The organism is uncultured Roseobacter sp., assembly GCF_947495275.1.
Classification (GTDB): domain Bacteria; phylum Pseudomonadota; class Alphaproteobacteria; order Rhodobacterales; family Rhodobacteraceae; genus Roseobacter.
Map to the genome: position 1 here is coordinate 1 of NZ_CANLYL010000012.1, position 55,821 is coordinate 55,821.

Annotated in this window: 57 protein-coding genes, 1 tRNA gene, 1 pseudogene and 1 riboswitch (1 of these 60 only partly in view); of the genes and pseudogenes, 32 read left to right on the forward strand and 27 right to left on the reverse strand. The window is 56.9% G+C overall.

What is annotated here, in order from left to right; translation table 11 throughout:
• From ftsY to Q0802_RS18880, 3 genes are all read left to right on the forward strand, one after another.
• Positions 1-1,039: signal recognition particle-docking protein FtsY (ftsY, locus tag Q0802_RS18870; protein WP_298921179.1), on the forward strand; the 1,039-nt coding region annotated here is incomplete at its 5' end.
• A gap of 47 nt (positions 1,040-1,086) precedes the next feature.
• Positions 1,087-1,989, forward strand: a complete 903-nt coding sequence (locus tag Q0802_RS18875; RefSeq protein WP_298921181.1) for an EamA family transporter — start codon at positions 1,087-1,089, stop codon at positions 1,987-1,989.
• A gap of 10 nt (positions 1,990-1,999) precedes the next feature.
• Entirely contained in the window at positions 2,000-2,614 is a 615-nt protein-coding gene (locus tag Q0802_RS18880) for an inner membrane-spanning protein YciB (protein WP_298921183.1), read from the forward strand.
• Here Q0802_RS18880 and Q0802_RS18885 read toward each other — a convergent pair.
• The 3 genes from Q0802_RS18885 to Q0802_RS18895 all read right to left on the reverse strand — a co-directional run bounded on the left by Q0802_RS18885 (position 2,611) and on the right by Q0802_RS18895 (position 5,181).
• Entirely contained in the window at positions 2,611-3,336 is a 726-nt protein-coding gene (locus Q0802_RS18885) for a cyclic nucleotide-binding domain-containing protein (protein ID WP_298921185.1), read from the reverse strand. The two genes, Q0802_RS18880 and Q0802_RS18885, sit on opposite strands and share 4 nt — an antisense overlap.
• Before the next feature lie 161 nt (positions 3,337-3,497).
• Positions 3,498-4,199, reverse strand: coding sequence for a glutathione S-transferase N-terminal domain-containing protein (locus Q0802_RS18890; RefSeq protein ID WP_298921190.1), 702 nt, complete (start codon positions 4,197-4,199; stop codon positions 3,498-3,500).
• Entirely contained in the window at positions 4,183-5,181 is a 999-nt protein-coding gene (locus tag Q0802_RS18895) for an alpha/beta hydrolase (protein WP_298921192.1), read from the reverse strand. Before Q0802_RS18895 ends, Q0802_RS18890 begins: the two co-directional genes overlap by 17 nt.
• A 116-nt stretch (positions 5,182-5,297) precedes the next feature.
• Positions 5,298-5,374: riboswitch (SAM riboswitch) on the forward strand.
• A 60-nt stretch (positions 5,375-5,434) separates the two neighbouring features.
• Between Q0802_RS18895 and metZ the strand changes: the two genes are divergently transcribed.
• The 5 genes from metZ to Q0802_RS18920 all read left to right on the forward strand — a co-directional run bounded on the left by metZ (position 5,435) and on the right by Q0802_RS18920 (position 11,393).
• Positions 5,435-6,616, forward strand: a complete 1,182-nt coding sequence (metZ, locus tag Q0802_RS18900; protein ID WP_298921194.1) for an O-succinylhomoserine sulfhydrylase — start codon at positions 5,435-5,437, stop codon at positions 6,614-6,616.
• A gap of 167 nt (positions 6,617-6,783) precedes the next feature.
• Positions 6,784-7,887: a GTP cyclohydrolase FolE2 gene (gene folE2 / locus Q0802_RS18905; protein ID WP_298921195.1), complete on the forward strand. Its 1,104-nt coding sequence runs from the start codon at positions 6,784-6,786 to the stop codon at positions 7,885-7,887.
• Between the two features lie 162 nt (positions 7,888-8,049).
• On the forward strand, positions 8,050-8,286 hold the full coding sequence (locus Q0802_RS18910; protein WP_298921197.1) for a DUF1127 domain-containing protein: 237 nt from the start codon (positions 8,050-8,052) through the stop codon (positions 8,284-8,286).
• 70 nt (positions 8,287-8,356) lie between these two features.
• On the forward strand, positions 8,357-9,805 hold the full coding sequence (locus Q0802_RS18915) for a TrkH family potassium uptake protein (protein WP_298921428.1): 1,449 nt from the start codon (positions 8,357-8,359) through the stop codon (positions 9,803-9,805).
• A gap of 1 nt (position 9,806) precedes the next feature.
• Complete coding sequence (locus Q0802_RS18920) at positions 9,807-11,393, forward strand: thiamine pyrophosphate-binding protein (RefSeq protein WP_298921200.1); 1,587 nt, start codon at positions 9,807-9,809, stop codon at positions 11,391-11,393.
• Positions 11,394-11,400: 7 nt separating this feature from the next.
• On the opposite strand, the gene Q0802_RS18925 is transcribed toward Q0802_RS18920, so the two are convergent.
• Together Q0802_RS18925 and Q0802_RS18930 are read right to left on the reverse strand one after the other, a co-directional pair.
• Positions 11,401-11,682 carry a hypothetical protein gene (locus tag Q0802_RS18925; protein ID WP_298921201.1) on the reverse strand — a complete coding sequence of 94 codons (282 nt, stop codon included), beginning with the start codon at positions 11,680-11,682 and terminating at the stop codon, positions 11,401-11,403.
• Positions 11,683-11,817: 135 nt separating this feature from the next.
• Positions 11,818-13,596 (reverse strand): serine protease, encoded by a 1,779-nt coding sequence (locus Q0802_RS18930; protein WP_298921203.1) that lies wholly within the window; start codon positions 13,594-13,596, stop codon positions 11,818-11,820.
• A 162-nt stretch (positions 13,597-13,758) separates the two neighbouring features.
• Here Q0802_RS18930 and Q0802_RS18935 point away from each other — a divergent pair, with 162 nt between their 5' ends.
• The 8 genes from Q0802_RS18935 to glmM all read left to right on the forward strand — a co-directional run bounded on the left by Q0802_RS18935 (position 13,759) and on the right by glmM (position 24,213).
• Entirely contained in the window at positions 13,759-14,700 is a 942-nt protein-coding gene (locus Q0802_RS18935) for a glycine--tRNA ligase subunit alpha (RefSeq protein WP_298921205.1), read from the forward strand.
• Positions 14,697-15,218: a DUF6446 family protein gene (locus Q0802_RS18940; RefSeq protein WP_298921206.1), complete on the forward strand. Its 522-nt coding sequence runs from the start codon at positions 14,697-14,699 to the stop codon at positions 15,216-15,218. Before Q0802_RS18935 ends, Q0802_RS18940 begins: the two co-directional genes overlap by 4 nt.
• Positions 15,218-17,428, forward strand: a complete 2,211-nt coding sequence (gene glyS / locus Q0802_RS18945) for a glycine--tRNA ligase subunit beta (RefSeq protein WP_298921209.1) — start codon at positions 15,218-15,220, stop codon at positions 17,426-17,428. The genes Q0802_RS18940 and glyS overlap by 1 nt, the downstream gene beginning before the upstream one ends.
• An 83-nt stretch (positions 17,429-17,511) precedes the next feature.
• Positions 17,512-20,049, forward strand: a complete 2,538-nt coding sequence (locus tag Q0802_RS18950) for a putative PEP-binding protein (protein ID WP_298921213.1) — start codon at positions 17,512-17,514, stop codon at positions 20,047-20,049.
• Positions 20,050-20,322: 273 nt separating this feature from the next.
• A complete protein-coding gene (locus Q0802_RS18955) occupies positions 20,323-20,841 on the forward strand; it encodes a cell wall hydrolase (RefSeq protein WP_298921430.1) in 519 nt (172 codons plus the stop codon).
• A gap of 92 nt (positions 20,842-20,933) precedes the next feature.
• Complete coding sequence (locus Q0802_RS18960) at positions 20,934-21,857, forward strand: dihydroneopterin aldolase (protein WP_298921215.1); 924 nt, start codon at positions 20,934-20,936, stop codon at positions 21,855-21,857.
• A gap of 3 nt (positions 21,858-21,860) precedes the next feature.
• Entirely contained in the window at positions 21,861-22,874 is a 1,014-nt protein-coding gene (gene folP, locus Q0802_RS18965; RefSeq protein ID WP_298921217.1) for a dihydropteroate synthase, read from the forward strand.
• A complete protein-coding gene (gene glmM, locus Q0802_RS18970; protein ID WP_298921219.1) occupies positions 22,867-24,213 on the forward strand; it encodes a phosphoglucosamine mutase in 1,347 nt (448 codons plus the stop codon). The genes folP and glmM overlap by 8 nt, the downstream gene beginning before the upstream one ends.
• A 2-nt stretch (positions 24,214-24,215) precedes the next feature.
• Here glmM and Q0802_RS18975 read toward each other — a convergent pair whose 3' ends face one another.
• Together Q0802_RS18975 and ilvC are read right to left on the reverse strand one after the other, a co-directional pair.
• Positions 24,216-25,136, reverse strand: a complete 921-nt coding sequence (locus Q0802_RS18975) for a DMT family transporter (protein ID WP_298921222.1) — start codon at positions 25,134-25,136, stop codon at positions 24,216-24,218.
• A 91-nt stretch (positions 25,137-25,227) separates the two neighbouring features.
• On the reverse strand, positions 25,228-26,250 hold the full coding sequence (gene ilvC / locus Q0802_RS18980) for a ketol-acid reductoisomerase (RefSeq protein WP_298921224.1): 1,023 nt from the start codon (positions 26,248-26,250) through the stop codon (positions 25,228-25,230).
• A 135-nt stretch (positions 26,251-26,385) separates the two neighbouring features.
• On the opposite strand from ilvC, the gene Q0802_RS18985 reads away from it, so the two are divergent.
• The 3 genes from Q0802_RS18985 to Q0802_RS18995 all read left to right on the forward strand — a co-directional run bounded on the left by Q0802_RS18985 (position 26,386) and on the right by Q0802_RS18995 (position 28,549).
• Positions 26,386-26,841, forward strand: a complete 456-nt coding sequence (locus Q0802_RS18985; RefSeq protein ID WP_298921226.1) for an Lrp/AsnC family transcriptional regulator — start codon at positions 26,386-26,388, stop codon at positions 26,839-26,841.
• A complete protein-coding gene (locus Q0802_RS18990; protein WP_298921228.1) occupies positions 26,838-27,296 on the forward strand; it encodes an Lrp/AsnC family transcriptional regulator in 459 nt (152 codons plus the stop codon). Before Q0802_RS18985 ends, Q0802_RS18990 begins: the two co-directional genes overlap by 4 nt.
• A gap of 125 nt (positions 27,297-27,421) precedes the next feature.
• Positions 27,422-28,549, forward strand: a complete 1,128-nt coding sequence (locus Q0802_RS18995; RefSeq protein ID WP_298921230.1) for an aminotransferase class V-fold PLP-dependent enzyme — start codon at positions 27,422-27,424, stop codon at positions 28,547-28,549.
• 13 nt (positions 28,550-28,562) lie between these two features.
• Here the strand turns inward: Q0802_RS18995 and Q0802_RS19000 are convergent, their stop codons facing one another.
• The 3 genes from Q0802_RS19000 to Q0802_RS19010 form a co-directional block, all read right to left on the reverse strand.
• On the reverse strand, positions 28,563-29,762 hold the full coding sequence (locus Q0802_RS19000) for a UbiH/UbiF family hydroxylase (RefSeq protein ID WP_298921232.1): 1,200 nt from the start codon (positions 29,760-29,762) through the stop codon (positions 28,563-28,565).
• Positions 29,763-29,819: 57 nt separating this feature from the next.
• A complete protein-coding gene (locus Q0802_RS19005; RefSeq protein WP_298921234.1) occupies positions 29,820-30,068 on the reverse strand; it encodes a hypothetical protein in 249 nt (82 codons plus the stop codon).
• Positions 30,069-30,146: 78 nt separating this feature from the next.
• Entirely contained in the window at positions 30,147-30,791 is a 645-nt protein-coding gene (locus tag Q0802_RS19010; protein WP_298921236.1) for a pyrimidine 5'-nucleotidase, read from the reverse strand.
• Positions 30,792-30,894: 103 nt separating this feature from the next.
• On the opposite strand from Q0802_RS19010, the gene Q0802_RS19015 reads away from it, so the two are divergent.
• Positions 30,895-31,548, forward strand: coding sequence for a GntR family transcriptional regulator (locus Q0802_RS19015; protein WP_298921238.1), 654 nt, complete (start codon positions 30,895-30,897; stop codon positions 31,546-31,548).
• 54 nt (positions 31,549-31,602) lie between these two features.
• On the opposite strand, the gene Q0802_RS19020 is transcribed toward Q0802_RS19015, so the two are convergent.
• Together Q0802_RS19020 and carA are read right to left on the reverse strand one after the other, a co-directional pair.
• The gene (locus tag Q0802_RS19020; protein ID WP_298921240.1) at positions 31,603-33,498 is read right to left on the reverse strand and encodes a glycosyltransferase; all 1,896 of its coding nucleotides are present in this window, start codon (positions 33,496-33,498) and stop codon (positions 31,603-31,605) included.
• A 101-nt stretch (positions 33,499-33,599) separates the two neighbouring features.
• Positions 33,600-34,760 (reverse strand): glutamine-hydrolyzing carbamoyl-phosphate synthase small subunit, encoded by a 1,161-nt coding sequence (gene carA / locus Q0802_RS19025; protein ID WP_298921242.1) that lies wholly within the window; start codon positions 34,758-34,760, stop codon positions 33,600-33,602.
• A 222-nt stretch (positions 34,761-34,982) separates the two neighbouring features.
• Between carA and Q0802_RS19030 the strand changes: the two genes are divergently transcribed.
• The gene (locus tag Q0802_RS19030) at positions 34,983-35,441 is read left to right on the forward strand and encodes a GatB/YqeY domain-containing protein (protein ID WP_298921244.1); all 459 of its coding nucleotides are present in this window, start codon (positions 34,983-34,985) and stop codon (positions 35,439-35,441) included.
• A gap of 36 nt (positions 35,442-35,477) precedes the next feature.
• A complete protein-coding gene (locus Q0802_RS19035) occupies positions 35,478-36,209 on the forward strand; it encodes a phosphotransferase (RefSeq protein WP_298921246.1) in 732 nt (243 codons plus the stop codon).
• Between the two features lie 7 nt (positions 36,210-36,216).
• Here the strand turns inward: Q0802_RS19035 and Q0802_RS19040 are convergent, their stop codons facing one another.
• Together Q0802_RS19040 and Q0802_RS19045 are read right to left on the reverse strand one after the other, a co-directional pair.
• A complete protein-coding gene (locus Q0802_RS19040) occupies positions 36,217-36,699 on the reverse strand; it encodes a DUF2244 domain-containing protein (protein ID WP_298921249.1) in 483 nt (160 codons plus the stop codon).
• A gap of 113 nt (positions 36,700-36,812) precedes the next feature.
• Complete coding sequence (locus Q0802_RS19045; RefSeq protein ID WP_298921250.1) at positions 36,813-37,496, reverse strand: YafY family protein; 684 nt, start codon at positions 37,494-37,496, stop codon at positions 36,813-36,815.
• A gap of 106 nt (positions 37,497-37,602) precedes the next feature.
• Between Q0802_RS19045 and Q0802_RS19050 the strand changes: the two genes are divergently transcribed.
• Positions 37,603-38,451 carry a DMT family transporter gene (locus tag Q0802_RS19050; protein WP_298921251.1) on the forward strand — a complete coding sequence of 283 codons (849 nt, stop codon included), beginning with the start codon at positions 37,603-37,605 and terminating at the stop codon, positions 38,449-38,451.
• A gap of 129 nt (positions 38,452-38,580) precedes the next feature.
• Here the strand turns inward: Q0802_RS19050 and ctaD are convergent, their stop codons facing one another.
• Positions 38,581-40,251 carry a cytochrome c oxidase subunit I gene (ctaD, locus tag Q0802_RS19055; protein WP_298921252.1) on the reverse strand — a complete coding sequence of 557 codons (1,671 nt, stop codon included), beginning with the start codon at positions 40,249-40,251 and terminating at the stop codon, positions 38,581-38,583.
• Between the two features lie 363 nt (positions 40,252-40,614).
• On the opposite strand from ctaD, the gene Q0802_RS19060 reads away from it, so the two are divergent.
• Positions 40,615-41,787, forward strand: a complete 1,173-nt coding sequence (locus tag Q0802_RS19060; protein WP_298921254.1) for an ATP-binding protein — start codon at positions 40,615-40,617, stop codon at positions 41,785-41,787.
• Positions 41,784-42,218, forward strand: a complete 435-nt coding sequence (locus Q0802_RS19065) for a response regulator (protein WP_298921256.1) — start codon at positions 41,784-41,786, stop codon at positions 42,216-42,218. Before Q0802_RS19060 ends, Q0802_RS19065 begins: the two co-directional genes overlap by 4 nt.
• Here the strand turns inward: Q0802_RS19065 and lipB are convergent.
• Positions 42,194-42,919: a lipoyl(octanoyl) transferase LipB gene (lipB, locus tag Q0802_RS19070; RefSeq protein ID WP_298921258.1), complete on the reverse strand. Its 726-nt coding sequence runs from the start codon at positions 42,917-42,919 to the stop codon at positions 42,194-42,196. The genes Q0802_RS19065 and lipB overlap by 25 nt on opposite strands.
• A gap of 15 nt (positions 42,920-42,934) precedes the next feature.
• Entirely contained in the window at positions 42,935-43,603 is a 669-nt protein-coding gene (locus Q0802_RS19075) for a DsbA family oxidoreductase (protein WP_298921259.1), read from the reverse strand.
• A 154-nt stretch (positions 43,604-43,757) separates the two neighbouring features.
• Here Q0802_RS19075 and Q0802_RS19080 point away from each other — a divergent pair, with 154 nt between their 5' ends.
• Positions 43,758-45,041, forward strand: a complete 1,284-nt coding sequence (locus tag Q0802_RS19080) for a peptidoglycan-binding domain-containing protein (RefSeq protein WP_298921262.1) — start codon at positions 43,758-43,760, stop codon at positions 45,039-45,041.
• Positions 45,042-45,174: 133 nt separating this feature from the next.
• Positions 45,175-45,260: transfer RNA gene (locus tag Q0802_RS19085), tRNA-Leu, on the forward strand.
• A gap of 496 nt (positions 45,261-45,756) precedes the next feature.
• On the opposite strand, the pseudogene Q0802_RS19090 reads toward Q0802_RS19085, so the two are convergent.
• The 4 genes and pseudogenes from Q0802_RS19090 to Q0802_RS19105 all read right to left on the reverse strand — a co-directional run.
• Positions 45,757-46,794: pseudogene (locus tag Q0802_RS19090) on the reverse strand (recombinase family protein); the annotation flags it as partial.
• Positions 46,791-47,117 carry a hypothetical protein gene (locus Q0802_RS19095; protein WP_298921263.1) on the reverse strand — a complete coding sequence of 109 codons (327 nt, stop codon included), beginning with the start codon at positions 47,115-47,117 and terminating at the stop codon, positions 46,791-46,793. The gene Q0802_RS19095 and the pseudogene Q0802_RS19090, both read right to left, overlap by 4 nt.
• An 85-nt stretch (positions 47,118-47,202) precedes the next feature.
• Positions 47,203-47,580 carry a hypothetical protein gene (locus tag Q0802_RS19100; RefSeq protein ID WP_298921265.1) on the reverse strand — a complete coding sequence of 126 codons (378 nt, stop codon included), beginning with the start codon at positions 47,578-47,580 and terminating at the stop codon, positions 47,203-47,205.
• A gap of 209 nt (positions 47,581-47,789) precedes the next feature.
• A complete protein-coding gene (locus Q0802_RS19105) occupies positions 47,790-48,206 on the reverse strand; it encodes a hypothetical protein (RefSeq protein WP_298921266.1) in 417 nt (138 codons plus the stop codon).
• Here Q0802_RS19105 and Q0802_RS19110 point away from each other — a divergent pair.
• Entirely contained in the window at positions 48,205-48,477 is a 273-nt protein-coding gene (locus tag Q0802_RS19110; RefSeq protein WP_298921268.1) for a hypothetical protein, read from the forward strand. The two genes, Q0802_RS19105 and Q0802_RS19110, sit on opposite strands and share 2 nt — an antisense overlap.
• 18 nt (positions 48,478-48,495) lie before the next feature.
• Here Q0802_RS19110 and Q0802_RS19115 read toward each other — a convergent pair whose 3' ends face one another.
• Positions 48,496-48,945 carry a hypothetical protein gene (locus tag Q0802_RS19115; protein WP_298921270.1) on the reverse strand — a complete coding sequence of 150 codons (450 nt, stop codon included), beginning with the start codon at positions 48,943-48,945 and terminating at the stop codon, positions 48,496-48,498.
• Positions 48,921-49,286, reverse strand: a complete 366-nt coding sequence (locus Q0802_RS19120) for a hypothetical protein (protein ID WP_298921272.1) — start codon at positions 49,284-49,286, stop codon at positions 48,921-48,923. Before Q0802_RS19120 ends, Q0802_RS19115 begins: the two co-directional genes overlap by 25 nt.
• A gap of 166 nt (positions 49,287-49,452) precedes the next feature.
• On the opposite strand from Q0802_RS19120, the gene Q0802_RS19125 reads away from it, so the two are divergent.
• From Q0802_RS19125 to Q0802_RS19135, 3 genes are all read left to right on the forward strand, one after another.
• Positions 49,453-49,626, forward strand: coding sequence for a hypothetical protein (locus tag Q0802_RS19125; protein ID WP_298921274.1), 174 nt, complete (start codon positions 49,453-49,455; stop codon positions 49,624-49,626).
• A gap of 270 nt (positions 49,627-49,896) precedes the next feature.
• Positions 49,897-50,565 (forward strand): class I SAM-dependent methyltransferase, encoded by a 669-nt coding sequence (locus Q0802_RS19130; protein ID WP_298921276.1) that lies wholly within the window; start codon positions 49,897-49,899, stop codon positions 50,563-50,565.
• On the forward strand, positions 50,562-51,482 hold the full coding sequence (locus Q0802_RS19135; protein ID WP_298921278.1) for a hypothetical protein: 921 nt from the start codon (positions 50,562-50,564) through the stop codon (positions 51,480-51,482). The genes Q0802_RS19130 and Q0802_RS19135 overlap by 4 nt, the downstream gene beginning before the upstream one ends.
• 539 nt (positions 51,483-52,021) lie before the next feature.
• Here the strand turns inward: Q0802_RS19135 and Q0802_RS19140 are convergent.
• Together Q0802_RS19140 and Q0802_RS19145 are read right to left on the reverse strand one after the other, a co-directional pair.
• A complete protein-coding gene (locus Q0802_RS19140; protein WP_298921280.1) occupies positions 52,022-52,927 on the reverse strand; it encodes a relaxase/mobilization nuclease domain-containing protein in 906 nt (301 codons plus the stop codon).
• Entirely contained in the window at positions 52,924-53,367 is a 444-nt protein-coding gene (locus Q0802_RS19145; RefSeq protein ID WP_298921282.1) for a hypothetical protein, read from the reverse strand. Before Q0802_RS19145 ends, Q0802_RS19140 begins: the two co-directional genes overlap by 4 nt.
• 634 nt (positions 53,368-54,001) lie before the next feature.
• On the opposite strand from Q0802_RS19145, the gene Q0802_RS19150 reads away from it, so the two are divergent.
• Positions 54,002-54,802, forward strand: coding sequence for an endonuclease/exonuclease/phosphatase family protein (locus Q0802_RS19150; protein ID WP_298921284.1), 801 nt, complete (start codon positions 54,002-54,004; stop codon positions 54,800-54,802).
• Between the two features lie 245 nt (positions 54,803-55,047).
• On the opposite strand, the gene Q0802_RS19155 is transcribed toward Q0802_RS19150, so the two are convergent.
• Both Q0802_RS19155 and Q0802_RS19160 read right to left on the reverse strand, forming a co-directional pair.
• Positions 55,048-55,548, reverse strand: coding sequence for a pentapeptide repeat-containing protein (locus Q0802_RS19155; protein ID WP_298921285.1), 501 nt, complete (start codon positions 55,546-55,548; stop codon positions 55,048-55,050).
• Between the two features lie 118 nt (positions 55,549-55,666).
• Positions 55,667-55,821: the 3' portion of a hypothetical protein gene (locus tag Q0802_RS19160; RefSeq protein ID WP_298921287.1), read on the reverse strand. It continues 556 nt past the right edge of the window; only the last 155 of its 711 coding nucleotides appear in the window; the start codon falls outside the window, past its right edge; its stop codon occupies positions 55,667-55,669.

The following is a 55,821-nucleotide window of genomic DNA, read 5'->3' on the forward strand; positions in this document are numbered from 1 at the left end:
GCCAGAGCCAGAGCCAGAGCCAGAGCCAGAGCCAGAGCCAGAGCCAGAGCCAGAGCCAGAGCCAGAGCCAGAGCCAGTTTCCCTGCCGCGCACTCCGGCCCCTGTTGCTGAAGCTTTGAATGAACCGCAGGCGGAAACACCCGCCGAAAAGCCGGGTATCCTTGGCCGGTTGCTGGGGCGTTCTGCGGCCAAAACCGTGGTCCGGCGGACGCTGGACGACGACATGCTGGAACAACTCGAAGAGTTGCTGATCACGGCGGATATGGGCGTGGACACGGCGCTGCGCGTGGTGTCGAACATGGCTGAGGGGCGTTTGGGGCGCAAACTGTCGGTACAGGAAATCAAGGAGCTGATGTCGGCGGAAATCGCCCGGATCATGGACCCTGTGGCCAAACCATTGCCGCTTTATCCGCGCACCCCGCAGGTGGTTCTTGTGGTGGGTGTCAACGGCTCCGGCAAGACCACAACCATCGGCAAGCTGGCCAGCCAGTTCCGTGCGGCGGGCAAAAAGGTGGTGATTGCGGCGGGCGACACCTTCCGCGCGGCAGCCGTTGAGCAGTTGCAGGTCTGGGGTGACCGGGCCGGTGTGCCGGTTCTGACAGCGCCGGAAGGGTCTGATCCTGCGAGCCTTGCCTTTGATGCGATGACGCAGGCACAGGCGGATGGGGCCGATCTTTTGCTGATTGACACAGCGGGCCGATTGCAAAACCGCAGCGATCTGATGGAGGAACTGGCCAAAATCGTGCGCGTGATCCGCAAAAAAGACGAAACCGCCCCGCACAATACGCTGCTGGTGCTGGATGCGACCACCGGGCAAAATGCGCTCAATCAGGTCAAGGTGTTCCGGGATATTTCTGATGTTTCCGGCCTTGTCATGACCAAGCTCGACGGGACCGCCAAAGGCGGCGTGCTTGTGGCGCTTGCCGATAAGTTCGGGCTGCCGATTCATGCAATTGGCGTGGGCGAACAGATCGACGATCTCGATGCTTTTGATCCTGAGGAGTTCGCAGACGCCCTGATGGGCCTTGAGCGCGCATGAAGCACCCCAACAGGTCCGTCTCAGCCGTTTTGGTGCGCGGGTAACGCATGACCGAATGGCTGATCTCCATCGAAGGTACGGATGTAGGCCATCAACTGGCCCTTGTGCTGGCACTGATGGCGGCCTTTCTTCACGCGGTCTTTGGCGCGCTGCAAAAAGGGCGTTTCGATCCTTGGCTTACCAGGGGGGCGATTGATTTTTGCTACATGGCCATGGCCGCACCTTTCGCTCTATTTGTGGTGCCCTGGCCCGAGCCGCATATGTGGCCGATCTTTGCGGCCGTGTGGATCATTCATGTGTTTTACAAGCTCTTGCAGGCCTGGACCTACACCAAGGGGGCCTACACCGTGGTCTATCCGGTGGTGCGCGGCACCGGACCACTCTTCACGGTTTTTGGTGCCTATCTGATCTTTGGGGAAACCTTTTCGATCACGCAGTGGCTGGGTGTTGCGGTTCTGCTGGCAGGCATCTTCGGGCTGGCGATCTACAATATGATCTTTCTGGTCTCCGAGCGGGACACCCTAAATGCAGCTCTTGGACTGGCGGTGCTCACCGGTCTTTTTGTGGCGCTTTACACAACCTATGACGCCTACGGCATCCGCGCGACGGCCGATCCCTTCACCTTTCTGGCCTGGTTTTTCATGATTGATGGCTTTGTCATGCCCTTCATCGCAGGCGCGCGTTGGCTGCGCATGTCCGGGCGGCCGGATTTGGGACCACTGATGCGGCGCGGGTTGCTGGGCGGCTTGATCGCACCGCTGAGCTTTGGCGCAGTGATGATGGCCACGCGGCTCGACAAAGTGGGCGAGGCTGCCGTTCTGCGCGAGACCTCCACTGTTTTTGCCGCCATCATCGGTTGGGTCTTCCTGAAGGAAACCGTGGGGCCGCGACGTATTGCGCTGATGGCATTGATTGCGCTGGGCGCTGTGATAGTTGAGATGGGTGGATAAGGAAGCCGGAATGTCAGACGAAAAAACGATCAACCCGATCACCAAACAGGTGCTCGAACTGGGGCCCACCGTGCTGTTTTTCCTGATCTATCTGAAGATCAAGGAAGATACCTTTGTGATCGCTGGGATCGAATACAGCGGTTTCATCATTGCCGCGCTGGTCTTTGTGCCGATCCTGCTTTTTGCCATGGGGGTTCTGTGGCACTTGACCGGGAAGCTCAGCCGCATGCAGGTTTTTACGGCCTTCATGGTCATATTCTTTGGCGGTCTGACCGCTTGGTTCAACGATGAGCGCTTCTTTAAAATGAAGACAACCATCGTCTACGGGCTTTTTGCGGCTCTTTTGGGCATCGGGTTGCTGCGCGGCCAGTCCTATCTGGCCTATGTCATGAATGAAATGATGCCGATGAAAGACGAAGGATGGATGATCCTGACGAGACGCCTGTGCGCGGCTTTTGCCTTGCTGGCCATCGCAAATGAGGTCGTCTGGCGCACCATGTCGACGGACGCATGGGTCAAGATCGAAACCTTCGGATTTCCCGTCGCGTTGATGGCGTTTCTGATGTGGCAGTTTACCGCCCTGCAAAGCTATCTGATCACCGATGAAACTGAAGGCGACGCCTAACCTTGACGCACCGAGGGCAACGCCTCGATCATCGGTTTAGGGATATGGTCAACGCGCACGGAATCCTTGCCCATTGAATGCGCCACCTTATGAGCCAGATCGGCCGAAATCGCTGCTTCCAACGCGAGTTTGAACCGCGTGCTGCGCGCGCATTTGCGCCGCAGGTCGCTAAAGTTCCATTCCAGCACTTCGGCACCTTCTTCGAGCCACGTTGACGCGGAACTGGGTGCGCCAACCAAAAAGGCAACCTCGCCCAGAAACAGCTTCGGTGCCAGCACGAAGGCCTGATCGCTTTTGCGCACCAAGGTGGAGCCGCTGATCACGAAATAGAGCTTGTCACCGGCCTCGCCTTCGGTTGTCACCTGTTTGTCGGCCTCGACAGTGTAGCGTTTGGCCAGTTTCATCAACGCCCGGAAATCACCCGGTGGCAACGGCGGAAAATCACCATAGATATCGGCATGAGCGCGTGGGATTGCAAAACGGGATTTGCGCGCCAGAAGGCTGGTCAGGCCGATTATATTGGCCATGCCGATCAGGAAACTGACGTAGATTGCCTCCCACAGGGGGGTGTTCGCGACCGTGAAATAGTAAAGCAGGTAAACGCCGGTGCCGGACAAGATGAGAAGACGTAGCACGACCTGGTGAATGATCACCAACCCCAGAATGTAGAAAGCCCCCGCCAGATAGACCAGCAATCCGGGTGAATACACAAAATCAGTCATAAAGAAAAATCACAGCAACCCAGAACATTCGCAAAGTTTGCGCAACTATAAACCCATTTTGCAAAGAAATTCATTAATTTATGCGCTTTTCTGCGCTTGAAAGATGGTTGGCCCTAACCAAATTCCGGCTTTTTGCAAAGCCCTGACGGAACCGGGGGCCTTCAACGTTTGAAAAGTTGGCTTTGTGCGTCCTTATCCTGACGGAAATCGGCACGTTTCTCGGCAAAAAGGGCGCGACCTGCCTGCACGCCCGCGCGTACACCCATCATGTCCAGCCACCGCGCCATATGGGGCTTGTCCTCCAGCGTCTGTTGCTGGCCTTCCCACAGTGACGCCCATCCCCAGATCGACATGTCTGCAATGCTGTAAAAATCGCCGGCAACATATTCGTTGTCTGCCAATCTTCTATCCAGAACGCCATAAAGCCTTGCTGTTTCAGCGCGGTAGCGGTCCTTGGCGTAGGGGATATCGTTTGGTGGGTCCATCATCGGCGCGTATTTCAGGAAATGATGCGCTTGCCCGGCCATGGGGCCAAGCCCGCCCATTTGCCACATCAACCACTCGGAAACTGCGATCTTTTCACGTGGCGTCTGACCTCCGAACTTGCCCGTTTTTTCAGCCAGATATTGCAGGATCGCACCTGATTCAAAGATCGAAACCGGCTCGTCGCCGGGGCCATCATGATCGACAATTGCGGGCATGCGATTGTTGGGCGCGATTTTCAGGAATTCCGGTGCGAACTGGTCACCTGCGCCTATGTTGATCAAATGGGTTTCGTAAGGCAGGGCCATTTCTTCGAGGGCGATGGAAATCTTCCAGCCGTTTGGCGTTGGCCAGTAGTAAAGATCAATAGGCGTGCTCATTGTGTTTTCCCTGCGCTGATGACGGGGCCATGATGCGATTTTTCAACCGCAGGGCAAGGGGCAGGGCAGGCAAAGTAACAGCCGGGGCCGCAGCAGCAGACCAACTTGATGCAGGCCGCTTAAATCGCGACCAACGCGGCGCGTTGGTGTTCGGCAGCATGCGCCCCAATGCGCGTGGGGAGAGTGCGTCGGAATCCCGCAGAAGCCTGGCATAAAGCGCCATGGCCCCCGGGCGAAGATATGTGGACCAGTGGCACACACGACGCTCTGGCGGCGCGACGGGCAGATCAAGCTTTTGAAGAACAGTGAGTGTTTCGGGGCAGTCGAGCTGTACGGTTGTCACATTCGGAAGGTCAATTCCTTGCCCAATGGCGACATCACGTGGGACCGGCGGTGTCACCATCCTCTCAAAAGCCATATCGAAGAGATCGTTTTCGCGACTGGTCACATTGAGGACCTCGGTCGTCAATCCGGCGGGTGTGCGCAGCATCGCCCGGGCGCGGCTCGAAAAACTCGCCCCCGTCAGCAGCACCATCCTGTTCAGCTGATGTGGCGCAAGATGCGGCAAAGCGGAAAGGGCGATTTCAGACCCAAGCGAATGCGCGATGACATGAACGGGTCTCTCTGGCGCGCGGCGCCGCAAAACGGCGATCACTTTGGCGAGACGTTCGCCAAGTTTGGATGCGCGCGCGTGCGCTTGCCACAGGGAGCCACGTGCATACCAGCCAAAGGCGATCCCCAGACCTTCGGCCGGGTTTTCACGGCCAAAGCCCAAATTCTGTGGCCAGTTTCCCGAATCTGATCTGAAGATTTTTTCGTGAGGACAATGGTTTGCGTCGCCGGGCGCATATTTGTAGCCGTGCACCATGATGATGACTGGCCCTGCGGTGATGGGCTGCGTCTCAAGCGCGGTTTCCGCCACGCCGGGCCGATCGTGCAGCTGCAACCCCTGAGGTGTCGCATTCACCCTGAGCAATGGCATTCTCTGCCCTCTCTACAACATATTGTGGCTGATCTTTGCATCATGCATACGACGCGCGCATGAAATTACTGTTACACCACCGTGACGGTGTTGACGCGCAACACCCTTTGTCTTAACGGAAAGCCTGTGGCGATTTGTTACCGGATTGCGGGCCACTCTAAACATTCCGCTAAAAGGTCACCGATGAGGAAACCCCGTCGCGTTGGCCGCGTCTGGGGTTTTTTTGTGCCCGCAAGGGTGAAGGAAGAAGAGAATGACACGCGAATTAAAACCAAGCACTGTGGCTGTTCACGCAGGCACCCGGCGCAGCCAATACGGCGAAGTGTCCGAGGCGATTTATCTCACGCAAGGGTTTGTCTACGACACCGCTGAAGACGCCGAAGCGCGTTTTATCGAGTCCGGGCCGGATGAATTCATCTATGCGCGCTATGGCAACCCGACGGTGGCCATGTTCGAAGAACGGATTGCGGCGCTCGAAGGGGCCGAGGATGCCTTTGCAACAGCATCGGGTATGGCTGCGGTTTCCGGTGCGCTGACATCTATGTTGAAAGCAGGCGATCACGTGGTTTCTTCGCGGGCGCTTTTTGGCTCCTGCCTCTACGTGCTCGAAGACGTTCTGATGCGGTTCGGCGTAGAAGTCACCTTCGTCGACGGGGCAGATCTGTCAGCTTGGAAAGAGGCCATCCGCGACGATACGACTGCGGTGTTCTTCGAATCCATTTCCAACCCGACCCTTCAGGTTGTGGATATTGCCTCCGTCGCTGAACTTGCCCACGCTAAGGGCGCCACTGTTGTGGTGGACAATGTGTTCTCGACCCCGGTCTGGTCTGACGCCGTCAAACAGGGGGCCGATGTCGTGGTTTATTCCGCAACAAAACACATAGATGGGCAAGGCCGCGCCTTGGGGGGCGTCATTCTGGGCAGCCGTGACTATATTCGTAAGACGGTTGAGCCCTACATGAAACACACTGGCGGTTCGATGAGCCCGTTCACCGCCTGGGTCATGCTAAAAGGGCTGGAAACGATGAACCTGCGGGTGCGCGCCCAGACATCCAACGCGACCGCGATTGCCGAAGCGTTACAAGGGCATGAGAAACTGCGACAGGTCATCTACCCGGGTCATGCGAGCCACGCGCAGCATGATCTCGTCAAGCGCCAGATGGAGCAGGGCGGAACCGTACTGTCTCTTGATATCCGAGGTGGCAAGCCCGCCGCATTCCGCTTTTTGAATGCCATCGAAGTGGGGATTATCTCGAACAACCTCGGTGACGCCAAGACGATCATGACGCACCCGGCAACAACCACGCATCAGAGGTTGTCAGAGGAGCAACGCTCGTCCCTGGGCATCACCGACGGTCTTGTGCGCATCAGTGTCGGGATCGAAGATACCGAGGATCTCGTGACAGATATTCTGACAGCCCTGGCCGCGGTTTGACGTTTTTGATGCAGGGCGCTGAATTTTCCCCTTGTCAGGGATTTCATGCCATTGATGTCGGGTAATACTGATCTCATCGACGCGATCTGACGTATTTGTGAGGAGAGTTGGCTGTACCGGCACAAAGCCCTATCTAGAGAGCAGACGACGTCATGAGGGACATAGCGATGAACATCCACACACCCGTACTTGATGCCACTCCAGATCGCGAAGAGGCCGAGGCCGCTCTTGCGCTCCTGCGAAATTGGGCGAAAGGCGCGACCACCACTGAAATTCTGGAACTTGATCCGTCCGTCGCCCGGTTGGTTCCAGGGTCAGATGCGGTGGACTACCCCGCTTTTTCACGCGAATATCCCGACGGCTTTGCAACGGATGAAGGGTATAAATCGACGTTGCCGGACCTTCAGAACGGGCCTTCGAGCCTGATCCGGGGGGCAAAGCAGCAAATCCAGCATGTCGGCATATCCAATTTTCGACTGCCCATTCGTTTTCGGACACGCGACAATGGCGATCTGACGCTTGAAGCTTCGGTGACCGGTTCGGTCAGCCTGGAGGCTGACAAGAAGGGCATTAACATGTCCCGGATCATGCGGTCTTTCTACAAACATGCTGAGCAGACCTTCAGTTTCGAAGTGATCGAAGCCGCATTGGACGACTACATCACCGACCTGGAGAGTTTTGACGCCCGTATCCAGATGCGTTTCAGCTTTCCCATGAAAGTCGACAGTCTGCGGTCGGGGCTGGCCGGGTACCAGTACTATGATATCGCTCTGGAACTGGTCGAACAGGCCGGGGTGCGCAAGAAAATCATGCACCTCGACTATGTCTACTCGTCAACCTGCCCCTGCTCCTTGGAGCTTTCCGAACATGCCCGCGCCACGCGCGGACAACTGGCGACGCCACATTCGCAACGCTCCGTGGCGCGGGTGTCGGTGGAAATTGACGAGAAGGCCGGGTGCTTGTGGTTCGAGGACCTTATCGAAGCCTGCCGCATTGCCGTTCCGACCGAGACGCAGGTGATGGTCAAGCGCGAGGATGAACAGGCCTTTGCAGAGCTGAACGCGGCCAATCCGATTTTTGTGGAAGACGCCGCCCGTCTGTTTTGCGAGCAGCTGCATTCAGATGTGCGTATTGGCGATTTCCGCGTGATAGCGAGCCATCAGGAGAGCCTTCACAGCCACGATGCGGTCAGCATCCTGGTCGAAGGTGACACTTTTGCGGCCGAAAGCCTGGACCCCAAGCTCTTCAACACGCTGTTCCACGTAGGCTAAGGCCAATTCAGCAGATTGTTGTCCGATCTCATCCGGTTGTGCCTGCTACGCTGCGGCGCAGCGTCAGGGGATAGCGGCTATGCAATAACGACAATTCTCATTACCACTCAGATGCTTATATCTCTTGCTGTAGTAATAATTGCGAAATGAGAAGGACAGGCTATGGCGTATCACGTGGCTCACCAAATTCCCGGGTCGGAAGTGTTGCAGAGCTTTTGGGCAAGCGTCACCAAGATTTTTTCCGGCATCGGCAGCAGCCTGATTCTGGCTGCCAGCGCAAACCGCCGCATGGTGATTGTGGAACGGTTGCAAGAAAAATCGGATGCAGAACTTGCCGCCATCGGAATACGGCGCGAAGACATCGTTCGCCATGTCTTTTCGGACATCCTCTACGTCTGATCTGACCGATTTCTGAACCCCATCTTTCAGGCGCTTGACACTGGCTGCCGGGCCAGCCAACCCTGCGCTCATGTTGGACCTGCGCCCCGTCGGATACGTAATTGGCTTGCTGGTGGCCGTGCTTGGCACCGCCATGCTCTTGCCAATGCTGATTGATCTGGCTGAAGGGCGGGAACATTGGCCGGTCTTTTTCCAATCCTCATTGATCACGGTTCTGGCCGGTGGGCTGATCTCTCTGGCCTGCGCCAATGGGGTAAAGGAAGGGCTGACCATTCAGCAGACCTTCCTTCTGACCACGGGCGTTTGGGTGGCTTTGCCTCTTTTTGGCGCGTTGCCCTTCGTTCTGGGCGAAACCGACGCGCGCTTTGTCGATGCGTTTTTCGAAGCCATGTCGGGCCTGACCACCACCGGATCAACCGTTCTGGCCGGTTTGCAGGACCTGCCAAAGGGTCTGTTGCTGTGGCGTGGGATTTTGCAATGGCTGGGTGGCATCGGCATCATTGTCGTTGCCATGGTTTTCCTGCCCGAATTGCGCGTCGGCGGGATGCAGATTTTCAAATCTGAATCCTTCGATACCATGGGTAAAATCCTTCCCCGCGCCGGTCAGATTGCCAGCCAGATTTCAAGCATTTATCTGGCACTGACAATGGCATGTGCGCTCAGTTATCTGGCTTTGGGCATGAATGCCTTTGACGCCACAGTGCATGCGCTGACCACGATTTCGACCGGGGGGTTCGCAAACTACGACGAATCCTTTGGCGCGTTTTCTGGTAACAAGGAGTATGCTGCGGCCTTCTTTATGGTTGTCGCGTCTCTGCCGTTTGTCCGCTATGTGCAGATGATCAACGGACACGCCTCACCGCTGTGGCGTGACAGTCAGGTGCGGGCCTTTATCGCGACACTCCTGGTTTTGGTCGTTGCCATGACGTTTGTCCTGTCGCGGGTGTCACCGGATCAATGGGGGCAATCCTTCCGCGAGGCTCTTTTCAATGTAACCTCTATCATGACCGGAACCGGTTATGCCTCCGCCAATTATATGACCTGGGGGTCGTTGCTGATTTCGATGTTCTTTTTCATTGGCCTGATTGGTGGGTGCGCGGGATCGACAACCTGTTCGATCAAGATATTCCGTTACCAGCTGCTGTTTGCCTCCATCAAGATGCAGTTGCGAAAGATCCGCTCACCCAACGGTGTGTTTCTTGTCCGTTATGAAAGGCGCGCTGTCGGCGACGATGTTCTGAGTTCGGTCATTTCGTTTTTCATGTTTTTCACCGTGACCCTCGGTTTGCTTGCCGTCGCTCTGAGCCTGACCGGCCTTGATTTCATCACCTCGCTGTCGGGGGCAGCGACCGCCCTTTCGAATGTGGGTCCTGGATTGGGTCCCGAGATTGGTCCTGCCGGGAACTTTGCTGGGCTGAACGATACCGCCAAATGGCTTTTGACCGCGGGAATGCTGCTTGGCCGGCTCGAATTGCTGGCCGTTTACGCCATCCTGACCGTTAAATTCTGGAGAAACTGATATGCAAAAACCGCTAGGTGCCCAAATTTCGCACATGCTCAAAGATCGCGGTGTTGATGTGATCTTTGGCATTCCTGGGGTGCATAATCAGGAAATGTACCGAGGCATCGAAGAGGCGGGGATTACCCATGTGTTGGCGCGCCACGAACAAGGGGCGGGTTTCATGGCGGATGGATATGCGCGTGCAACCGGCAAACCGGGGGTGGCTTATGTGATCACCGGACCCGGTCTTTGCAACATCATGACACCTATGGGGCAGGCCTATTCGGATTCGGTTCCCATGCTGGTGATCTCAAGCTGTCTTGATGAAACGGCGGCCCGTAAAGGCCAGTTGCACCAGATGAAGGACCAGCGTGCTGCGGCGGAAACTGTTTGCGACTGGTCCGAGGAAGCCAGGACCGCCGAGGCGGCCTATGCCCTGGTAGACAGGGCCATGCTCGAATTTGACACCCGGCGACCTCGGCCCAAGCATATTCAGGTGCCGATTGCGGTGCTTGAAGCGCAGGCGGATGATGCGCCGCGAGCAGTTGACCAATCTCCTACCCCCGGGATTGACGCAGCAAGTATAGAGCAAATCGCGCGTGAATTGCGTAAAGCGCACTATCCGATCGTTGTATTTGGCGGAGGCGCCGCGACCGGCGGTGTGACCGCCAGTATTGAGCGCCTGCTTGAACGGTTCAGGCCTGCCACCTTCACCACCTATGCCGGACGCGGTGTTGTGCCGGTCGCATACGAGCTGAATTTTGGCAGCAATCTGGCGCGACCGTCCTCGGCGGAAATCTTTGCCAAGGCCGATTACGTTCTGACCGTCGGCACCAGCCTTGCGGAAACTGACCTCTGGCGTCAGGAACTGGGGCACCACTGCAATTGGGCACAAATCAATATTGACCCGACCGACATGGTGACCGGTCCCGGACGGTCTGTGAGCATTGTGGCCGACGGTGCAGAGGTGCTCTCGCTGATCTGCGCAGGTCAGACGGGCGAAGGGAATGCACGCTGGTCGGCAAACGATGTAGCCGGCCTGCGCGCGCGTTGGCGGGATGAAACCGATGCCGAGCGCCCGGGCATTGTGCCAATCTGTGATGCTTTGCGGGACGTGGTGCCCGCCGACACGATGATCTATTCGGACATGACACAATTCGCTTACGTAGCCAAAGAGGTCTGGGACATGGACCGTCCCGGCCATTGGCATCACCCCTACGGTTTCGGGACGCTGGGATATGCGACACCAGCGGCCATCGGGGGCGCGGTGGCGCGCCGTGGCAAACCCACCATGGCGATCATCGGGGACTACGGATTTCACTACACCATGCAGGAATTGGGGGTTGCCGTGGAGTTGGGCCTGAGTCTGCCGATCATCCTGTGGGACAACGGCAAGCTTAAGGAGATCGAAGACAGCATGGTGCGCGGGCAAATCGCCCCCAATGCAGTCGTTGCCCGGAACCCGGATTTTTGCAAACTTGCCGAAGCCTTCGGTGCCGGATCAGTCGCCCCAAAAACGCTTCCCGAACTGCAGGACGCGGTCAGGGCGGCGTTTGAGAATGAAGGTCCGACGTTGATTTACATCACGCCGGACCTGACTCGTTAACGCGGTTTCACTGGTAATCTGAATAGGCGCGTTGGATCAGGCGCGTTTGGCACTTGGCATGGGCCGTGTTGACGATCAGGTACCATACCGTCTCGCCCGGCCGTCCAGCGCGGGAATATTGGCAGTTGTCAGGGGACGTCCACCACTGGCCGCGGAAATCCGCAGGTGGCATCATGGGGGAAGTGTATTCCACCAAGGTGACATTCGATGAGCCGGTCTGATTACGATCAGCCGACGCGGGCAGCATGAGCACCAGGCCAAAAGCCAGTGCCACCATATATTTGAGCATTTCTCCACTCCATCATCGTACCGAAGTACGGCGCACCCCCACGCAAGCAGACCATGGCGTACAGGGGTTAATCCTCCGCAAACGGATGACAGTCAGAGACCCCAATTTTAGGGCAGATTTGAGACGATTTTGTGCTTATTCCCAGCAACTCACGAGCACGGTCATGCCGATGGCACGGGCTGTGATGTCTTCGGGCGGCAAGGTTGAGGTGCCTTCAGCGTTACCGGGTGTCAGTCCGGCACTCTGCATCGCCTCCGTGATCGCTGAACCGGCCAGAGCGAAGCTCACATCCTTAGGCAATTGCTGGTTGCCGTTGCTGCGTGGCAGCAACATGCCAAGCACATTGCCGCTGGTGTCAAAGACGGGTCCGCCGGCGTCGCCAGGCAGGGTGTTGAGCGCCAAACGGCTCAAATCTTCCTCGCCCCGCAATCCGCGCAGATCTGACAAGGTGCCAAACGTCATTGTTGGCGCATCCAGGACGCCCTCGTAGGAATAGCCCGCAACCGCAATATCCGATTGCAGGCGCGGCGGTGCTGGACTGAATTGTGCGACCTGCGGCGGCGCTAATGTCTCAGCGGGACTTAGGATGGCCAGCCCACGATCCAGATCAACCGTTTGCAGGTTTGCGTCGATCTCTTCGTCCAACGTAATACGCGTGCAACTCTGAACCGCATCTGATGTGGTGATCACCGACCCGCCGCCATCAACAAAGAAACCAGATCGCGAAACCTTGGGTTTGCGAATTTGCAACCCGGCGACCAGATCAATCTGTTGTGTGCTTGAATCCCCGGCCGCCGCATCCAGAACTCCATCCAGCCGGGTAAAGCTGGCCTGCATCTCGGAGATCAGCCGTGTCCTGCGCTCTTCGTCCCCTGCGGGCCAGATCAGCGTGAAACCCTTGATCTCTCCTGCGGCCAGCCGCACCCGCGTTTCGCTCACGATAGAGGCGTTTCGCCCTACCAGCTCAAAACTGTCGCGCGTCTGGCGCCGTTCTCCCTCAAGCGGGACAATCTCAAGGGTCTGCATGATCTGATAAAGACCTGCCAGCGTGTTGGCATCACCCTCCTGGCTGATCAGCAGCACCTTGGCGGCACTTCCGTCGGTGGCATTGAAGTGGGCAAAGGGCGGTTCATATCGCTCGAATGCGACTACACCGGTGGGGATCATGATTTCGATACCGGTTCTGGTATCGGTGACGCGCCGCAACTCCAGCCCCTCAAGGACTGCATTGTATTGGCCGATCAGGACTTCTCGTTGCAACGTGGTCAGGATACCTGTTGGTTCAAATCCGTTGGCCTGCTGCCACGCGGACATGGAGGCGCGCGTCCCGCGGCCAAACGCACCATCAATCGTCGAGCTGTAGAAACCCGCCCATTGCAGCGCCGTTTGCAAACCGCGCCGCTCTTCAGCGCTTAGCCTGCGTTCGCTTCGTCTTGCCTCGGCCGGCGTCTCGTCAATCTCCCTATTGGCAATTTCGGGCGTTTGGACCGGATCATCGCCAATTTGCGGCTCTGAGGGTGTCGGGGTTTCCTGCTGGTCTTCGATCACCTGCGGGGTTTGCGTGTTTGCCCCCAGCACGTCTTGCCCCTGCGGGAAGAATTGCTCGCCCAGCGTTGCGCTGAAGGTGATGTAGCTGTCGCGCGGGATCAAACCATCAGCGCGGTAAACTTGCAGAACCTGCTCTGCGTCCTGTGCTGCGTATGGCCCCAGAACGATGCCATGCCAGCCGCCGCCCAGTCTGAACCCACTCACATCCTCCAATTCACGCGCATAAACCTGCGCGCGCGCCAGCCCGTCCCGCAGGTTGGGATGCGCTTCGATCTGTATCCACACCACCTGTTGAGAGGTCTGCGCCTGAAGGCCTTGTCCGATGGCTGCAAAAAGAACCAAAAAACCTACAAATAACCGCTTCATTCCAATGCATACCTCTGGCCGTTCAAAATCCGGCACAGATAAACAGGAATTGGGCCGTTTGGCCATATGACATTGGCCTGAATTATCCTGTTGCCTGCAATTGACGCCCCATTCACACACACGTAGGAAAGGCGCGCAAGTTCATCCCGAGGCAACGCCCCCATGTCCGATACTATCCAGGCCCCCAAGTCCTTTCAGGAGATCATTCTGCGTCTTCAAAATTATTGGGCGGGGAAGGGCTGTGCGATATTGCAGCCCTACGACATGGAAGTGGGGGCGGGCACGTTTCACCCCGCCACAACCCTGCGCAGTCTTGGCACGCAGCCCTGGGCCGCGGCCTATGTGCAACCGTCCCGCCGTCCGACCGATGGCCGCTATGGTGAAAACCCCAACCGGTTGCAGCACTACTATCAGTACCAGGTGCTGATCAAACCCAGCCCGCCCGATCTGCAGGAGCTTTATCTTGGGTCTCTTGCTGCCATCGGTGTCGATATGGCGCTGCATGACATTCGGTTTGTAGAAGACGATTGGGAAAGCCCGACACTTGGTGCCTGGGGGCTCGGTTGGGAGGTCTGGTGTGACGGCATGGAAGTCAGCCAGTTCACCTATTTCCAGCAGGTGGGTGGGCACGACTGCCACCCTGTTTCGGGCGAGCTGACCTACGGGCTTGAACGGCTGGCGATGTATATTCTGGGCGTCGATCACGTCATGGACATGCCTTTCAATGATCCGCAAACCCCTATCGCGCTGAGCTATGGGGATATCTTCAAGCAGACCGAAGAAGAATATGCCCGCTGGAACTTTGACACAGCCGACACCGCCGTTCTGTTGCGCCATTTTGAGGAAGCCGAGGCCCATTGCCGCGAAATTCTGGGCGCGGTGCATGACGATCCCAAGACCGGCAAGCGGATTATCATGGCCCATCCGGCCTATGATCAATGCATCAAGGCCAGCCACATCTTTAACCTGCTGGATGCGCGCGGCGTCATTTCCGTGACCGAACGTCAGGCCTATATCGGACGGGTACGCGCCCTGGCCAAAGCCTGCGCCGATGCCTTTGTGCAGACACGGGCGGGAGGCTGGCAGCCAGAGAGTGCTGCATGAGCGGAAAAATCGTCGGGATTGCCATCATGATCTCTGCTCTGATCGCGGGCGTGTCGCTTTATTATTTGCAAGTTTACGGCTTTTACGAGGAAGTCTCTGCCGAGACACAGGAAATCCGCCTGATGTCTCTCACCTCCAACGCGCCGGTGGCCATTCTGGCGGAGGGGATCGAGGCCATTGACGCGGAAAGCTCACCTATCCGGTTCCGCGCCTGTTTTACCACATCCTCAAGCCTCGCCATGCTGACCGAAACCTACGTGGGTCTGGAGAATGCCATTCCGCGCAATGCCCCTGAATGGTTCGACTGTTTTGACGCCGCAGCCATCGCCGCCGAACTGCAGGCCGGGACGGCGCTGGCGTTCCTTGGCGAAAAGAACGTGGCCTTTGGCGTTGACCGGGTTGTGGCAATCACCGAGGACGGGCGCGGATACGCCTGGCATGAGCTTAATGATTGCGGCGAAAAAGCCTATGACGGAACGATTGTGGGCGAAGAATGCCCAAGACTGGATGAAAACTGATGCCTGATCTGCTGATTGAACTCTTTTCCGAGGAAATCCCCGCGCGCATGCAGAAGCGTGCCAGCGAAGATCTCAAGAAGTTCGTCACCAATGGGATGGTTGACGCAGGTCTTACCTATGCATCGGCGGCGGCGTTTTCGACACCGCGCCGCCTGACATTGACAGTGGATGGCCTTTTGGCCGCAAGTCCAACAGCGATCGAGGAACGCAAGGGACCCCGGGCCGATGCTCCTGAAAAGGCCATCGAAGGGTTCCTGCGCGGTGCTGGTCTGACCCGCGACCAGTTGGAAGAGCGCGACACCCCCAAGGGGTCTGTTCTGTTCGCCCGCATCGAAAAGCCGGGCCGCCCGGCGGCTGACATCATCGCCGAGGTGCTGGAACAGGCGATCCGGAATTTCCCCTGGCCGAAATCCATGCGGTGGGGGGCGGGATCGCTGCGTTGGGTACGGCCATTGCATGCCATTTTGTGCCTGCTGACCGATGAGGCAGGGGCGCAGGTGGTGCCGCTGGATGTTGACGGGATCACGTCGTCGGACAAGACAGCGGGCCACCGTTTCATGTCGCCTGACCGGTTTTCGGTGACCTCTTTCGACGACTATGCAGCCAAGCTCAAACGCGCCCATGTGGTGCTGGACCCTCAGGAGCGCGCGGATACGATCTGGCACGACGCGACCAACATGGCCTTCGCCAACGGGTTGGAGGTGGTTGAGGACAAGGGGTTGCTGGCAGAGATCGCCGGTCTGGTGGAATGGCCGGTGGTCCTGATGGGCCGGATCGGCGATGATTTTCTGGAATTACCGCCCGAGGTGCTGCAAACCTCGATGAAGGAGCACCAGAAGTTCCTGTCTGTGCGCAATCCCAAATCGGGCCGGATCGAGCGGTTCATCACCGTTGCCAATCGCGAGACGGTGGACAATGGGGCCACAATCCTTGCCGGCAATGAAAAGGTTCTCTCCGCGCGTCTGGCGGATGCGAAGTTCTTCTGGGACAACGATCTGCGCATCGCCCAAAGCGACATGGGCGTCTGGCTGAAAGCGTTGGAGAATGTGACCTTCCACAACAAACTTGGCACGCAGGCTGAACTGGTGACGCGCATGGCGTCGCTTGCGCGCGAAATTGCCCCGCTGGTCGGCGCGGACCCGGATGAAGCCGAAGAAGCGGCGCGCCTTGCCAAGGCGGATCTGTCCTCGGAGATGGTCTATGAATTCCCCGAACTTCAGGGGTTGATGGGGCGCTACTACATCAAGGCGTCGGGTCGTTCAGAGGCCATCGCTGCCGCAGCGCAGGAACATTACGCCCCGCTTGGCCCGTCCGACGATGTGCCCACCGCGCCAGTATCAGTTGCCGTGGCTTTGGCCGAAAAGATCGACAAACTGACGGGCTTCTGGGCGATTGATGAAAAACCGACCGGGAGCAAGGACCCGTTTGCGTTGCGGCGGGCGGCTCTGGGGGTTATTCGGATTATTCTGGAGGGCGACATCAGCATTCATTGGCTACAACGGTTACGTGGCTGTGTAGTTGGGCGGGCCTTGATCGTATGGGTAAATTCCGAGGATCATAAGGTCTTATCGCTGTCGGAGATACTCTCTGCTGATTTCTCGGTAGCTGAACAAAGGCAGCGCTACGTTAGAATGCTGACTGGAGATGATCCCGAAAAAAGTGCCGGAGAGTTGGTTGCTAAAGGAGATGACCTCCTCTCTTTCCTCCACGACCGCCTCAAAGTCTACTTACGTGACCAAGGCATCCGCCATGACGTCATCGACGCCTGTATCGCGATGAAGGGCAATGACGATCTGGCCCTGCTGGTCAAACGCGCGCGCGCCCTGTCGGACGTGCTGAAAACGGACGATGGGGAAAACCTGCTGCAAGCTTTCAAACGTGCCAACAACATTCTGACGCAGGCCGAGGCGGCGGATGGGGTCGAATATTCCTACGGGCCGGACGTGAAATTTGCGCAGACCGATGAGGAACGCGCGCTTTTTGATGCGCTGGACGCGGCAGAGGCAAAGATTGATCCGGCCATGAAATCGCTGGATTTCACGACTGCCATGTCGGCCATGGCAGCATTGCGCGGACCCCTGGATGCTTTCTTTACGGCAGTTCAGGTGAACGCAGAGAATGCCACTGTAAGGCGCAATCGGTTAAATCTGCTGAGCCGTATCACCCGCCTTTGCACATCCGTTGCCGATTTGACCCGCATCGAAGGGTAATCCACCGGTCTCGTTTTGCTCGGGCAGAGGCTTGCCAGCCCCATTTTACTGCCTATGCTGCACCTCAACAGAAAGGTGCCGCAGTGCAGAATAATCCGCATACCACACTTGTGACCGCTCAAGCGCCCATTGCCGCCGAAACGCACGGGGGGCGGGCCAAATGCCTGCAAAGGCTGGTGCGTCTCGATCTGCCGGTGCCGCGCACGGTCGCGCTGTCCTTTGAAGCGGTGAAGCGTATTGCCAAAGGTGAGCTGCCGGACACCACTGCCATCGTGTCTCAGTTTCCCAAAGGCACGCTGCTATGTGTGCGCCCCTCTTCTGAAGATCCCGACTGGGGCGGGCCCGGTGCCGTTCTCAACATCGGCATGAATGACAAGCGGTTGGCGACGCTTTCTGACCGGTTGGGCCAGGATGCTGCCTATGCGGTCAACACCCGGTTCGTGCAGTCCTATGCGGTCGATGTCGCGCGGCTCGACCCTGACATGTTTGATGATGTGGACGGGGAAGGGCGCGAAGGCCTGACGGATTCGCTGCGGGCCTATGAAGCTGAAATGGAAGAGCCCTTTCCCGAAGACCCCGCTGAACAACTGGCTGCCGTTCTGAAATCAATGGCCCGCGCCTGGGATGGCACCTCTGCGCGTCTTCTGCGACAAGCCAAGGGCGCGCCGGTCGATGCGGGTCTTGGGCTGGTTGTGCAGGAAATGGCGCTGGGGCTGGGTCATGGCGAATCCGGGTCCGGTGTGTTGCAACTGGTCAGCAGCGATACCGGGTTGCCGCAGATCACCGGCCGGTACCTCAGCCAAAGCCAGGGACGTGATGCGCTTGAAGGGGACGCCGCTGCTCTTTATCTCAGTCGCGATCCAAGGGGGCCGTCACTTGAGGAACTGGCCCCTGAGGCCTTTGATGCGCTCAAGACACATGCAGCCCTGATGCGGGTCAAACTGCGTGAGGAAATGCAGGTCGAGTTTGCCATTGAAAATGGTGCGCTGTTCATTCTCGACGGCGTCCGCGTTGCGCGTTCAAGCCAAGCCGCGGTTCGGATTGCGGTGCAACTCGCTGAAGACAAGATTATTTCGCGCGCCGAGGCATTGATGCGTGTGCAGCCCCGAACCCTGTCGGAGCTCTTGCACCGGCAGGTCGATCCCGGTGCCGAGCGCAACGTGATCGGATATGGGATCGCGGCCAGTCCGGGTGCGGCCACGGGTCAGATTGTCTTCACCGCCACCGAAGCACAGGCCAGTGCCGCGCGGGGCGAGCCTTGTATTCTGGTGCGACGTGAAACCTCTCCGGAGGATATTCGCGGTATGCACGCCGCCCATGCGGTTCTGACGGAACGCGGTGGCATCACCAGCCATGCCGCTGTGATCGGTCGCGGTATCGGGTTGCCCTGCGTGGTCGGCGCATCGAACATGCGTTTCATTGGCAGCAAGAAACAACTGGTGACCAAGGACGGCAAAGTCTTCAACGCAGGGGAAGTCATTACAGTCGATGGCACAAGCGGCGAGGTTCTGGCCGGTGCTCCCAAGATGCGCGAGGCGGCCTTGGACGAGAGTTTCCAGAAGCTCATGGAATGGTCGAGTGATTTTTGCGACATCGGCATCCGCGCGAACGCGGATACGCCTGCGGATGCGCAAACGGCCCGGAACTTCAACGCGCAGGGCATCGGGCTGTGCCGGACCGAACACATGTTCTTTGAACCGGGCCGACTGACTGTCATGCGCGAAATGATCTTTGCGGAAACGTCGCAGGATCGGCGGGCGGTGCTTGAACGGTTGCTGCCCATGCAGCAGGCGGATTTTATCCAGCTTTTTGACATCATGAAGGGGCAACCGGTTTGTATCCGGCTCTTTGATCCGCCGTTACATGAATTCCTGCCCAACGATCGCGCGGGTCAGAGAGAACTGGCCGATGCGCTGGATCTGCCCTTGTCGGATGTGACGCGCCGCATCGACGCGATGTCCGAGTATAATCCGATGTTGGGTCTGCGCGGCGTGCGGTTGGGCGTGACCGTTCCGGAAATCTATGAAATGCAGGCGCGCGCGATTTTCGAGGCAACAATCGAGGTCAATGCCAAAGGTGCTGCTGTCGTTCCGGAGATCATGATTCCATTGGTGTCGGCAAAGCGCGAAGTGGAACTGGTCAAAAGCTCAATCGATGCGGTCGCCGCTGCTGTGCGCACGGAAAAGGAAGCGCAATTCGACTACCGTTTGGGGGTGATGGTGGAGACGCCGCGCGCGGCACTGCGTACGGCCGAGATTGCACCCAATTGCGCGTTCCTGAGTTTTGGGACCAATGATTTGACGCAAATGGCATATGGGCTCTCGCGAGATGATGCGGGCCGTTTCATGTCCGATTACGTACAGCAAGGTGTGTTTCCGGAAGACCCTTTCCACGTGCTCGATACCGACGGTGTCGGTGAATTGCTCAAACTTGGGGCAGAAAGAGGGCGGGCGGCCCATGAGGGCATCACCTTGTCGATCTGTGGTGAACATGGTGGCAACCCCGAATCAATTGCCTTTTGCAGAGATGCAGGATTTGATTATGTTTCCTGTTCTCCCTTCCGAGTTCCGGTGGCGCGACTAGCTGCCGCACAGCTTGCGATCGGGGGTAACATATCGTAGTTTGCCACATTGCACCCGCAACATGTTGTGGTTTCTAGCGCTGCGTGTTGAGCGATTGCACGCCGAGATTAACCATCTCGACGGCCGTAAACTTTACGTCAACTTTTTATCTCGGTAGAGGAACGCCATTGAAACGTCTTGGGGGACGCCGTCGTGCGTATTGTCTGCAAAACGATTTTGTCGTTTTCTTTAGGGTTGCTTCTGGGCTTTTTTGTGGCCGAGCCGGGCCTTGCCCGTCAGGGTGACCGTACTGAAAAGAATGCATCCAGAGATCTGGAAGCCATCACCGTGCGCCGCATGCAGGAGACCGCTCTTGCAGGCAAAGAGGACAAAGAGATTGAATTCTCGCGGGCCTGGCTGGACGCTCAACCCAAAGCAAAGGGTGGAGATGAGTTGCGCTGCCTTGCCGAAGCGCTTTATTTCGAAGCCCGGGGTGAAACAGTCAAAGGCCAATTCGCTGTGGCTGAGGTTATCCTGAATCGGGTGAAGTCTGAACGTTTTCCGGGCTCGGCCTGTGGCGTTATCAATCAGGGAACAGGCAAGAAGTATCAGTGCCAGTTCACCTATACCTGTGATGGCCACAAAGAGGTTATTGCCGAACCGCGCGCCTATGATCGCGTGTCAAAGGTCGCACTTTTTGCGTTGAACGGTGAAGCGCCGGACCTGACCGAAGGGGCCACGCATTATCATACGACTGCCGTGAAACCCCGGTGGAGCCGCGTTTACACCAAAACCGCTGCAATCGGTGATCACATCTTTTACCGCCACACATGGCGTACTGCCAGCAACTGACGCTTTCGGCCCTTGGCGCGGCGTTCTGAAGACTGTTAAAGGGCGGTCACCCTCTAAAATGGGGACTGCTCAGCTTAACGGAAGGTACGCTCATGAGTTCCGAAATCAGACTTGCCTTTGCGCATCCCTCCGAAAGATCAGAGGCAACTGCCGGGTCTGAGCCGCGTGATCGGATTTCGCTACGCGATCATATTGTCGAAATCGAGATCGGGGCCTTCCAGGCTGAACGGGGGGTTACCCAGAGGATATGTTTCAACGTCGTCGTTGAAGTGCAGCCCCTGACGGGTCCCATTGACGATGATGTGGACCGTATCCTGAGCTACGACAAGGTGACCGAAGCCATCGCTTTTGAGCTGGCGGACGAGCGGCTGAATCTGCTGGAGACTTTGGCGGAACGCGTTGCGGAACGCATATTGCTGGAACCGCAAGCCATGCGCGCCTTCGTGCGCATCGAAAAACTGGATCGGGGGCCGGGCGCTTTGGGCGTAGAGATCGTACGCGGCAGGGGACAGGCCACGCCGCAACGCCCTAGCGAAGAACCTGTGCTACAACCCGAATTGGTTTACCTGAGCAATGATGCGATTTCTTCACCGCATCTCAAAGGCTGGATTGATCAACTTGAATCCCGCGACCGCCCTGTGATCTTTTGTGTCGGGGCCTCCGACACGCCGGCGCCGCAAACCTCTCACCGCATGGCCCAACGGCGCATTGACCTTCTGGCGATTGAACAGAATGCCTGGGTACTTGCGTCAAAAGATGACCGCTGCGTGGTTGTTGATACCAGAACCGAACTGGATTGGGCGATGAAAAACGGGCAGACCTGCGTTTGGGCTCCGTCCAAGATCGTCCTCGACGCTGTGGATGGTCCTTCCGCGCAACCCAGCGACGCGATCGCTCTGGCGGCATGGTTTGCCGCGACTTTTGATGCGGGTGAAATGCTGGTGATCGGGGCGGATTTGCCAAAAGCCGCTTCCGTGCCCCTGAGGACCATCTCCGCCGATAGCGCAAAGCTCTGACAAATGCCTGAATATATACGCCCCATCGTGCAATGGGATGTTGCACGACCTGCTGATGCGCAGATGCTTGCGGGAGGGCGCGGCTGGTTCACGCAGGTGGAAGTTCTGTCGCGCAGCACGGACCCCTCGATTGTCGCGGCATCCGAAGTGAGCGAAGAGGCGTTGGCCCCCTTAGTTGAAACGCGCCCGCCCATTGCCGGGATGGCGATGGATCGCCCCCGTATCATGGGAATTCTGAACACAACGCCGGACAGTTTTTCCGATGGCGGCAAACACAATTCGGCGGAAAAAGCTCTGCAGGGCGCGCTGCGGATGTCGGACGCGGATATCCTCGACATTGGCGGAGAATCAACGCGCCCCGGCGCGACTTTCGTTCCGGCAGAAGAAGAAATCCTGCGCACGGTCCCGGTTATCGAGGCGTTGCGGACCGCAGGTCTCGGTCAGCCGATCTCGATAGATACGCGCAAGGCGGCGGTGGCAGATGCAGCGCTGAGCGCGGGTGCCAGTCTGGTGAACGACGTTTCGGGTTTCACATTTGACAGCGATCTTGCCCCTCTTTGCGCGCGGCGCGCGGCACCCGTGTGCGTGATGCATGCGCAGGGTGATCCCAAGACAATGCAGAGCGCTCCGCAGTATGAGGATGTATTGCTGGATGTGTATGATTTACTGGCGGATCAAATCGCCATGCTGGTCGACGTTGGCGTCCCCAGATCGCAAATCATCGCTGACCCGGGCGTCGGATTTGGCAAGACCCAGTCGCATAATCTGGCGCTATTGGCACGGCTCTCTCTTTTTCACGGGCTGGGGGTGCCCATTCTGTTAGGGGCCTCCCGCAAAAAATTCATTGGCACCATCGGTCATCAGGAGATTGCTGAAAAGCGTATGCCCGGGTCCATAGCCGTGGCGCTCGCGGCATTGAAACATGGGACACAAATTGTGCGCGTTCATGACGTCCCCGAGACCGCTCAGGCCATTGCGCTTTGGCAGGCTGCCGTGGCAGGTTGCGCGGATGGATAAACTCTTTGGTACAGACGGCGTGCGCGGCACCGCCAACACACACCCGATGACAGCTGAAATGGCCCTGCGGATTGGCGCTGCGGTAGGCCGATATTTCAGTCAGGATGGCACCGGGGTGCGCCGTGTCGTGATTGGCAAGGATACGCGCCTGTCCGGTTACATGTTCGAAAATGCTCTCACGGCGGGCCTGACGTCCACCGGGATGAATGTGCTTCTTCTGGGGCCGGTTCCCACACCTGCTGTTGGCCTTTTGACACGCTCGATGCGTGCCGACCTTGGTGTGATGATCTCCGCCAGTCACAACCCGGCCGTCGACAACGGTATCAAGTTCTTTGGACCGGATGGCTTCAAGCTGTCGGATCAGATGGAAGCGGATATCGAGGCTCTGATCGCTGAAGGGGTTGCCCCGGTCGAGGCCCAGAAAATCGGACGTGCCAAGCGCATTGATGATGGCCGTTTCCGTTATATCGAGCGGGTCAAGTCATCGTTTCCGCGCCAGATGCGGCTGGACGGTCTGAAGGTGGTGGTGGATTGCGCCAATGGTGCCGCCTATCGTGTTGCACCAGAAGCGCTTTGGGAGCTTGGGGCTACCGTCATTCCGGTCGGCGTCAGCCCGACAGGGCACAACATCAACGAAGGCTGCGGGTCCACAAATCCGCAATTGGCGGCCGAAACCGTTGTCGCGCATGGGGCGGATGTCGGGATATGTCTGGACGGTGATGCCGACCGGGTGATCTTGCTGGACGAGAACGGCACCGTCGGTGACGGCGATCAGTTCATGGCGCTGATGGCGGCGCGGTGGGCGGCGGAGGGACGTCTTGCCAACAATGCACTTGTTGCCACTGTCATGTCCAATCTTGGGCTTGAGCATTTTCTGGCCGACAAGGGGTTGCGGCTTGAACGCACGTCAGTCGGCGACCGATATGTCGTTGAGCGCATGCGCTCAGGAGGGTTCAATCTTGGCGGCGAGCAATCGGGGCATATTGTCATGTCGGACTATGCCACCACGGGTGACGGCTTGATGGCCGGTCTGCAGTTTCTTGCTGAAATGGTGCGGTCTCAGTCGCCAGCGAGCGCCCTGCTGCACAACTTTGAACCGGTTCCTCAACTCCTGAAGAACGTACGTTTTGCAGCGGGACAGACGCCTCTTGAGGATGGGGGCGTCAAACGCGCTATTGAGCAGGCCGAAACAGATCTCGCGGGTCGCGGGCGTTTGTTGATCCGGAAATCCGGTACAGAACCGTTGGTCAGGGTGATGGCTGAGCACGAGGATGCCCACCTGATGGAGCGTGCGGTGGACAGCGTTGTCGAGGCGGTCGCCGATGCCGTTGGCGGGTGACCCTAGCTGCCGCCAAACAGGCGGCGCAACGCGCCATACTGACTAAGCCCCACGCCGCTGAGGATCAGGATCATCGCCCACAGCAGAGAGGGCGGCAGGGGTTCGCTGAGTAAAACGGAACCCAGAACGACCGACCAGATCGGGACCTGGTAATTGGTCAGGGACATGAAAACCGGACCGGCGGTGCGTACCACCAACACCCGCAGCAGGTTTGCGGCGGCAGTTGGAATGAGACCGAGGAGGATGACCACGATGATGGTCTTGGTCCCCGGCAGGGGAGGAAATCCTTCCACCAACAGGGCCAGCGGTACCACAAGGACCGCTCCGATCAGCAGCAGAACGGTTGACAGCCCGATCGTATCGACCGCGGGCAGTTTGCGCATCAGAACCGAGGATACCGCGTAGCAGCAAGCCGCAGCGATGCAGGCCAATCTTCCGGCGGGTTCCATCGTGGTTCCTGTCGTTTCGAAAGCCTGTGCACCGATCAGAACGCAGACGCCAATGAAACCGATGATGAAGCCAAGGCCCTTGCGCAGGGTCAATTGCTCGCCCGGCACCAGAAAATGGGCCATCGGAAGGACAATCAAGGCGACTGCGGCCATGGAGACGCCAGCAAATCCGGATGTCACGAATTGCTGCCCCCAGGCCAATAGCATGAAAGGCACAGCGGAGCTAAGCGCCCCAATCCATAGGATTGCATTCCAGGTGCCGCGATGCGTTGGCGCGTCAAAGAGCCGGAACCCGCGTGCTGCCCAGATCGCCGTCATCAGAAGGGCGGCAAAGCCGATACGCCCCGCTGCCAGCCAGAATGGTGTCAGCCCTTCAAGCGCGATCTCGGTGACCAGAAATGTACCACCCCAGGTGAACCCCAAGATACCAACCATAAGCCAGCTTTTGACTGTGATATCAGAGGTTTCGGTCATACGCGCTTTCAAATGAAACGGGGCGGATATCGCCCGCCCCGTTCAACCTAGTTCGTTTGGATCTTCAGATGGTTCGATCCGCGTCGAAGGATCAGTTTTTGGCTTTGTCGACCATCTTACCCGCGGAAATCCAGGGCATCATGCCGCGCAGGGTTTCGCCTGTGGCCTCGATCTGATGTTCATCGTTGATGCGCCGTGTGCCTTTGAAGAAGGGCTGACCCACGGCGTTTTCCTGCATGAAGTCACGCACGAACTTGCCGGTCTGGATGTCTGTCAGGATCGCTTTCATCCGCGCCTTTGTCTCGTCGTAGGGCAGGACGCGCGGACCGGAGACATATTCGCCATACTCAGCCGTATTGGAAATCGAGTAGTTCATGTTGGCGATGCCGCCTTCATAGATCAGATCGACGATCAGTTTGACTTCGTGCAAGCATTCGAAATAGGCCATTTCCGGCGCGTAGCCCGCTTCGACCAATGTCTCGAAGCCCATGCGGATCAGTTCGACCAGCCCGCCGCAGAGAACTGCCTGTTCCCCGAAGAGGTCGGTTTCGCATTCTTCGCGGAAATTGGTCTCGATGATGCCGGAGCGCCCCCCGCCAATCGCAGAGCAGTAAGACAGGCCGATTTCCAGCGCCTTGCCGGAGCTGTCCTTGTCCACAGCCACAAGGCAGGGCACGCCGCCGCCTTTTGTGTATTCGCCGCGCACGGTGTGGCCCGGACCCTTGGGGGCCATCATCACTACGTCGATACCTTCTTTAGGCTCAATGAGACCGAAATGCACGTTCAGACCATGAGCGAATGCGATGGCAGCACCCTCACGAATGTTGTCATGCACGTATTTCTTATAGGTTTCGGCCTGAAGTTCATCGGGCATGGTGAACATGATCAGATCAGCCCAGGCAGCCGCTTCGGCGATGCCCATGACCGTCAGGCCTTCGCCTTCGGCCTTTGCCGCGGAAGGCGACCCTTCGCGCAGCGCAACGACAAGGTTTTTCGCGCCGGAATCGCGCAGGTTCAGCGCATGGGCGTGGCCTTGGCTGCCGTAGCCCAGAATGGCCACTTTCATGTCTTTGATCAGGTTTACATCGCAATCGCGATCATAATAAACACGCATCTTGGCGGTCCTTTGGTTGATTGAATTCTGGCGCCACATTAACCAATTCGAAGCCGATTTCCATTGTCCTACTGCTACAAACCTGGCATATTTTCGATAATTTCATTCGTCAGATGTGAAAATAGCGAGAAAATCATGCTTGATAGTATAGATCGACAGCTGCTGCGACACTGGCAGTCCGATCCCAGTTTGAGTCCCGCGGATTTGGCAGAACGTTGCGCCCTGACGACCGGAAAGGCTGCACGCCGTATCACGCGCATGCAGGAAGCCGGGATTATCGAGGGGATAGGAGCGGTGATTGATTGGGCCGCACTTGGCTATTCGGTCGAAGTTTCGCTGCGGATGACGCTGGACAAGACGCAGGCCCGCGCCTTTGACGACTTTATCGAAGCCGCCCGCGACGTGCCGGAGGTGACCGAAATCCAGACATTCCTTGGCAGGGTCGACGTAAGGCTCAGCATCATCGCCCGCGACATGGTGCATTATCAGGAGATCTACAGACGCCGGGTGCTGACGCTGCCGCATATCGCGGACATCGAAGCCCTGATGCAAATCGCCCAGATCAAGGCAGAGGAGACGCTGCCCATATGATCGATCTGGATGATCTGGACCGGGCCTTGTTACGTGCGCTGGCGCGGGATGCCGCCCAAAGTGCGGGCGCCTTGGGGCGCGGCCTTGGTTTGTCACAACCTGCGACCTGGCGGCGCATCCGAAAGCTGGAGAGCGCAGGCATTCTCAAGGGGCGCAAGCTGCGATTGAACGCAGAAGCCTTGGGTTTCGGCGTGACGGTTTTTCTGGGCGTGAAACTCGCCACCAAGGGGCGCGTCAGCCTTGAGGATTTCGAACGCGCCGTCAGTGCGATCCCGGAGGTCCAACGGGTCGAGCACGTATTGGGGCTTTATGACTACCGATTGCGCGTGGTCGCGCGGGATCTGCCGGATTTTGAGCGCGTATTGCGTCGGCGGATCATGACATTGCCGGGCGTCGGTGAAGTGGAGGCCAATGTCCTGTTGAGTGAGGAGCGGCGCCCCGGTCCCATTGGGTAAGGTCGGCGTCGTGGGTTTCCGATAGGCTCATTGAGCCGAATTTTGCGCGTTTTGTATACCCAAGTAGGCTTTGCCAAGGCGGCCATGACAGGCTACGTCTGGCGAAAGCTCAGGGAGAAATGATCATGCCAGCACTGCTCGACACCGTTGACCCAACAGGTTTGGAAGAATTCTCGGTCGTTTTTACCGACCGATCTCTGAATTCGATGAGCGCCGCCTTCCAGCAGGTGATGAATGATCTCTCTGCCATGTTGAAGGATGTATATGCCGCTGATGCCGTTGCGATCATTCCAGGCGGTGGTACCTACGGAATGGAAGCTGTTGCACGACAGTTTGCGCGCGGTGCGGAGGTTCTGGTTGTCCGTAACGGGTGGTTTTCCTATCGGTGGAGCCAGATTTTCGAAACAGGCGGGCTGACTGGCAACACCACGGTGCTCAAGGCGCGGCAGGCAGCAAATGCATCCCCGTCGCCCTTCGCACCGGCACCCATTGACGAGGTGGTCGCCACCATCGCCGAGCAGAAACCGGATGTGGTCTTCGCCCCGCATGTAGAGACAAGCGCGGGCGTCATTTTGCCGGATTCGTATATCGCCGCAATGGCAAAGGCCGCGCATGATGTGGGGGCGCTGATGGTGTTGGATTGCATCGCGTCGGGGTGTGTTTGGGTCGATATGCGCGCATTGGGGGTCGATGTGCTGATTTCCGCGCCGCAAAAAGGCTGGTCGGCATCTCCCTCGGCGGGTCTGGTGATGATGTCTGAACGAGCCGAGGCACGCCTTGCCGAAACCCAATCGGACAGTTTCGCCATTGATCTGGGCAAGTGGTACAGCATCATGAAAGCCTATGAAAACGGGGGGCACGCCTATCATGCGACCATGCCCACGGATGCGTTGCGGGCGTTTCGTGACACGATGATAGAAACGCGCGACTACGGGTTCGAGCGCCTCAAGGAAGCGCAATGGAAACTAGGTGATTCCGTCCGGGCGATGCTGGCGTCAAAAGGGGTGATGTCGGTTGCGGCAGACGGTTTCGGTGCACCCGGTGTTGTGGTCAGCTACACGGCGGACCCGGATATCCAGAACGGCAAGAAATTTGCCGCCGAAGGGATGCAGATCGCCGCAGGTGTCCCGTTGCAATGCGATGAACCTGCGGATTTCCGGACCTTCCGGCTGGGGCTTTTCGGTCTCGACAAGCTTTATGACGTGGATGGCACCCTGGGGCGGTTGCAACGGGTGATTGATCAGGTCCTGTAGCGCGCCCCGCGCGTTACCTCACACCCAACCCCATCTGCATCAGTGTCTTGCGGACGGCGGGCAGCGCATAAAGCGCGTTCAGCCCCGCCGCCCTCATATCGCGCAGCATCGGGTTTTTGGTCTGACTGGCTCGGTTGAGCGCGTCAATTCCCTGAACCCGCAAGGAAATATCACCGTAGCGTGCCTTGTGATAGGCATCGAGCATGGGGGGATCGCCCAGCCCGTCGGGGCGCTCTTGCGCCAGTGCCAGAAGCGTCGACGTATCGGCAAGGCTCATGTTCAGCCCCTGAGCGCCGATCGGGGGCACCACGTGAGCGGCCTCTGCAACAAGGGCCAGTCGTTCTGATGTCAGACGCTGGGCCTTTTGACTGATGATTGGCCAGATTGACCGGTTTGAGGCAAGTCTCAGCGGACCAAACAGATTTGCACTGCGTTCCGTCATGGCCGCTTCAAAGGCGGTCACGTCCATATCATACCGTGTCTGGGACAGGGGGCCATCGTCCATCCAGACGACAGCGGAGCAGGGCACCCCTTCGCGATCGGGCAGCGGCACCAGCGTAAAGGGACCGCCTGTGCGATGGATCTCGGTGGAGACACTCTCGTGCGGCACGGGGTGGGTCACAGCGAAAGCCAGTGCTTTTTGTCCATAACGTTTGGTTTGCACCTCGATGCCGGCGGCGTGTCGCATCGGCGAGCCCCGCCCGTCCGCCGCGATGACCAATCTGGTACGTATCTTGCGCCCATCGCTCAGGCCGACGCGGGCCTCGCCTTCGCGGGTGAACAGGCTTGTGGTTCGGATGCCGGGAAGGAAGGTCACGTTTTGCAGCTCCCCGAGACGATCGACCATCTCGCGTCGCAAGAGCCAGTTCGGGAAATTCCACCCGAACGGCAACTCAGAGACATCAGCGGCATTGAAATCTTTGGTCAGGCGTGGTTCAGGTTTTTCGCCTCCTGCATCCACGATACGCATCACCTGAAGGGGCGAGGCGTGCGGTTCGAGACGCTCCCAAAGGCCCGCGGCTTGCAGGACACGGCGCGCGGGTTGCAGCATCGCCGTCGTCCGCATGTCGGCCCCGTCAGCATCCCGGTTGGTGATTGGCGGGCTTGGGTCGACGCAGATCACTTCGAAACCTGCGCTGCCGAAGGCCGCCGCGGCTGTCAATCCGGCAATGCCGCCACCCGAAATTAAGATATCACAATGCGCTGTGGGCATTGGGCCTCCTGTTGGCGCAGGGCCGTGCAAATACAGCCGCGCAAATCCTTTAGATCACTAGCCTTTTGTAATCAGGAGAAGAAGCACAAATATGACAGGCACCAGCGCCAGCGCCGGCAGATAGAGCCCCGGCAATCCGAAGGTCAGTGCCGAGCACATCCAGAGGCTGAGAAATCCGATCAACGCAAACCAGAAATTGTTCTTGTCCCCAAACATCACGTCTCGGGCCACCCAACCAATGACAGGTATGCGGAAAATGAACCGTTGCCAGAAAGGCAAGGTGGGTATTGCTGATGCGGCGGCCATGGGGTCTCCCCTTTTTCCTCTGATCCCTTTTAGATAAGGGATGAAAGCGAACGGCCCATTGGCCTGATTGTCGCAGGGTCAGAGCAGTTGACCAAGAAATCCGTTCAGGTCATCGGTATGAAAGTGGATATAGGCCCCCTGGCCCCGGGTTTCTGCGACATGCACGGTGCGCATCCCCATCTGGTGTGGCACCTTGAGATTTCGAGCGTCATCTTCGAACATCGCCGCCGTGCGGGCGTTCAGACCATCCTTGCGGAAGACCGTTTCAAAGGCTGCGTGATCGGGTTTTGGCAGATAGTCTGCGTGCTCGACGCCGTAGATGGCATCAAATGCACCATCGAGGCCACGTGCGGCCAGAACCCGTTCTGCATAAGGGGCGCAACCATTGGTATAGACAATGCGCCGTCCCGGCAGAGCGCTGATTTTTGCAGCGAGTTCCGGATCGGCCTCAAGGCTATCCATGGGAATGTCGTGCACATCCGTCAGGTAGGGGCCGGGGTCCACATCGTGCTCACGCATCAACCCGGCCAGTGTCGTGCCGTGCTCGGCCCAATAGTGTTTGCGCAATCTGTCGGCTTCCGGGCGCGCGACACCAAGCGCATCCATGACGTAGGCGGTCATGCGCACTTCGATCAGATCGAAGAGACGTGCGGAAGGCGGATAGAGCGTATGATCGAGGTCAAAGACCCATGTGCTCACGTTTGAAAAGGCGTGCTTTGGCATGGTTTGTTCCTAAGAGCCAACGCGTTGCCATACAAGCCCCCGGGGTTGCGCCGGTGGTCGTAGCCTCGTTAGAGTGACGAATGTTCTCAGGAGAGTGATCCCAATGGGCTTGCAGAAGACACAGCAGACCGATGCCTATTCGTTGATCCTGGAAGCCATCGATCAGGGCGTTTATCGGCCTGGCGATCGCCTCGTCGAAAGCGAGCTGGCAGAGCGGTTTGGCGTTTCACGCACCCCGATCCGCGAAGCATTGCAACGGTTGGAGACGCAGTCTTTGTTGGCCCGTGACGGGCGCAGCCTGATTGTCGCATCGCTCGATCATAACCAGATGGCGGAGCTTTATGTGGTGCGTCGCGAGCTCGAAGGATTGGCCGCGCGATTGGCCGCTCAACACGCAACCGAAGAGGAAGTTCGTATTCTGCGGGAAATGGTTGAGGCCGACAATGCACTTGTCGACAATCCGGTAGCTTTGGCGCGTGCGAACCGGCGGTTCCACACCCAGATTCATCTCGCGTCGCATAACCGATATCTGGTGCAACAACTTGATCTGGTGCATCGGACGATGGCGTTGATGGCGACCACATCTCTGGCAGCGCAAGGGCGCGGAGAGATCGCGCAGACCGAACATGACGCGATCATTCGCGCGATCGAAGCGAAAGACGCTGATGCCGCTGCCGAGGCTCTGCGGGATCATATCTCGGTCGCCTTCATGACCCGGCTCAAACAGGATGCGGCACGAAGGCAGGATGAGGCCTGACGCACAGCGCTGTCGCCGGACCGAACCGCAATCGGTTCTGCGCGGCGGAAAAGTTTATCGAGGGTCGGTCTGGCGTGAGACGCCATGCTGGGTCTTGTCCCAAAAGAATGGCGATTTCACGATTTCCCAAAGAGCTTTGTAGCTGGCCAGTGCACCAAGCGTGAAATAAAACATCATCGTGGGCACATAGGCCAGAAGGTGCCTGTGGGCGCGACCGGATACCGCGACCATGCCCATGGTCAGGCTGAGAATTTCGGAAAAGATGAAAAACCCGGCCAGAACCCAGACAACCTGCGCCCCCAATGTGACTTCAACCGGATGTGTAAAGCCGGCAATTGTCAGCCAGAACGACCACAGGAGCGGCGCGGCGGCGAATTGTGAGAAAGTGGCCAGAAAAATGGTTTGCAGGCCCAGAAAACGCTTCAATCCGACATCTCGAAGCAATTGGGCCGGGTCGCGCATGTGGACAAAATAGGTGATCAGAAAACCCTTCAACCAGCGGGAACGCTGACGCACCCAGGGCCAGGCGCGGCTTGTCGCTTCTTCATGGGTGACCGTGGGCAACAATTCCGTGACATACCCGTGCCGGGCCAATCTGACGCCGAGATCAGCGTCTTCTGTCACGTTATGCGCATCCCATCCGCCAAGTTTTTCAAGCGCGTCGCGCCGAAAGAACAGCGTTGTACCGCCCAAGGGAAGGATTAGTCCAAGCTTGGCAATCCCCGGCAAGATCATACGCCACCAGGTGGCATATTCGATGGTAAAGCAGCGTGATAGCCAATTCGTGCGCGAGTTGTAGTAGTCCAGAACGCCTTGCAGGCAAACGACATTTTCGGGCGCCTCATTGAAGCGACTTACAACCCGCTCGATCTGGTCGGCCTCGGGCCAATCCTCTGCGTCCCAGACGCCGACAATGCTGCCGCGGCAGAAATCGAGCGCGTAATTCAGTGCGCGTGGTTTTGTGGTCAACTCGCCTGCGCTGGGCACCTCGATGACGCTCATCCAGTCGGGCAGGTCGGTATCTGTAATGGTCCGGCGCGTCACAGCGTCATTTTCTTCCAGCACCAGGACCACGTTCAACAGGGATTTGGGGTAGGTCAGCTTGCTCAGCCGCGTAATCAACTGCTCTGCAATTTCCTTTTCCTTGAGCAATGGCACAAGGATCGAGACGCGCGGCAGGCGGAACTTGGCGGCGCTCAGATCATAGTTGACCCTGGGTCGCGAGGGCTCTTGCGTTAGCTGCGCGACAAAGGCCGCGCCTTTCATAACAGTCGTCATGGCGAGCGTGAGCACGGCCCAAAGCACTCCGAGCGTAATGGTCCAAGCCGGGGCGAAGAGGAGAGACAGGATCAACAAGCCACAGATTGCGCTTGCCCAAAAGGTGCGATGCTGCGTGCGTGTCCCCCAGGTGCGGCAGCTTTCGACATCGGGAACGCGGACCTCGGCCTTGCGGGCCAGCTCGGCACCATAAAGGCGGCTCAGGTGCGACTGGATTTGCAGTTCGTCGACGATCACGGGGAACAGTGACAACCCGCGCCGTTTCATGGTTTGACAGAGTGCTGCGAAGTCTGCGGGGCTGCTGGTGGCGACGAGAATTCGCAACCCGTCCCGTTTCCAAGGCACAACTCCGTGGCGCAGGCAGACTTCGGCGGGCAGGCAGGCGGCCATCTTGGGCTCGGGCGGTTCAAGGTCCAGATCGGCCCCGCGCGCATGGCATTGCGCCGCCAGTGCACCAAGCACATCGCGCTTGGCAAGCAGTCCTTCGGACACCATGATTTCACCCAGCGGCGCATCAATATGGCCCTGGATTTTGAGCGCGTGGTCGAGATCGGAATCCGCGATCTTGCCGCGTTCCACCAGCATGCGACCAATCGGTTCATATTTGATTGCAGGCGCTGACAGATCCGGTTCCGGTACCGGGTCGGACACAACCAGCCGCAGGGTGTTCATTTTGAAATGCCTTGCATGATCTCAACGCAGGGCAAGCTGTCAGAACAGGGTTAATGTTTTGTTAAATTAACACTTTTCAACCCGAAGGCGCCTTGCGCGATTCAGGCGGCCCGTTCTGCCATCGCCCTGGCAAAGCGTTCAAACAGGTAATAACTGTCCTGTGGGCCGGGGCTGGCCTCCGGATGGTGCTGCACGGACCAGACAGGTCGTCCCTCCATGCGAATTCCGCAGTTTGAGCCGTCAAAAAGCGATGTATGGGTCTCGACCACACCTGCGGGCAGGGTCTGGGCGTCGACGGCAAAACCATGATTCATCGAGGTGATTTCCACCTTGCCGGTGTCTTGATCTTTCACCGGGTGATTGGCCCCGTGATGACCATGGTTCATCTTGATTGTTTGCGCTCCTAAGGCAAGCGCCAACATCTGGTGACCAAGGCAAATACCAAATACCGGCAATTCCGTCTCATTCAGAACCTGCTGGATCATCGGCACCGCATAAGCACCAGTCGCGGCCGGGTCTCCTGGGCCATTTGACAAAAAGACCCCATCAGGATCATGGGCCATGACATCGTCGTAGGTCGCCGTGGCAGGCAGAACTGTCACGTCGCAACCGGCGCTGGCAAGGCACCGCAGGATGTTGCGCTTTGCGCCATAGTCAATTGCGACAACCTTATGTTTCGGTGCAGTCTGCGGCGCGTAACCATCAGGCCATGCCCACCGCATTTCGTTCCAGCGATAGGACTGCGCACAGGTAACTTCCTTGGCCAGATCGAGGCCTTCCAGGCCACTGAACTTCCGCGCGGATGCCACAAGCGCTTCCACGTCAAAAACACCTTCAGGATTGTGGGAGAGCGCCACATGCGGGGCCCCGGATTGCCGGATCGCACGGGTCAGCCGCCGCGTATCGACACCGCCAAGGGCGATGCGATCGCGGGCGCGAAGCCAGGCATCGAGATGTTGGACCGAACGCCAGTTCGAGGGATCGGTCGGCATCCATTTGACGATCATGCCTTCGGCGACCGGATCGGCTGTTTCATCATCCTCAGGGTTCACACCCACATTGCCAACATGCGGAAATGTGAAGGTCACGATCTGACCCGCGTAAGATGGGTCGGTCATGATTTCCTGATAACCGGTCATGGCGGTATTGAAACACAGTTCAGCCACTGTCTGACCCGTTGCCCCGAAACCGATGCCATAGAAGATCGTGCCATCAGCGAGCGCCAGACAAGCGGTTGGGCGGTCGGACGCAGGAGGCTGCATGGGCGATCCTTTCGGGCAAGCTGGCGGCAGTGAAATCTGGCGATACCTAGACCCGGTGTGGCCAAGGGTCAAGGCCGATTCAGGCGTAATATCCTGGGCCCGTGTTCAGATGTTACCGGAGCCGTGTTGCGGAGCCGCGTGGCATTGGATAAGGTCCAAGGCCTGAACATCTGCCGATCCGGTTTCTTCCGGGTTGGTTGTCTCAAATAAGGATGCATAGCAATGGAATTGCGCGCCAGGGTCTCCGCCGCACTCAAGCAGGCAATGAAGGATAAGGCAGCGGATCGGCTGTCGACACTGCGTTTGATCAACGCCGCGATCAAGGACAAGGACATTGCGGCCCGTGCTGAGGGTCAGGAGGACGGTGTCGGGGATGGTGAGGTTCTTGCCATTCTTGGCAAAATGTCGAAGCAACGGGTGGAAAGTGCGCGGGCCTACGAAGAGGGCGGGCGGCTCGATCTTGCCGAACGCGAGACCGCGGAGATCAAGGTGATCGAGGAATTCCTGCCGCGACAGCTTTCGAGCGACGAAGCCGAGAAAGCCGTTTCCGATGCTGTCGCAGAATTGGGCGCGGAAAGTATCCGGGACATGGGTAAAGTGATGGCCTTGCTCAAATCCAAATACACGGGCCAGATGGATTTTGGCAGTGTCGGACCCAAGGTCAAAGACCGGTTGAGCTGACGGCGGGCAGTTTTGCCGAAACATGGGGGCATCGCGATGAGCACGGGCGCCCCTTTTCCCGATACCAGTCTTTGGGGCATTCATGCGCCGGTGATTGCCCTTGCGGGCGGCCACAGAAACACGGTGTTGCGAACTGAGCCGGGATGGTCGCCAGCGGTGGTTTTCAAGTCAACGCGACGCTCTCTTGAGGCGTTATCGTGGTTGGCGGCCCCGCAGGCTGCGGCCCTCAAAGCTGGTTTTTTCGTTCCTGAATTGCTGGTCAGTGAGCGTGGACAGGTGATGGAAGATGGCTGGACCTGTGAACCATTTGTCGAGGGAATCCCATTTTCACGATCAGACATGCCTGAGATAGCGGCGATGCTCGCACGGTTTCACAGTGAGGCGGCCAATATAGCGCAACGGCCCGGCTTTGCGTCTTCCCAGGAATTGCTCAAGCGCGGCAAGGGCGGCGATGTCGATCTTTCCCTGATGCCAGACGCGCTTGTGCGCAGATGCAGGTCCGCCTGGGCTGCACTCGAAAATGACTCTGTCGGCGTGATCCACGCAGACCTCTCCCCGAGCAACTTGATGCATTTGCCAACTGGTCAGCCCGCGCTGCTGGATTGGGATGAAACGCGTGTCGACAATCGAATATTCGATTCAGTGCAGGTCGCGACAGGTGCGGTTGCGCAGGATGTTAAACAGGCAACCTGCGCTTGGGAAATCGCCTGCTCCTGGCACCTTGAACCCGAACGTGCCCGGCGTCTGGCGGCACGTTGCTTTCCTTGAAAACGCATCATCTCCGCCAGGCGATCTGAAGCTCGTCATAAAGTGAAATGCGTTCTTCCTCGCTGAGAAAGGCACCGATTTCCACCTCGCGCCCCTTGCCCTTCAGCGTGACATATTGCGGGACGGGGCCATCGGATTCGTATTTTGTAATGGTCGTCCAATAGCGGTTGCAATCCCACTCTTTGGTGTCTCCGGACGGTTCTTTGCGCACCAGACGTGCATCTTCCTTGTCGAGCGTCAGAACCTCGGTAATCTGACGGGCACGGCGGTTGCGTTGCAATGCATGGTAAACCGCCCAGACGGCCGCCAGCAAAAACGGCAGCAGGCCCCAGAGAATTGGGGAGCCCAAAAGCGGCAGGGCGGGAATGAGAATCAGAGTGAAGGTCGTCAGAACAAACGCCGCCATTCCGCGCAGGGGAAGCGAATTATGCGGCCAAAGCTCAAGCCGCTGTGGGCAATCGCCGGGTTCAGAGGTCCATTGATAGGGCATGCGTCCGTGCTTCGTTGTTCTGCGCAATGGTATCCAGCCGTCATGATCGGGGCAATGCGGCATCCCGCCGGGGGAAACCACAACATGGTGATCCCGGGTGCCGCCATTCCCTTTCAAAGATCTTGGGTGGACACAGTGTCGTGTTTTTGCGTCGCTTCCCAAGTCGCCACAAGTGCCTCGCTTTGGCCAATGAAATCAGCATCGAGAAACTTGCAGGTCACCACGCGATCCAGCCTGAAATGGCGAAGGTCTCTGCGCAATTCGCACCAGGCGACAAGCATGGCCGTATCAACATAATAGATCAGGATCAGGGGCCAGACGATGCGTTCGCTCAAGTGATCATGCACGTCCTTATAGTGCAGCGCGATCTTGTTCTCCGAGCGAATAGCGGCGCGGAGCGCGGCCATATCGACAGCAGGCGTTTCGCCCACGCCCCATGAAGAGGTGACAAGCCGCGACGTTCCGGGTGAGGCCTCAACCAGTTTCCGCGAGGCACGCCTTGCTGCCCGCCAAAGCCCGAGATCCCCTGTTCTGGCCACCAGACTGAGGCCAACAGCCACCGCGTCTGCCTCATCAACGTCGAAATTTATCGGCGGCAAATCGTAGCCCTTGCGCATCACGTACCCAATACCGGGCTCTCCGACGATCGGGGTCTGCATGGATTGCAGTGTAGCGATATCGCGGTAGATGGTGCGTTTGGACACCTCCAGCTGATCCGCCAGTTCCTGGGCGCGCAGCGGGCGCGATGCCTGGCGCAGCAATTGAATGACTTCAAAAAATCTGGATGTCTTACCCAAGAGATGACCTCTGCATTTTTTCGACGTCTATCACATCAGTACTGACACATAGATGGCAGCAGTGATCAAGTAATGCGCTCCTGAAGAACTGCCGAGGAGCGCTCCGATGATCAGACTGACAGCTACCACACGAACAACCGGGGTGTTTCTCGTGGTTGCATCGGCATTTGTCTTCAGTTCTGCGGGAGTTTTCACCAATGCCGTCGAGACGCAAGCCTGGGACATCATATTTTGGCGTGGCATTGCGGCGGCTGTCTTCACGCTTTTCTACATCGGGGCACGGGGAAAGTTGGGCAGTGAGTTCGGCGCATTTGGAAGGCCGGCGCTGCTGGTGACGGTCCTGATGGCGGCAGGCACTGCGGCCTTCATACCCGCCTTCAAGCTCAGCAGCGTGGCAAACGTGGCGCTGATCTATGCGGCGGCCCCCTTTTTTGCCGCCGGACTTTCGTGGTTGGTCATTCGGGAAGCCCCCACACGACAGGTCGTCACGGCCAGTCTGTGCGCCTTCTTCGGCGTCCTGGTGATTGTCTCGGGCTCATTGGGCAACGCGCGGTTGCTTGGCGATGGGTTGGCGCTTTTCATGACGTTGATGATGGCCGGAACCATGGTGGTGTATCGCGTTCACCCGGAGACAACCGCTGCATTGCCTGCGGCCTTATCTTCCGTGATCCTGCTGCCAGCAGCAATCGTCTTTGGTCAGCCGTTTGAAATACCAGCGGCGGAACTGCCCCATCTGATCCTTTTTGGTCTGGTCTTTGCCGTGGCCTCGGTCACCCTCTCTGAAGGCGCACGCCGCCTGCCATCTGCGGAAACGGCTCTACTATCCGCCCTGGAGGTGCCTCTGGCGCCGGTCCTCGCGTGGTTCATTCTGGTTGAGATCCCGACGCTGCGTGTCGTCATCGGCGGCGCCATCGTGTTCCTGGCCGTCCTGTGGTCACAAACCCGCAATAGCTGAAGCCGAAAACAGTCCGACAGGAACGTTTGAGTTGGGATCACTCGCCACAACCAGACGATATTCACTCACGCTACTCAAACAAAAAGGCCCCGGAAATCTCCGAGGCCTTTTCTACATTTCTGGCGATCTTTAGTGGGCGTGCTTGTTGTCCCACTCTTCCTGCTTTGGCAGGATTTCGAACGTGTGTTCTGGTGGCGGGCTGGGCAGTGTCCATTCCAGCGTGTCCGCATATTCGTTCCAGGGATTGTTCTCGGTCACCTTCTTGCCGGAGCGTAGCGTCCAGGCGATCACACCGAAAAAGAAGAGGAACGATGCAAAGCTGAGGAACGCGCCCCAAGATGACCAGGCATTCCAGTAGGCGAAGGCTTCGGGGTAGTCGATGTAGCGACGTGGCATACCCTGACGGCCCAGGAAGTGCTGCGGGAAGAAGGTCAGGTTTGCGCCGATGAACATGGTCCAGAAGTGCAGTTTGCCGGCCCATTCGGGGTACATCCGGCCTGACATCTTGGGCAGGTAGAAATAGATACCTGCGAAGATGGCGAAAACAGCGCCCAGCGACATCACATAGTGGAAGTGCGCCACAACGTAATAGGTGTCGTGGTAGTAACGGTCCACAGCGGCTTGGCTGAGCACGATGCCCGTCACACCACCTACGGTGAAGAGAAACAGGAACCCCTGCGCCCAGAGCATCGGCGTTTTGAATTCCACCGATCCGCCCCACATGGTGGCGATCCAGGAGAAAACCTTCACGCCCGTGGGCACCGCGATGACCATGGTGGCCAGCATGAAGTAGGCCTGCTGGTTGAGGGACATGCCGACGGTGTACATGTGGTGCGCCCAGACGACAAAACCCAGCGCGCCGATGGCGATGATCGCCCAGACCATCGGCAGGTAGCCAAAGATCGGTTTGCGCGCGAAGGTCGCAATCACATGGGAGATGATGCCAAAGCCGGGTAGGATGATGATATAAACCTCCGGGTGTCCGAAGAACCACAGAATGTGCTGGTAGAGCACCGGATCACCACCGCCGGCAGGGTCGAAGAAAGTGAAGCCGAAGTTGCGATCCATGAGCAGCATGGTGATGGCGCCCGCCAGAACAGGCAGGGACAGTAGAATCAGCCAGCTTGTCACAAAGATCGACCAGCTGAACAGCGGCACCTTGAAGAGCGTCATGCCCGGGGCACGCATGTTCAGGAAGGTCGTGATCATGTTGATTGCACCGAGGATCGAGGAGGCACCGGAGACGTGAACCGCGAAGATTGCGAGGTCCATGGAGAACCCGCCTTCGTTCGTGGACAGCGGCGGGTAGAGCACCCAACCGACGCCGGAGCCTGCCTGATCATTACCACCGGGGCTGAGCACAGAGCAGACCGCGAGAGTGGTGCCCGCGACATAGAGCCAGAAGCTGAGGTTGTTCATTCTGGGGAACGCCATGTCGGGCGCGCCGATTTGCAAGGGCATGAAATAATTGCCAAATCCGCCGAAAAGGGCAGGGATCACAACAAAGAACATCATCAGGATGCCGTGACCGGTGATCAGCACGTTCCACAAATGACCGTTGGGGGTACAGGCCGCGTCGCTGGCAAAGAAACGCGCGCCTTCCATGCACATGTACTGGACACCCGGGTCCATCAGTTCCAACCGCATGTAGACGGTGAAGGCCACCGAGATGAAGCCAACAAAGGCGGACACGATTAGGTAGAGAATACCGATGTCTTTGTGGTTTGTGGACATGAACCAGCGTTGGAAGAAGCTGCGTTCGTCATGGTGGTCGTGGCCGTGGATGGCTGCGTCTGCCATGCTCTTGCCTCCTGAATAGATTAGAGTGTGAGTGCAAAGCCGTTGCCGGACCTCGCACCAGAGTCTCGTTGGTTTTAGAGGGAGTTGGCGTAAGGGGCAATGATCGTAATTGACGCAGCACAAGTTATTTTTTGCCCCCTTCGGTCGGCGGGTTTGTCGCAGAGGTCAGCGACGTGGTTGCCGTTGGAGTCTCCGGCTGTTTACGGCTGATTAAACTTCCTGCGCGATCCTCTGAACTGGTGGAAGGCTCTGACCAGTACCGCGTCAGCGAGGAGACAAGACGAAATGCATACGGCTTCGCATCAACTTGTTGATAATAATACGCCTTTGGTGGATTCAAATTGCATTGAGTTTTGGAACAAGATGTCTGACCTGATGCCGGGCGTCATCTACATTTTTAATCATGAAACGATGTCGAACGAGTATTCCAACCGCTCTATTGGAGAGATTCTGGGGTACTCGCCTGAAGAAGTAATTCAAATGGGAGACAACCTCTTCACCGTTTTGGTCCATCCCGAAGATCTGGGAAAGCTCTACGCACATCTGTCCGACCTGGCCAAGCTTGCCCCCGGCGCTGTTGCGAGTTTCGAGTATCGGGTGATGGCCAGCGACGGAAGTGAGCGCTGGTTGCGCAGTGTGGATTCGGTATTTGAAACTGCAAGTGACGGATCAATGGTGCGCCATGTGGGCATCGCGCTGGATGTCACCGCTCAAAAGCAGGCGGAGTTTGCCTTGCTGGAGATCAACCAGCAACTCGAAGCACGGGTCAAAGCGCGGACAGCAGATCTGGAGATGTTGAATTCCGAGCTGGGCACCTGCATGGCGCAGCGATCTGCTGAACTGAACGAAGTCAATCAGGACCTCAAAGACCTGACCTATGTGGCGACGCATGACCTTAAGGGACCCATCAATAACCTCAGCAGTCTGACCCATATGCTAAGCGACGCTGAAAACCTCTTGCCGCCAGAACATGTGGAAACTCTGGCATGGATGAAAGATGTCTGCCATCAGGCCAGCGATAAGCTGGACGCCCTGATTTGCGTGGCACAGGCCCATTCCGGCGCATTGGAGCAATTCACGGATGTCGATATCGATGCTGCTACCGAGACGGCTCTTGTAAATCTGCATTTTCAGACCAGCAAGGCACGCGCGATCGTGTCTACGGATTTTCAGGCGCATTCGGCGTGGTTCTTGCGCCGCGAAATGGAACATCTGCTACAGTCGGTAATTGGCAACGCGATCAAGTATCAGCAACCTGGCAGGCGGCCACGCATCAATATCAAATCTCGGAAGAAACCGGGGCACGTAGAAATATCGGTTGTCGACAATGGCAGCGGGTTGGACTTGCCAAAGGATGAGCCGAAGGTCTTCGGGTTGTTCAAACGGGCCCATACCGAACCCGAAGGATCGGGCGTTTCATTATACGCGATCCGCCGAACGCTCGACCGCGTTGGCGGCAAGATCAACGTCACCAGTGAGCTCGGAAAGGGAAGCTGTTTTTCCATTTGCTTGAAAGACAGACCAGCAACGGCATGAATACAAAAACGCAAAAACTCAAACGGGTCCTCCTGGTCGATGATGACAAGGTGACCAACCTGATGCACGGCAGGATGATCAAACGTACTGGCCTGGTCGAGCAGATTGACGTGGCGACAGATGGTGTCGCGGCGCTGGAGTATCTGGATGACGTTGCTGCAAAGGGGGATGACTTGCCCGAGCTTATCCTGCTGGATATCAACATGCCACGGATGGGCGGGTTCGAATTCCTGGAGCAATACGCACAATTGCCGGATCACATCCGGTCTGCAAAGACCGTGATCATCATGTTGTCGACCTCAGCGCTGCGCACGGATCATGAGCGGGCGGTCAATGATCCAAATGTGCACCGTTTCATTTGCAAGCCCGCAAGTTCTGAAGACTTTCAGAACTTCGTGCAGGAATATCAGGATGTTATTTCATCCAACTGAAGTTTTGCTGAAATAGCACTGCGCACTGGCGCTTCTCCAAATACATCCGCGAAGCTCCGGTGCAGGGCAACGTCGATTTCCGCAAACCCCACAGGCAGGCCTAAATCGACCAGACTTGTTACGCCATGGTCACTGATTCCACACGGAACGATACCCTCAAAATGCGTCAGATCGGGCTCGACGTTGATGGAAAGCCCATGAAAGCTGATCCATTTCCGCAGTCGAATTCCTATGGCGGCGATCTTGTCCTCTGCGGCGCGCCCGTCCGGCATTGCAGTCTTATTGGGCCGTTCCACCCAAACACCGACTCGGCCCTCACGAATTTCCCCTCGGACATTGAACTGGTCCAGCGTGGCGATTACCCAGGCTTCCAGTTGTTGCACAAACCGGCGCACGTCTCGTCCCCGCTCCCCCACGTTCAACAAAACGTAGACCACGCGCTGCCCCGGGCCGTGATAGGTGTACTGGCCACCACGACGCGTGCGGTGGACGGGGAAACGTTCCGGATCGACCAGATCTCTTTCTTTAGCGCTCGTCCCCGCAGTGTAGAGAGGGGGGTGTTCCACCAGCCAGATGCATTCTGATGCTCGGCCCGCGGCTATGGCGTTGGCGCGTGTTTCCATCCAGTCCTCAGCCTGCCGGTAGTCGGTCAACCCTTCTGAGACGATCCATTCAATCACTTTGCAGGCTTTCCCTTTCAAACGCTCCTGACATCCTCAGGCCGCTTTCGCGTCTTTGAGCATATTGCGCAATATCTCTTTGTAGGCGTTTTCTCCCTGCGCACCCGTCAACAGGTATTTTCCCCCAAAGATCATGGAGGGGACACCAGATATGCCACGCGATGTCCAGAAATGCTGTTTGGTACGGACGGCCTCTGCATTTTCGCCAGATTGCAGAACTGCTTTTGCCGCTTCCGCATCCAACCCGGTTGAATGGGCAATCTGAGCGAGGGTATCAAGATTCGAAACATCCCGACCGTCGGTGAAATACGCGTAAAACAATGCCATCTTCAAAGGATGCTGCATTCCATGAGTTTCGGCCCAATCCAGCAACTGATGCGCTAGAAACGTATTCAAGATGCGGCTTTCGTCGGTGAAGTTGAATTGGATGCCAAGTTCGGCGCCAAGATCCTTTAGTCTGTTTCTGTTTTCAAGGCTCTGTTGCGGCGTTGCACCGTATTTCTCCGCCATATGGTCAGATAGTTTTTGACCCTCGGCGGGCATATCGGGGTTCAGTTCAAAGGGATACCAGCGAACTCGTGCAGTCTGTTCCATTGCTGCAAGCGCGTTTTCGAGCTGCCTGAATCCGACAATGCACCACGGGCACATGACATCTGACACAATGTCGACCTGAATGGTGTCATTCTGAGCAGTTGGTTGCGACATTGATGGTTCCAGTGCGATTTCCCGCTTCAAAAATCGGGCCTGCACTGCTAAAAAACAAGGGAAAAACCGGCAATAGCTTGCGCACTCGGGCTTCGGTCGAATCGGAACCTGTGATAGCGTCATCGCATATGTTGATTTCATTGGAGATTTTTTCATGTTTACCAAACGATTGACCGTCGCAGCATTGGCTGCATCCGTGGCAATGATGCCTGCCGCGCGGGTTGGCGCCGATGCAGGTGACTTCATCGCGGGTGCTTTGATTGGCGGTGTCGTGGGTCATGCGGTGACCAAGAATAACCAGAAGAGAAAGCAGACGCGCACTTACAGGTCGGGTATTCCGTCGACCCACGAGGGCCGTCAAATTCAGTCTTCGCTGAACTACTTCGGGTTCAACGCGGGACGTGTGGATGGTCAGCTGGGGCGTCAGTCACGCAATGCCGTCGCTTCCTATCAGGCCTATATGGGGTACCCGGCAACCGGGCAACTCAGCGCGTTCGAGCAGGATTTGTTGATCACCTCTTATAACCGCGCACAGGCCGGTGGTTATCAGACCACGCAGCTTATTGCGGCTAATCCAGAAGGCCCGCGCGGTCTGCTGAAAACTTATCGTGCGGAATTGGCGGGCCAACAGGCGCCTCAGGCACCCGTTGTCGTGGCGGCACCCCAGCCTCAGGTCGTGGCACCTCAGCCCCAAGCTGTTGTTGCGGCCCCAACGGTGACAGCCGCCGTTCAGGAACCTCAGGGCACGGCGCTTCCGAACTTCTTTGAGGGAGGTGCCCCCGAAGCGTCCCTGGCGTCGCATTGTAATACCGTATCGCTACTGACCAGTACCAATGGGTATACAACTGCGGCTTCCATGACTGACCCGACAGCAGCATTGAATGAACAGTTCTGCCTCGCGCGGACCTACGCAATCGCAAATAGTGAGGAACTGATAAGCAAAGTTGGCGGGCTGACCCCGCAGCAAATTGCGACGCAATGCGAAGGGTTTGGTCCGGTTGTCCAGCCCTACGTGGAAGGTCTGGCGCTTAAACCGCGGGATGTTGTCTCCCAAGAGGTTTCCGGTTTTGTCTTGACGTCAGGAACGTCGGCTCAGCAATTGGCGGGTACCGCCAAGATATGCATGGGTGTTGGTTATCGCACCGACAATATGACCGTTGCTTTGGGATCGGCGTTGATCCTCTATTCACTGGGCGAGACAGTCTATGGCGAGTTGATGGGCCATCACCTGGCGCTTGGCTTTGGCACACAGAAAAACGTCAATGCAGCTGGACCGTGGTACGAAGCAGCACTTGCAGCGACGGATGCGGGTGCCGACGCTGTTTTTGTTCCGGGTCAGCCTGAGCGGACGGATATCTTGCGCAAAGCCTCGCTGCAATTGGCGGGCAAGCCACCTGCGCAGGCGGGCGTCATGCCAGTCTTTTCCGTTACGGAATAGGCCCAAAGCACCTTTGTTGCTGTTGAATATTTCTTGTCGCCCCGATGAATATGTTTCGTCGGGGCGTTTTCGTGCGAATGGCTCTTCACAAGGCGGCATTGTCAGGCTAAAGACTGCTCACCTTCTAAAGCGTGCGGATGTGGCGGAATGGTAGACGCGCAGCGTTGAGGTCGCTGTGGGGTAACACCCGTGGAAGTTCGAGTCTTCTCATCCGCACCATCTGACCAAACTGGTCGAAATTCTCTGATAAAGCATTGAACGGAAACGATATTTCTGGAGTTCGAGGTCCTGTTTCGCGGTGGTAGCGGAACGGGTGGGTGAGGACCAGTTTGAGGACGGTGCGGCGCAGATCAAAACTGCCATTCTGCCATATTTTCCAAGGGTTTGCCAGAAACTGCAGCGAGAGTTCGAGTTTTTCATTGAAGTGATGGCTGTTTGAGGACGGGATCGCGGCTTTTTCGGCCAGAACCGCCCGCTGTAGCTCCATGTCGTTGTACTTTTGCTCCAGTGCGTTTGCCACGGCTGCGGAGTCGGCACCGACAATACGGTCCAGAGTTTTCTGCATGCGTGTCTCAAGGGCCTTCAGCTCTTGTTTGATCGCGCGACCTTGAGCTTTTGCCTGCGCCACGCGCGTGTCCCAAATCTTTCGGAACATCTTGCGGGCAATGGTGATCATGCTTGATGCGGGTGCAATATCTTTCAAAATATCTTCGAATGCGTTTTCGACCTGCGCGCGCGGGATGGATTTTCCATAGCTCTCGCAGGTCTTGGTCTGGCACACATAGTAGGCGTAGTGCTTGTACTTGCCCTTTGACCATGCAGAGCGGTAGGGCGCGTCGCACTCAGCGCAAAGCACCGCGCCGCGCAGGATGAAATCCTGACCGAGATCAGCGCGTTTGGTGATCTTTGCCCGGCCTGCACGCATGTCCTGAATGCGCTGGAACAGCTCTGCACTGATCAGGGGGGCGTGATGACCTTTGCGACGTGTGACGCCCCATGGTGCATGCTCCACGAAACCGGCATAGACCGAGCGTGTCAGAATGTCCGTCACACGCTGGGGACGCACGCGGCCGCCGCTGGCTTTCGGAAAAGCAGGCTGATCTTCGAGGAAGCGCTGCACCTCCGCCTGACTGGCAAACCGCCCGGTGGCAAAACCTTCGAGGGCTTCCGTGACGATGGAGGCCAGTGGTTCCTTGCGGACATAGAGCTTGCCGGGGGGGGCGACCTTGCCCCATGTGTAGCCGACGGGCGGTGGGAAGGTGTTGTAGCCGGCTTCCAGCCGCGCCTTTGTCTTTTGGATGGATTGGCGGCGATTTTGTTCGCGTTCAAGCTCACCATGTGCGGCGACAATCGTTTCATGGAACTTGCCTTCGGGTGTGTCCTCAAATTGGAAGTTCAGGCATTCGACCTGCGCACCGCGTTGTTTGAAGGCGCGACGTAGCTGGATGTGGAATTCGGTATCGCGGGCAAAGCGTTTGAGATCATCGAAGATGACGATGTAGGATTTGTCTTTTTGCGCATCGAGATAACTCAGCAGCGCGACCATGCCGGGGCGTTTCATGAAGTCACCGCCGCCGGAGACATCATCGGGAAAGACGGCTTCGACGTGGTAGCCCTGCCGCGCGGCATGATCACGACAACGGGATTCCTGACTATCGAGCCCGTGTCCTGCGGTTGCCTGTTTCGCGCCGGAAACGCGACAGTAGATGACGGCGGGTGGTTGGGGATTGGTATTTGAGTGTTGTGGCGTCACGGTTGCTCCTTCTCGTTATCGGGTGAACGGGGTGCAACTGTTTCATGCGGCGTATCTTCAGGGTGGAGTAATTTTAGCACATCGACACGCAGATCAGGAAGGTTTTCTTGCTTGTCATAAACGGCTTTCCGGTCCGGCGCATCCAGTTCAAATCCCAGATCCACGAACGCCATCATGATGCGATGCAAAGAGAGCAGAAATTCTTTCGCAGCGGCATCCGAGATGTCGACACCGTCAAGGTCATCGCGGTGCTCTTCGAACAAACGATCCTCCAGAGGCGCGTGGTGCGCAGCGTTGATCTCGTCTTGCGGTTTGTCGGCCATGGCGTGATCCTTTCTGTCAGGGGTTGAGACAAAACGGGCGCTGCCTGTGAAGCGCAGCGCCCGTTTTGACGTTTAGGTGGCCATTTCAGCGTTCCATGCCTGGGCTAGAGCGGTCGTTGCGCTGTCCCTGAAATCGCTCTGGCGTACCGCCATCGCCGCGGGCATTGCCCTGATCATGAGACTGCTGTTGAGTGCGCTCATGGCTGTGCTCGCGGCGCAGTTGAAGCGCGTGGGTGCGGGCTTCTTTGCCAAGCTCGACAACCCGCAACACTTCCGTGTCCGAGAACGAACTCGTTTCCTGCAGCTTGCCGTTTCGATCTTCATACACCTTGGCAAGATTAACCGAGTAATAGGTGTCTCCATCTCGGTTCTGGTTGGCCCAAAGCGTGGCTTTGAGCCGACCATCCCGGTAGGTGGCGAGGGGTTTGTTGGGCCTGGAATTAGGCGTAGATGTAGTGTCCATGGAAAGTCCTTTCTGTTCCTTGGTTGGGGTTTAGTGGTTTGGAAATGTCTTGTTCCGGTGCTGTGGCAGCGCTGGCTGCGAAGCAAGGCCAGAACAATCAGTGAACATATCACAGATAGGAGTATAATCTCAACAAAAAACTGTTTCCCATAAGTGTGTTAGCCATAAGTGCCGTCCCTATCGTTGGAGGCTGCGATCAAAGCTTTTTGTCAAGAACCGTGCCTCGCGTTTCTCAAAAAAAAGCCGGCTTTACTTGGCTCGCCTGCCTTTTCGCGTTGCTTGGCGGTGTCCACGCGTTCCTGCACATCGGACCATAGCCGCTCGCCGGTTCGCTTGATCTGTTCCAGCGACCGCTCCTCAGGACCGTAGGACAGGGTGAGATCGTATCCGAGCTTAAGGTGTTCTTTGACGTAGCCGTTTTCATCGCGCCCCAGAAAATTCTCTGCCACATGCGGGTAGTCTTCAGCTCTCTGAATGCGGCGCGCACAGGCGCGTCGACCCTCATCATGTCTCAGGTTGGCGACCTGCAAACGCAGAGCGTCCTGCTCTGAAATTTGCACTGCCTTGCGATGATCTAGCACACTGGTTTCAGGGCTTTTATCAACAAAATCATTGGAGAAAGACATGGATGAGCCCTCGAAAGGATTGGAGGATTACGCGCCGCTTTGCGGCGATATACGCAGACTGGTTGCGCTGGCGCAGACGCGCGGCATGACAGAGCCGGTAATTGCGCGCCTGCTGTTGGATTTGAGTTTTGAGGCGGCGCTTCACGCCGATCCGCGGGACAATTTCAATCACATCATATGGACCAATAGTGAGGCCAAATGCTTCATGGCGGATTTTCATGAAAAACTAGACCCGAAGCTGGACGACGAAGCCCTCAAAAAGGCATCGTAAAACTCAAGGCCTGAGTTTTTATTTCTGTGCTGTGGCAGTCATCTGCGCGATCTCCCGATGTAGGACCATATCCCGCCCGCATATAGCGGGTAATGTTTGTAGCTCTCGGGCATTTTTTTTGGTCACAGCCGGGCACCATTTCTGACCAAAGCGCGTGGCAATTTGCACTTTGTCGATTGGCGGGTGGTAGGGAGTGGGAAGGTAGAGTCCCGCACAATTGGGATCTTCGAAGTAAGCGGTGTGATGGGCGTAAATCGTCCCTTCGAGCCCGTCGGTCATGTTAATCATGTCACCAGAGGCCATGCGCATAACCTCATCCGCATGCAGTAACCATCGCCGTTGCAGGCTTAAATGGGTCGTCTCGTAAAGGGTTTGCTGTGTGTTAAAGAGCTTTGTAAAGGCATCACCTCCGGAAAACAGACCATGTATCGCATCGCGAAGCTCTACGGGCGCACGACTCGGTTGCATCGGGTCGTCATAGAGCAGTGTTTCTGCGCCGCCTCATCCAGAACCCAAGTCTGACGTGCCGCTTGCGGGTGACGCGATTTGAGCAGCTTGGCAGAGGCGAGGACGGATTTGATGACCGGATCCCAGCCGTCGATGTTTTCAATCGGGCACATCAAATACATCTGATATGTGCGCTCTGACGAGCAGAGATCTGCCAATGAGGCGTCAAAGGGTGCTGAAAGTGATGCCCACAGCGTGGGATCGCTCAAACAACTGACAGCGGCGCTGAGTTCCCCGATGATGCCGCGATAGCCGCGGCTGGTGTCTTCCTGCGCGCGCCACTTCCGCCTCGACGGCCACACATTCGGGAATGCCCGAGATATGCATTTCCCAGACAAAATCCAGCCAGCGCTTCCCCCTTCATTGTGCGCGACTTGATCCTCCCCCACTGAAGTAGTCCTCCGCTTTCCTAACTATACGGGTGGCCTACTTCAAAGGGGGAGGCTCAAGGTAGTTACGGATTTTGAAGTGGGCATTGATACTTTGATTGTGAACGATCAGACATTGTCTGATATCGCAGTTGAAGATTTGCATGCTGACTTCACGCCTTCGGAAAATGGTACAGGTGATCTTGTAATTAGTTTCGGCGGCATTCATTCCGAGACACTAATTGGGCTTAGCGAAACAGATTTCTTTATCTGACCAAACGGCCTCGCGCATACCGTGAGCCCATAGCGTGGAACTGAAGCGCCATGTCGGTCTTAGACGGCATCGATAATAGTTTTGTGGGTACCGTTCTGCCCATGTTCAAGACATGGCTTGACACTTGATCCGGATGCTTTCGCACCTCCAAGGTGGTTGATGGATTTGCTGAAATCACGTGGGTAGACAAGGAAGCGATTGCGGTTAAAGCTGTGCTCTGACAAAACTCTGCCGTTGTCGTTCTAATGACCTGCGAAAGAACTCTTATCTATGATCCAAGAACCAGTGCACGGGGCGCCGCCAGATGATCGACACGCCTTCTGGAACCAATTCTATGCCAGCTCCGCAGGGTCGTGGCAGTTATCTTTGCCCTCACAATTTGCGGCATTTGTGGCAAATGAGATCGACCGACAGGCACATGTTGTCGACATCGGATGCGGAAATGCCCGCGACAGTTTTTTCTTTGCACGCCATGGATTTAAAGTGACCGGATTGGACGCGTCAGAGGCCGCAGTGGCGCTCGCGCGAAAACATGCGGAGATTCAGGGTGGTGGTGATGTCGAATTTTTCAGAACAAACCTCCAAGATGATCAGGTGCAACGTGTGCTATCAAATCGGCGAGCAAAAGCGGTCTGTGTCTATGCCCGCTTCTTTTTGCACGCGATTACCGAGGACGAAGAAGATGCGCTGATCGACGCCCTACACAATGGGTGCGAACCGGGAGACATTGTCGCGTTTGAATACCGAACGCTGGCAGATCAAGAGACGAGAAAAGTCGCCGCACCGCATTTTCGCCGTTACCTCACTTCGGAAGAGTTAGATAAAAAGATGGAACAGCGCCACTTCCTCAAGCGCTATGGGATCGAAGGTGTTGGGTTCGCTAAGTACAAGTCAGAAGACGCAGTTGTCGCTCGCACAATCTACGAAAGGCAAGAATGATAAAAGCGGAGGTTAGCAAGCAACTCGCAGCACTTCGAACTCACATCTTTGAGCATGCCGCTGCCCAAACTGCACTACCGCGCCCACGCAAAACGCGGCTGGCGGTGGAAGCGCTGGAAGATTCTGTTCGGCGTTTGGAAAACCCGGCGTTATTTGACGATTGGGAGGAAACCTACGTCCTGCTTTGCTGTCACCGACGGCTCAAACCCGCACGGACGCATGGCAGACTCAAACGGATGGAAGAACGTTATGTGAGCAAGGGCCAGAAGGATCGGTTCGTGGCGTTTTTTGAACGTGTCAAACAGACCCTGCACCCTGACTTTGTAACGCCGCATGGCTACAACAAGACATTCGGGGAAATGGCCGCCGATGACATATTCTCGAGGCTTGATGATGCAATGGCACCTGTTCTTGAGCTGGGGAAACCAGTAATTCTATATGCTGGTGCGCTGTTGGGATATGTTCGTGAAGGTCGGCTGATCGACCATGATGATGACATCGATTTCGCGGTGCATCTGGGAGAGACCACACTCGAAGAAATACCTGAAAAATGGGCACTTTACCAAAGAAGCCTATTGGAAGGCGGCTGTCTGGACACCGGGTCATCGACTCGAGGCTCACCAATATTCAAGGTGGAAAACAGTCTGGGAATAGATATTGATTTGTTTCCTGCATGGGCAGAAAATGGACACTATAGTGTCTACCCTTACTCGCTCAACGCTTTGCCGGAGAACGCAATTTTTCCACTCAAGTCATTGAATAATGGGCGGATAATGCTGCCCCACGACGCACCAGCATTACTAGCCCAAAGTTATGGCGAAAACTGGCGAGTACCTGATCCTCTTTTTCATTTCGACTGGCCAACCGCACGCCGCAAATTTGCGCCCCTGCTTCAACGCGACTTCAGTGTGAAATGACAAATCCAGCCTTAGCTGTTCGATAGCCGCCATTCATAGGGAAAGGCGACAACACGGAGGCGAGCCTGTTGATTGTTCAATATTCGGAACTTTTTGCGTTGGCCGCGTAGCGCAAAATGAAGTTGCCAGCGTGTTTGCAAAAAATGCCAGGATAGTCCAGAATTTCATTTGAATTGGGTCGCTTCTGCAACGTCGGACCCAAGCCCAACAGGTCATTGTTCTCGCACCTCACGTCCTCAAACCCGATCTGATCCTGTTCTAGATCATGGACGTGGTGAACACAGGGCCGATCAAACTGCGCATTCTTAACGGCGTCGGTTGTTGGCTTTGCGCATTTGGATTGTCTGATCTATTTCGCGCCGGTTACACAACTCCATGTAAGCCGCCTTACGTCGTTCCGACTCTTCTTTGCGCAAAGCGTCTGCGGTTGCTGCGGGGCTGCCCGCTACCTGATGCCCTAAGATGTTCGTATAGTAAGGAGGCGTTGGGTACTGATCCAGGGTCTCACCTTTCATGATTGCAATCGGAAATTCGCATATTTAACGCGCAAAGATCGGATGGTCTTGTGTGCGAACTGCTCGATTCGAGCGCAGCTCATCAAATCTGTCGCGATCTTTCGCCAGTTCAGCCTCCCATTTGGAGAGGGCAGGCTGCATCTGTTCAGCGATCCACATCTTCGTTTCATCAACGGAGCGGTACGTTTTCGAGTTGCCTAGCTTTTCACGGGCGTCTTTGGTTTTGACCCCCGCCCATTTTGGCACCGCATAGATCTCACCCTGGGCATCAAGGGCGACATGGCCGCGCCGATCCCCGCGCGCCAGAAAGTAGCCTTTCTCTTCCAGCGCGTGCGCAAAGGCAGCGGCATTGTCCGAGACCTGCCACGCTTCCTGAAACACCCGCTTGATTGCCCGCGCATCCTTTCCCGCCCGTTTCGCCTGTTGCCATTCCGAAAGATCGAAGTTGGTTGGATTGCGGTTTTCGCGGTCTTGCAGACCCTCTGGCAAGCGCCAGCCATGGTGCAAAAACAGATCCTTTGAAAGCTCGGTTAATCGGTTGTGGTAGAAGGGCAGATTGATCGCCTTCATCTCCTGCACGTCAATCCGTGACCAGACCGCATGAGCATGCCGCCGCCCGTTTTTCTCGTGAAAGACGATGGCGCGGGGCTGGCCGCTCAGCCCAAGACGTTTCTCAATATCTGCAACTGCCGCCTCGAATGCGGCGACGGGAACTTGTTCTGTTTCGGGCGGGCTGAGACTGAGGGAAAACAGAAACTGTTTGCACTGTGTGCCCTTGGCGATGGCATCGGTCTCCTGCATCGCGCCGCGCAGGGTCTCGGACGAAAACCCGCGCAACTCGTGCAGTTCGACATGATCATTTTCAATCATGTTTGACAGATGCGCCGCCAGTTTGAGACCGCCGCCGCGTTGGTTGCCATTCAGGATCATGGGGATTCCACATCGTCATATCCCAGCGCGCGCATCACTTCCGCTTTCACAGCCAAGACGGCGGCGCAGGCGTTCAACAGCTCCTCTTCGGTTTCCGGCGTCACGGGCAGGGCACCTGATTTTGCGGCCTCTGCAAGTTCCCGAAAACTGCCCGCCACCTGCATGGCCCCGAGCATCCCGAGCACCTGAGCCAAGGCGACATGGTCCCGCACAGGCAACGCCCGCGCGGAGGGCTTTGGTTTCCCCTTCGCGTCAAATATCCGGCTCTTAATGTAGCGGCTCAACGACATGCCGCCAGCCGCCTGTTCTAAAGCCGCCCGTTCGGCTGCATTCAACCGCAATGACAGCGGCGCGGCGCGTTTGTTTTTGCGGATCTTCGGCGTCGCTGCTGCGGCGTTGAAATCATCCGAGCTTTGGCGGGGTTTGGACGCGGGACTCATGCGCCTGGCTCCGGCACATTTGAAGAGCAATTCGAACTGTCTGAGGTCAGGTCAGTTTGCCCGCCATTGTTGGCATCCGATGCCTCCGCAAGGATCGTCTCAATTCGACAAGAAGCTTCCGGATCGGCGGCCAATAGTTCCGACCAACTCTCCAATTGCCCCAAAACTTCTGGCGCAGAAAACGGTTCTAGGTTATTCTTCTCCACTGCACCAGATTTTCCAATACCACTATTACTTATCAATAATTTATTGGATTTCGATTGAGTTTCAATCCACCTTTATTTCCACTATCATTCGATGGAATTTTAGCCTTCTGAGTTGCTTGGGTTCGGGCGTCGAGTTTCAGCTTGATTGGCGGATACTTTACATTCCGGCTTAGATTAGCAAAACACTGCTCCGTTCGGCCGGACAATTGGACAATACCTGACAAAACCTCACCTCCAGAAATGCCCTGACTGCGAAAGTCGCTCAGGCCAAACTTGATGCAGAACGTCGCATTCACCTTAAGAAGCGTTTGGCCCGGTCAAATTAGATGTTTTTTGCAGCAGGCGTAATTGACCAAGGCCCGCTGTGAGTCCAAGTTGCTTCTTTTCTTCGTGGTAGCGTAAGTCTGCTTCGTAAAAGAGGGCGAGTAATGAAGATCATGTGTTTGAACGGTTGGGGCGGCAAACTGCACGAAGAGCTTCTGCCTTACCTTGAGACTACAGCCCCCGAAATTCTGTGCCTTCAGGAGGTCGTGAATAGCCCCGAGACCGAGAAAGACTGGCTGACCTATCGCGACGGCGATCACATACTTCCGCAAAGGGCGAACTTCTTTCGGGATGTGCGGCGTGCATTACCAGAACACGTAGCAGTTTTTTGCCCGGCAGCGCAGGGTGTCCTATGGGACGAAGCGCGATCCGTCCCGTCACAATGGGGCCTCGCGACTTTCGTGCATCGTTCTTTGCCCATTGTCGGACAGGTCCAGGCTTTTGTGCACAAAGATTTCTCGCCGTCCGGATACGGAGAACATCCAAGGTCGCGCAGCGCTCACGGCTTTCGTGTTTTTGACTATAACGCGAACCGACCCGTGAGCGTGACCCACATGCATGGACTGCGGGATCTGAATGGCAAGATGGACACGCCTGAACGTTTGGCACAGGCACAAAGGTTGCTGAATCTCTCACGCCAGGTGTCCGAACCGGATGACCTGAAGGTGATCTGTGGTGACTTCAATGTTGAGCCGGATAGTCAAACGCTCTCGATCCTTTCCCAAGTTGGCATGTTTGAGCTGGTGACCGGGCGAGGCTTCAACGGCACTCGAAACTCCCACTACAAAAAACCGAGGCGGTACGCCGACTATATGCTCATCAATCGAGAGCAGGAGGTGAAGAGCTTCGATGTAATCTACAACCCCGAGGTCTCGGATCACTGCCCTCTGATATTGGAACTGTAGCCAAAGGCCAAAAGCCGACATTGGCCCGACCGCAGTGAATTCACATTGTCCGCGTTACCGGCGTCAACAATGGGCCCAAAGTGCGGGTGCTGCGGGATAATTGATGTCGGTTTCCCACTCTCGAGGCACTTTGCAGGGGAGATTTTTACAACGCCTCTATAGCCACTACAATAATTTATGGTTCGCTACTTCTGTGCCGCAGAATGTAATGATTTTTCATCGAGATGGCTGAGCATTAATCCGATTCATTCTCGTTTGCTCAACACGCGATAAACAGGTGGGTCGGTCGCCGTAACGTGTAGGTAGGGATGATCAGAGGGAACAATCATCTTCTGCATCCACTTGTCCTGAAACGATTTCTTGAGTTCGATGTTTCGGTCGAGTAAGCGATCAAGCAGCGCGGGAACCGTTATCTGTTCATCATCGGTAGATACAAACGCTCCTTCAAAATCTGCATTGTGCACATTATCAGCCCCTTTAAAATTCGCGCCCAACAATACCGCCGAACGAAAACTCGCATCCACGAGATTTGCCTCTTGAAAATTTGCGTTGTTAAGGACGGTGTAGTCAAATCTTGCCCTACCTTCAGATTGCCAATCCGTCGATGTACAAGCATTAGAATGGGACGTCGCTATGGCCGCGCGCTTAGTTCTCGTAATGTCAACGCCTGGTGTTTCGCCTTCTGTCTCAGCTGTTCCATCTATCAATGAGTTCGAGCCAGATCGCAGGTACATCACTGCTGCCACAGCGGCCTAACCTTATGGCCACTGGCACTCGCACGTCCAGCACAGAGGCCAGCGGTTTCGAGGGGGCCAAACCTAAGTTTGGAGCACGCTGGATTTGGAAACCGCGTTCCTGGGGAAATTAGAGAATTTCCAGTTCTCTGAGTTCCTCTTCATAGACGTAGTCGAAGTGATCTTGATCCAAGCCAAACCGTTCTCTGAACTTTGCCAGCGCTTCTGCTGGTGGGGTATTGGATTGCAAACCGGGCGGGGAGTTCAGGACCTTTAAACAATCGT

What these genes read in the sequence shown, in the direction of transcription:
- Q0802_RS18875 (WP_298921181.1), top strand. Translation starts at nt 1,087, where the DNA reads ATGACCGAATGGCTGATCTCCATCGAAGGTACGGATGTAGGCCATCAA.
- Q0802_RS18880 (WP_298921183.1), top strand. Translation starts at nt 2,000, where the DNA reads ATGTCAGACGAAAAAACGATCAACCCGATCACCAAACAGGTGCTCGAA.
- Q0802_RS18885 (WP_298921185.1), bottom strand. Translation starts at nt 3,336, where the DNA reads ATGACTGATTTTGTGTATTCACCCGGATTGCTGGTCTATCTGGCGGGG.
- Q0802_RS18890 (WP_298921190.1), bottom strand. Translation starts at nt 4,199, where the DNA reads ATGAGCACGCCTATTGATCTTTACTACTGGCCAACGCCAAACGGCTGG.
- Q0802_RS18895 (WP_298921192.1), bottom strand. Translation starts at nt 5,181, where the DNA reads ATGCCATTGCTCAGGGTGAATGCGACACCTCAGGGGTTGCAGCTGCAC.
- metZ (WP_298921194.1), top strand. Translation starts at nt 5,435, where the DNA reads ATGACACGCGAATTAAAACCAAGCACTGTGGCTGTTCACGCAGGCACC.
- folE2 (WP_298921195.1), top strand. Translation starts at nt 6,784, where the DNA reads ATGAACATCCACACACCCGTACTTGATGCCACTCCAGATCGCGAAGAG.
- Q0802_RS18910 (WP_298921197.1), top strand. Translation starts at nt 8,050, where the DNA reads ATGGCGTATCACGTGGCTCACCAAATTCCCGGGTCGGAAGTGTTGCAG.
- Q0802_RS18915 (WP_298921428.1), top strand. Translation starts at nt 8,357, where the DNA reads ATGTTGGACCTGCGCCCCGTCGGATACGTAATTGGCTTGCTGGTGGCC.
- Q0802_RS18920 (WP_298921200.1), top strand. Translation starts at nt 9,807, where the DNA reads ATGCAAAAACCGCTAGGTGCCCAAATTTCGCACATGCTCAAAGATCGC.
- Q0802_RS18925 (WP_298921201.1), bottom strand. Translation starts at nt 11,682, where the DNA reads ATGCTCAAATATATGGTGGCACTGGCTTTTGGCCTGGTGCTCATGCTG.
- Q0802_RS18930 (WP_298921203.1), bottom strand. Translation starts at nt 13,596, where the DNA reads ATGAAGCGGTTATTTGTAGGTTTTTTGGTTCTTTTTGCAGCCATCGGA.
- Q0802_RS18935 (WP_298921205.1), top strand. Translation starts at nt 13,759, where the DNA reads ATGTCCGATACTATCCAGGCCCCCAAGTCCTTTCAGGAGATCATTCTG.
- Q0802_RS18940 (WP_298921206.1), top strand. Translation starts at nt 14,697, where the DNA reads ATGAGCGGAAAAATCGTCGGGATTGCCATCATGATCTCTGCTCTGATC.
- glyS (WP_298921209.1), top strand. Translation starts at nt 15,218, where the DNA reads ATGCCTGATCTGCTGATTGAACTCTTTTCCGAGGAAATCCCCGCGCGC.
- Q0802_RS18960 (WP_298921215.1), top strand. Translation starts at nt 20,934, where the DNA reads ATGAGTTCCGAAATCAGACTTGCCTTTGCGCATCCCTCCGAAAGATCA.
- folP (WP_298921217.1), top strand. Translation starts at nt 21,861, where the DNA reads ATGCCTGAATATATACGCCCCATCGTGCAATGGGATGTTGCACGACCT.
- glmM (WP_298921219.1), top strand. Translation starts at nt 22,867, where the DNA reads ATGGATAAACTCTTTGGTACAGACGGCGTGCGCGGCACCGCCAACACA.
- Q0802_RS18975 (WP_298921222.1), bottom strand. Translation starts at nt 25,136, where the DNA reads ATGACCGAAACCTCTGATATCACAGTCAAAAGCTGGCTTATGGTTGGT.
- ilvC (WP_298921224.1), bottom strand. Translation starts at nt 26,250, where the DNA reads ATGCGTGTTTATTATGATCGCGATTGCGATGTAAACCTGATCAAAGAC.
- Q0802_RS18985 (WP_298921226.1), top strand. Translation starts at nt 26,386, where the DNA reads ATGCTTGATAGTATAGATCGACAGCTGCTGCGACACTGGCAGTCCGAT.
- Q0802_RS18990 (WP_298921228.1), top strand. Translation starts at nt 26,838, where the DNA reads ATGATCGATCTGGATGATCTGGACCGGGCCTTGTTACGTGCGCTGGCG.
- Q0802_RS18995 (WP_298921230.1), top strand. Translation starts at nt 27,422, where the DNA reads ATGCCAGCACTGCTCGACACCGTTGACCCAACAGGTTTGGAAGAATTC.
- Q0802_RS19000 (WP_298921232.1), bottom strand. Translation starts at nt 29,762, where the DNA reads ATGCCCACAGCGCATTGTGATATCTTAATTTCGGGTGGCGGCATTGCC.
- Q0802_RS19005 (WP_298921234.1), bottom strand. Translation starts at nt 30,068, where the DNA reads ATGGCCGCCGCATCAGCAATACCCACCTTGCCTTTCTGGCAACGGTTC.
- Q0802_RS19010 (WP_298921236.1), bottom strand. Translation starts at nt 30,791, where the DNA reads ATGCCAAAGCACGCCTTTTCAAACGTGAGCACATGGGTCTTTGACCTC.
- Q0802_RS19015 (WP_298921238.1), top strand. Translation starts at nt 30,895, where the DNA reads ATGGGCTTGCAGAAGACACAGCAGACCGATGCCTATTCGTTGATCCTG.
- Q0802_RS19020 (WP_298921240.1), bottom strand. Translation starts at nt 33,498, where the DNA reads ATGAACACCCTGCGGCTGGTTGTGTCCGACCCGGTACCGGAACCGGAT.
- carA (WP_298921242.1), bottom strand. Translation starts at nt 34,760, where the DNA reads ATGCAGCCTCCTGCGTCCGACCGCCCAACCGCTTGTCTGGCGCTCGCT.
- Q0802_RS19030 (WP_298921244.1), top strand. Translation starts at nt 34,983, where the DNA reads ATGGAATTGCGCGCCAGGGTCTCCGCCGCACTCAAGCAGGCAATGAAG.
- Q0802_RS19035 (WP_298921246.1), top strand. Translation starts at nt 35,478, where the DNA reads ATGAGCACGGGCGCCCCTTTTCCCGATACCAGTCTTTGGGGCATTCAT.
- Q0802_RS19040 (WP_298921249.1), bottom strand. Translation starts at nt 36,699, where the DNA reads ATGCCCTATCAATGGACCTCTGAACCCGGCGATTGCCCACAGCGGCTT.
- Q0802_RS19050 (WP_298921251.1), top strand. Translation starts at nt 37,603, where the DNA reads ATGATCAGACTGACAGCTACCACACGAACAACCGGGGTGTTTCTCGTG.
- ctaD (WP_298921252.1), bottom strand. Translation starts at nt 40,251, where the DNA reads ATGGCAGACGCAGCCATCCACGGCCACGACCACCATGACGAACGCAGC.
- Q0802_RS19060 (WP_298921254.1), top strand. Translation starts at nt 40,615, where the DNA reads ATGTCTGACCTGATGCCGGGCGTCATCTACATTTTTAATCATGAAACG.
- Q0802_RS19065 (WP_298921256.1), top strand. Translation starts at nt 41,784, where the DNA reads ATGAATACAAAAACGCAAAAACTCAAACGGGTCCTCCTGGTCGATGAT.
- Q0802_RS19075 (WP_298921259.1), bottom strand. Translation starts at nt 43,603, where the DNA reads ATGTCGCAACCAACTGCTCAGAATGACACCATTCAGGTCGACATTGTG.
- Q0802_RS19080 (WP_298921262.1), top strand. Translation starts at nt 43,758, where the DNA reads ATGTTTACCAAACGATTGACCGTCGCAGCATTGGCTGCATCCGTGGCA.
- Q0802_RS19095 (WP_298921263.1), bottom strand. Translation starts at nt 47,117, where the DNA reads ATGGCCGACAAACCGCAAGACGAGATCAACGCTGCGCACCACGCGCCT.
- Q0802_RS19100 (WP_298921265.1), bottom strand. Translation starts at nt 47,580, where the DNA reads ATGGACACTACATCTACGCCTAATTCCAGGCCCAACAAACCCCTCGCC.
- Q0802_RS19110 (WP_298921268.1), top strand. Translation starts at nt 48,205, where the DNA reads ATGGATGAGCCCTCGAAAGGATTGGAGGATTACGCGCCGCTTTGCGGC.
- Q0802_RS19105 (WP_298921266.1), bottom strand. Translation starts at nt 48,206, where the DNA reads ATGTCTTTCTCCAATGATTTTGTTGATAAAAGCCCTGAAACCAGTGTG.
- Q0802_RS19115 (WP_298921270.1), bottom strand. Translation starts at nt 48,945, where the DNA reads ATGCAACCGAGTCGTGCGCCCGTAGAGCTTCGCGATGCGATACATGGT.
- Q0802_RS19130 (WP_298921276.1), top strand. Translation starts at nt 49,897, where the DNA reads ATGATCCAAGAACCAGTGCACGGGGCGCCGCCAGATGATCGACACGCC.
- Q0802_RS19135 (WP_298921278.1), top strand. Translation starts at nt 50,562, where the DNA reads ATGATAAAAGCGGAGGTTAGCAAGCAACTCGCAGCACTTCGAACTCAC.
- Q0802_RS19140 (WP_298921280.1), bottom strand. Translation starts at nt 52,927, where the DNA reads ATGATCCTGAATGGCAACCAACGCGGCGGCGGTCTCAAACTGGCGGCG.
- Q0802_RS19145 (WP_298921282.1), bottom strand. Translation starts at nt 53,367, where the DNA reads ATGAGTCCCGCGTCCAAACCCCGCCAAAGCTCGGATGATTTCAACGCC.
- Q0802_RS19150 (WP_298921284.1), top strand. Translation starts at nt 54,002, where the DNA reads ATGAAGATCATGTGTTTGAACGGTTGGGGCGGCAAACTGCACGAAGAG.